We start from the raw sequence: 57671 nt of genomic DNA on the forward strand, positions 1-57671 counted from the left end.
TCGTGTTGCTTCTCGACGATAAATTCGCCCAACGTTTTCATAACACATTCCCTGAATCATCGATGGAGTGGCAGCGGCATACTTAACTGCCCGTGGATGCGTACGCAGTTTAGCCGATTGAACTTTAAAAACCATAGTCCTAATCCGTTTCTTCCGTGTGCAAGCGAGGTTACACTGTGCGCCGAACTTTTGAGTTATGGACCTCGTTATGCGCATTCACATCCTCGGGATATGTGGCACTTTTATGGGCGGACTGGCTATGCTGGCCCGCTCCCTTGGTCATCAGGTGACAGGCTCTGACGCCAATGTCTATCCACCGATGAGCACGTTGCTTGAGCAGCAAGGCATTGAATTAACAGAGGGTTACGATGCGAGCCAGCTTGAGCCCGTACCGGACCTGGTCATTATTGGCAACGCCATGACGCGCGGTAACCCCTGCGTGGAAGCGGTACTGGAACGCAACATTCCTTACCTCTCTGGCCCCCAATGGCTGCACGATTTTGTGCTGCGCGATCGCTGGGTGCTGGCCGTGGCGGGCACGCACGGTAAAACCACCACAGCAGGCATGGCAGCGTGGATTCTGGAAGCCTGCGGCCTGGAACCTGGCTTTATTATTGGTGGCGTACCCGGTAACTTCGATGTTTCTGCAAAATTAGGAAAAAGCCCATTCTTTGTCATTGAGGCTGATGAATACGACTGCGCGTTTTTCGACAAGCGCTCGAAATTCGTCCATTACTGCCCACGTACGCTGATTCTGAATAATCTTGAATTCGATCATGCCGATATTTTTGACGATCTGCGGGCCATCCAGAAACAGTTTCATCATCTGGTACGCATTGTGCCGGGTCAGGGCAAGATCCTGCTGCCAGAGCACGATCATAACCTGAAGCAGGTGATGGCAATGGGCTGCTGGAGCGAACAGGAGCATGTGGGCGACGGCGGTCACTGGCAGGCGAAGAAGCTGACGCCGGATGCCTCCCGCTGGGAAGTGCTGCTGGCGGGTGAAAAAGTGGGCGAGGTGAACTGGGGACTGGTAGGCGAGCACAACATGCACAATGGGCTGATGGCGATTGCGGCAGCGCGCCATGTCGGCGTAAAACCTGAGGACGCAAGCCAGGCGCTGGACAGCTTTATTAATGCCCGTCGCCGTCTTGAGCTGCGCGGTGAGGTCAACGGCATCAAGATCTATGATGATTTTGCCCACCACCCGACGGCGATTCTGGCCACGCTGAGCGCACTGCGCAGTAAAGTGGGCGGCACCGCGCGCATTCTGGCGGTGCTGGAGCCGCGTTCAAACACCATGAAAATGGGCGTGAATAAAAATGAGCTGGCGCCGTCGCTGGCGCGCGCAGACGAAGTGTTCCTGTTCCAGCCGAGCCATATTCCGTGGCAGGTCGCGGACGTCGCAGAAGCCTGCATGCAGCCCGCTCACTGCAGCGCGGATATCGATACGCTGGTAGAGACGATCGCGAAAACGGCCCAGCCGGGCGATTCCATCCTGGTCATGAGTAACGGGGGCTTTGGTGGGATTCATCAGAAGCTGCTGGATCGTCTGGCGCGCTGATCACTAGCGGACCCGTTCCTCTCCCTCAGACGGGAGAAGAAAACCCTGCGGCTGGGCGCTGCTCAGCCGCAAATCAGCGGAAAGGTCAGACGGTTTCGGCTAACTCACGCAGATACTGAAAAATCTGACGGGCAGATTTTGGCGGTTTGTTACCGGCTTTTTCCTTCTGCGCATTACGGATCATGCTACGCAGCTGCTGGCGATCGGCCTGCGGATAAAGGGCGATCACGTCCGCCATCGCCTCATCACCCTCATCAATCAGACGATCGCGCAGCATTTCCAGTTTATGGAACAGGGCGACCTGCTGGTTGTGACGGTTCTTGAGTTTGTCGAGTGCGATGCGGATCGGCTCAACATCCATACTGCGCAACAGTTTACCGATAAGCTGTAACTGACGGCGGCGACCTTCTTTCTTGATGCGCTGTGCCAGTTCAATCTCGTTACGTAAACGCTCGTCCAGCGGAATTTTATCCAGAGAGTTTTTACCCAGATCGACCAGCTCGGCACCCAGGCGTTTCAGCTCTTCAGCATCACGTTTTATTTCGCTCTTACTAACCCAAATAATCTCTTCATCTTCTTCTTCGTGATTATCGGGTACATCGTCGAGCCACTCATCAGGCTGCTTAGTCATATCTGGCTCCAAAAAAAAGAGGCTAATCCTACCAGTTTATCGGGTGACTGCGAAATTGTTCTCTGACTCTGATAGACTCAAATTATTCAACCATAAGATTAGACGGCAGGTCGATGAACGTATCAACTCAAGTTGCAGAACAGCGAACAGCACTGGAACAGGCAATTGCGCAGGCGCTTGAACTGGCAAAAGCAAGTACGGATGGCGCGGAAGTCGCGGTGAGCAAGACGACCGGTATTGGTGTGAGTACCCGCTACGGCGAGGTAGAAAACGTTGAGTTCAACAGCGACGGCGCACTGGGTATTACCGTTTATCATCAAAACCGTAAAGGCAGTGCTTCATCGACCGATCTCAGCCCGGACGCGATTAAACGGACTGTGCAGGCGGCGATCGATATTGCACGCTATACGTCACCCGATCCTTTTGCCGGACCGGCGGATGCAGAATTACTGGCTTATGAGGCTCCGGATCTCGATCTTTACCATCCGTGGGAGATCGATGCCGATCACGCCATCAAACTGGCGGCCCAGGCAGAACAGGCGGCGCTGCAGGCGGACAAACGCATCACCAACACCGAAGGCGGCAGCTTTAACAGCCACATCGGGATTAAAGTCTTCGGCAACAGCCACGGCATGTTACAGAGCTACTGCTCCAGCCGCCACTCGCTTTCCAGCTGCGTGATTGCTGAGCAGGACGGCAATATGGAGCGTGACTATGCTTACACCATCGGCCGGGCAATCGACGATTTAAAAAGCCCGGACTGGGTCGGCGCAGAATGCGCGCGCCGTACGCTGTCGCGTCTTGCGCCACGCAAGCTCGACACCATGAAAGCGCCGGTGATCTTTGCCCCCGAAGTGGCAACGGGTCTGTTCGGTCACCTGGTGGGCGCCATCAGCGGTAGCAGCGTATATCGGAAATCCACCTTCTTGCTGGATGCCATGGGCAAACAGATTTTGCCTGAGTGGCTGACCATTCAGGAGCAGCCGCACTTGTTGAAAGGTTTAGCGTCAACGCCGTTTGACAGCGAAGGCGTTCGCACCCAGGCTCGCGACATTATCAAAGATGGCGTGCTGCAAACCTGGCTGATGACCAGCTATTCGGCGCGCAAGCTGGGCCTGACCAGCACCGGCCACGCGGGCGGTATCCACAACTGGCGCATCGCCGGTCAGGGGCACAGCTTCGACGCTATGCTGAAGCAGATGGGCACCGGCCTGGTGGTGACAGAACTGATGGGGCAGGGCGTCAGTGCGATCACGGGCGACTACTCACGTGGCGCAGCCGGTTTCTGGGTAGAAAACGGTGAAATCCAGTATCCGGTAAGCGAAATTACTATCGCCGGTAACTTAGGCGACATGTGGCGGAACATTGTCACCGTGGGCGATGACATTGAAACCCGTAGCAATATTCAGTGCGGTTCGGTCTTACTCCCCGAAATGTATATTGCCGGACAGTAAAATCTCTTTTAAGTTGTTTATGCGATAGCAAGCGGAGGGCATCGACCCTCCGTTTTTTTATAAAAAGCATTCCCACAATAAAAAGGAAGCTGAGCATGCGTAAAGAGCTTATGTCGTTGTTAGCTGTAGCCGTGTTATCCGTGAGCGTGACCGCCGGTGCTGCCTCTCTTGAGCACGATATGAAAGATATGTCGGGTATCTATAAGTCACTGGACGGGGCGAAAAGCGCCGACCAGTTGCACAAGATGTTAAGTGATTTGCGTGCTAAAGCAGAGGATGCCAAAAAAGGCACGCCGGACAAGCTGGAAGGCAAAGCCCCGGACAGCCCGGAAATGAAAGACTTTCACAAAGGTATGGATGACCTGATCGCCCAGATTGATAAAGCGGATGCGCTGGCTAAGCAGGGTAAACTGGATGAAGCCAAAGCAGAAGCGCAAAAGCTGGCGGCTATCCGTAACGAAAACCACAAGAAGTTCCGCTAATTTTACCGATAACCCCGGCTTGCCGGGGTTAATTGCTCAGGGCTCTTCATCGTCGCCTGGCGTCGCCTGAATGATTTCCACCTGATGCGCTTTAAGCACGTTCTGCAACGCCGTTGCCGGCAACCGATCTGTAAACAGGGCGGTCGCCTGGGTAACGCTGCCCATTTCTACCGCTGCCGATGCCTGAAACTTGGTGTGGTCTGCCGCTAACAAAATATGACGCGCATGCGCCATCATGGTTTGCGCCACGGCGGCCTCGTTAACATCAAATTCCAGTAGCGCCCCATCGCTCTCAATGGCGCCCATGCTGGTAACCAGATAATCTGCCCGAAAACTGGCCACAAACGCGGACGTGACCGGGCCAATAATGCCACCGTTGTGGGCGCGCAGCGTGCCGCCGGGCACCATCACTTCAAACTGTGGGCATTTATACAGAATATGGGCGACACGAAGGCTGTTGGTAATAATGCGCAGATGTTTATGGTTTGCCAGCGCCCGGGCGACGTGTTCAACCGTAGTGCCAATAGTGATAAATACCGTTGATCCATCGGGAATATAGTCCGCAATGGCTTCCGCAATCGCACGTTTTTCTTCGGTCTGTGAGACTTCGCGCTGTTCAAAAGCGGTGTTCACTACGCTGGATGCACGGCCCGCACCACCATGATGACGCGTGATTAATCCCTGATCGCTGAGTTTACGAATATCGCGCCTGACCGTTTGTGTGGAAACGTCGAGCAGCAAGGCGAGTTCATCAATATTCATGTAGCCACGTTCAGCGATCAGCCTGAGCAAACGATCGTGGCGAGGATTACCGGTTACGTCCGTGAGGATCATGGATTGTTCTCTGAATACCACCATGGCACACAGTTTATACATTTACCGACATAAAAGAACAGGTTTGATCATAATCAGGGATCCCGTCTCGCCCGCCCGGTCGCGTACATTTTAGCGCCGCGACCGCACTGGCAAAGCGCACGGCCTCTGTGACAGAGCCCTTCTGCGCCAGTTTCACGGCCAGCCCCCCGTGGAAGACGTCGCCCGCGCCGGTGGTATCGACGACCTGTACCTCAAAGGCGGGCTGATGCTGGAGCGTGCCGGCGTCCAGCCAGACGCAGCCCTGAGCGCCCTGGGTAACATAGACATGACCATTTGTGAGCATTTGTGCTTTTTTTAACGCCGCCGTTTCCCCCTCCAGCCCGGTTAAGCGCTGTAAACCCGGCGCTGAAAATGCCGCATGATCGCTTAACGCCACCAGCTCCCCAATGTCCTGCGGGGTCACATCCCCATCCAGAATGGTGGGAACGCCCTGTTGGCGGGCCAGGGTAAACGCGCACTTGGCACCCTGGTGCCAGCGAACATCTGCCAGCACCGCATCCCATTGTGAGAAGTCGATCTCTGTTAGCCAGTCTGCGCATTCTGCTAAGTCCGGGCTAGGGTAGTTGGCAATCATCCGTTCCCCCTCGGCATCCACCAGAATCGCGGATTGTGAAGAGCGGGCGGCCTCAAAAACCTTAGTATATCGGGTCTTTACGCCGTACTCATTTAACTCAGACAGCAGTCTCTTCCCTGTGTCATCGTCACCAACCCGACCAATAAAATCCACCTCTGCACCCAGTTTAGCTGCGGCAACGGCCGCTGTAGCAGCCGGACCACCGCCGACTTCCCGATAGTTGTTTGCCACATATTTTCCGCTCTGAGACGGCAAGGTATCCAGATACCAAATGCGATCTAATACGGTGATCCCTACACAAGCAATACGCGTCATAACGCTTCCTCACATTTTGTTGGTGTTGTCATTTTAATTTCATCAAATGTTTTAAAAGTGACACCTGTCAATTTTTTGACCATAAATTACAAATATGATCTAAAACAGACAGTAAAAGTCGTCTGTAGTGACAAAATATGACAATAACGGGGTTGGGAGAGCGGTATGTCGGTAATTGCGTTTATTGGATTGGGACAAATGGGCGCGCCGATGGCGAGCAATCTGCTGAAGCAGGGCCATCAGCTCAACGTCTTTGATGTGGATCCTCAGGCCGTCGCGCGTCTGGTTGATAAGGGCGCCCGGGCGAGCGTTTCTGCTGCGGAGGCGGCAACCGGGGCCGAGTTTGTTATCACCATGCTGCCCAACGGCGAGTTAGTGCGTTCCGTACTGCTTGGCGACAAAGGTGTGTGTAGCACGCTGGCATCCACTGCGCTGGTGATTGATATGTCCACGATCCATCCGCTGCAAACCGATCGGCTGATCGGTGAGATGGCCGCTCGCGGTTTCAGCATGATGGACGTGCCCGTCGGCCGCACGTCAGACCATGCGATAGCCGGTTCACTGCTGCTACTGGCAGGCGGCACGCCGCAACAGGTTGCACGAGCAAAACCCGTGCTTATGGCGATGGGCAATGAGCTGGTCGTGGCAGGCGGCCCCGGTATGGGGATTCGCGTCAAGCTGATCAACAACTACATGAGCATCGCCCTGAATGCCCTCTCGGCGGAAGCGGCGGTGCTGTGTGAAGGTCTGGGGCTGTCGTTTGACGTGGCGTTGCAGGTGATGAACGGCACGCCTGCGGGCAAAGGGCATTTCACCACGACCTGGCCTGACAAGGTACTGAAAGGGGATCGCTCACCGGCCTTCATGATCGATCTGGCGCATAAGGACCTGGGGATTGCGCTGGATGTTGCCAACCAGCTGCATGTACCGATGCCGCTCGGGGCTGCCTCACGTGAAGTTTACAACCAGGCCCGCGCTGCCGGACGCGGACGCGAGGACTGGACCGCCATCCTTGAACATGTTCGCGCCAGCGCGGGCCTAATTTCTCCCCACACAGTGTGACGCTTAATTCAGAGGAAAGAAGCATGACTCATTACACCCTTAAAGACATCACCCGACCTTCAGGTGGTTTCGCCATGCTCGCAGTCGATCAGCGTGAGGCCATGCGTTTGATGTTCGCGGCCGCTGGCGCGTCACTACCCGTCAGCGATCGCGTGCTGACCGAGTTTAAAGTCAATGCCGCCAGCGTGTTATCGCCCTATGCCTCGGCGATCCTGATTGATCAACAGTTTTGTTTCCCGCACATCGTCGAACGGCAAGCGGTTGCCCCCGGCTGCGGCCTTATCGTCGCGGCGGATGAATTTATTCCGGGCAATGGCATTCCGGTGGACAGCGTGGCGATCGATAACAACGTCGATCCGGTGGCGATGAAGCGTGACGGCGCGAAGGCGCTGAAGCTGCTGGTGCTGTGGCGCAGCGATGAAGATCCGCAGCAACGTCTCGACATGGTTAAGGCCTTCAACACCCGCTGCCACCGCCATGGCCTGCTCAGCATTATCGAACCGGTAGTCAGGCCACCGCGCCGTGGCGATCGCTTTGATCGCGAGCAGGCGATCCTGGACGCGGCCACAGAATTGGGCAACAGCGGCGCGGATCTCTACAAGGTGGAAATGCCCCTGTACGGCAAAGGTACACAGTCGGATCTGCTGGCGGCCGCGCAAAAGCTCAACGATCGGATCGCGATGCCGTGGGTCATTCTCTCGTCCGGCATTGATGAAAAATTATTCCCGCGCGCCGTGCGGGTGGCGATGCAGGCGGGCGCATCGGGCTTCCTGGCCGGGCGAGCCGTCTGGTCTTCCGTCATTGGCTTACCGGATACCGACCTGATGTTGCGGGATGTCTCCGTCCCCAGGCTGCAACGGCTGGGTGAGATCGTAGATGAAATGATGGCTAAACGCTAAGAGGGCAACGCAAATGAAATGGTTTAACACGCTGAGTCATAACCGCTGGCTCGAACAGGAAACGGACAGGATTCTCGACTTTGGTAAAAACGCAGCGGTCGCCACCGGATTTGGCTGGCTGGGGAATACCGGGCAGGTAAAACCCGAGATGGGCACGCACCTGTGGATTACCGCACGCATGCTGCATGTCTATGCCGTTGCGGCCTCGATGGGACGGCCGGGAGCTTATCAACTGGTCGATCACGGCATTAACGCCCTGAATGGTGCGCTGCGCGATAAACAGTACGGCGGCTGGTATGCCTGCGTAAACGATGAAGGCGTCGTTGATGCGTCCAAACAGGGTTATCAGCACTTTTTCGTGTTGCTGGGCGCGGCCAGTGCGGTCACTACGGGGCATCCTGCCGCCCGCCAGCTGCTGGATGACGCGATCGACGTGATCGATCGCTACTTCTGGAGTGAAGACGAACAGATGTGCCTGGAGTCCTGGGATGAAGCCTTTAGCAAGACAGAAGACTACCGCGGCGGCAATGCCAATATGCACGCCGTTGAAGCCTTCCTGATTGTCTATGACGTCACGCACGACAAGAAATGGCTGGATCGCGCGCTGCGTGTCACCTCGGTGATTATTCACGACGTCGCGCGCAACGGTGAGTACCGCGTCAATGAACACTTCGACACTGACTGGAACCCATTACGCGATTACAACAAAGAGAATCCCGCTCACCGCTTCCGGGCTTATGGCGGCACGCCCGGACACTGGATTGAATGGGGACGTCTGATGCTGCATCTGCATGCTGCGCTGGAAGCGCGCTTCGAAACGCCGCCGGCCTGGCTTATTGAAGATGCGAAAGGCTTATTCCACGCCACTATCCGCGATGCCTGGGCGCCCGATGGCGCAGACGGGTTTGTTTACACCGTGGACTGGGATGGCAAGCCCGTAGTGAGTGAAAGAGTGCGCTGGCCCGTGGTTGAGGCAATGGGCACGGCTTACGCCCTGCATACGGTCACTGGCGAGGCGCAATACGAAGCCTGGTACCAGAAATGGTGGGATTACTGCATCACTTACATGATGGATTTCGAGAATGGCTCATGGTGGCAAGAGCTGGATTGCGAAAACAAGGTGACCACCAAAGTGTGGGACGGCAAACAGGATATCTATCATCTGCTGCATTGCCTGGTGATCCCGCGCCTTCCTCTGGCACCGGGGCTGGCACCCGCCGTAGCGGCAGGATTACTGGACTGTAATGCGAAATAACCCCTGAAAAACAGACTAACGGGAGTACCAGCTATGCACAGCAGCGGACAAACCCTTGTTCTTCACGCTGGAGAATATCAGGCAAAAATCGTCACCGTAGGCGCTGGCCTGGCTGAGCTGACGCACGCGGGCCGCCATCTGGTGCTCCCACATCCTCCGGAGGCAATGCCGCTGGCGCATATGGGCAAAGTCCTGATTCCCTGGCCGAATCGCGTCGCGAAAGGAACCTGGAAACATAACGGCAAGCTGCTTCAGCTACCCATCAATGACCACGAAGGCGTTACCGCCATTCACGGCTTATTGGCCTGGCGTGACTGGCAGATCGCCAAACACACCGACAGCGAGGCGACCTTAACGGTTTTCCTGCCGCCCATTTACGGCTATCCGTTTGCGTTGCTATCGGCAGTGACTTACCGGCTTGATGCCGCACAGGGCCTGCAGGTCAGTATCAGCAGCCAGAACGTAGGCGATCAACCCGCGCCCTACGGTGTCGGTTCGCATCCTTATCTGACCTGCAACATGACCCTAGTGGATCACTGCCTGCTTACGCTACCGGCCGCGATTGCAGAAGGGGATTTTCTTACCCCGCGTCGGTTGGCGTCGACGCAGATCGACTGCAGTGTTAACACCCGCGCAGCCGGACGCGAATGGGAGGTGAGATTAACTTGTCCACAGCAGGCACTTTCGGTTTTTTTACGCAGCGATCAACCCTGGTTGCAAATTTACAGCGGCGAAAAACTTGGCCGCACGGGATTGGCAGCCGAGCCAATGAGTTGTCCACCTGACGCGTTCAATTCTGGCATTGATGTGATTTTTCTTGCGCCACAGGCGCGCCATCTCATGACGTTCACGATTGGCTGTGACCAGCACGAATCACGCTAAACCTTATTTTTTTATCCTACAACGCAGAGGTCAGAATGCATTTACAACATCCTGAGACGGCAGGCGTAAAGCTGACTGCCGCCGGTAACGGCTTTTCACTGACTTATCAAAACCGACAGATTCTTAGCCACAGCGAGGAAAAACCCTGTCTGTGGATAGGCAATGGCAACGCCGATATCGACATGTTTCGCGGCAATTTCAGTATTAAAGACCGGTTGAATGAAAAACTGGCGTTAACCTCGGCCGTTGTGACCGCGCAGGACACCGGCTGGACGGTGCGCTTCTCACGCGGAGAGGTATTTAGCGCCACGCTGATCATCGGCACAGATGAAAACGGCCGCCTGTTGCTTACGCTGACAAACGACAGCGACAGGCTTAACCGTATCTGGCTGAGGCTGTCAGCGCAGCCAGACGATCATATCTACGGCTGTGGCGAGCAGTTTTCCTGTTTTGATTTGCGCGGGAAACCTTTTCCGCTCTGGACCAGCGAACAGGGCGTCGGGCGCAATAAGAAAAGCGTGGTCACCTGGCAGGCTGACTGTGCAGAGAATGCCGGTGGAGATTACTACTGGACCTTTTTCCCACAGCCGACCTTTGTCAGCAGCCAGAAGTATTACTGCCATGTGGATAACAGCGGCTACATGAATTTTGACTTCAGTGCAGCGGATTATCATGAACTGGCTTTCTGGGAAAATAACGCCACGTTACGTTTTGAATGTGCCGATACCTACATCGCCCTGCTGGAAAAAATGAGTGCCCTGTTGGGGCGTCAGCCGGTATTACCGGACTGGGTTTACGATGGCGTCACGCTGGGGATCCAGGGCGGCACCGACATCTGCCAGCAGAAGCTGGACAAAATGCGTCAGGCGGGCGTGAAAGTGAATGGCATCTGGGCGCAGGACTGGTCCGGCATCCGGATGACCTCCTTCGGCAAACGCGTGATGTGGAACTGGCAGTGGGACAGCGAGCTTTATCCCCAACTGGACGCGCGCATTCAGCAGTGGAAAGCGGAAGGCGTACAGTTCCTGTCTTATATCAACCCTTACGTTGCCAGCGACCGTAACCTGTGCGAAGAGGCCGCCCGGAAAGGATATCTGACCAAAAATGCGGCTGGGGACGATTACCACGTCGAATTTGGTGAGTTTTATGCGGGCGTCGTCGATCTCACGAATCCGGAGGCTTACCACTGGTTCAAAGGCGTCATCAAAGACAATCTGATTGCCCTGGGCTGTCGCGGCTGGATGGCGGATTTTGGGGAGTACCTGCCAACGGACACGTATCTGCACAACGGCGTCAGCGCCGAAATCATGCACAATGCCTGGCCCGCGCTGTGGGCGAAGTGTAACTACGAGGCGCTGGAAGAAACCGGCAAACTCGGTGACGTGCTGTTCTTTATGCGTGCGGGTTACACCGGCAGTCAGAAATACTCCGTGATGATGTGGGCCGGGGATCAAAATGTTGACTGGAGCCTGGACGATGGCCTGGCCTCGGTGGTGCCCGCCGCGCTGTCACTGGCGATGAGCGGCCACGGTTTGCATCACAGCGACATCGGTGGCTACACCACGCTGTACGGCATGAAACGCAGTAAAGAACTGCTGCTTCGCTGGTGTGACTTCAATGCTTTTACCCCGATGATGCGCACCCATGAAGGGAACCGTCCTGGCGATAACTGGCAGTTTGACAGCGATGAAGAAACCATTGCCCACTTTGCCCGCATGTCCACGATCTTCACCACCTTAAAACCTTATATCAAGCAGGCTGTCGCGCAGAATGCCCACTCGGGCTTACCCGTTATGCGCCCTTTGTTTTTGCACTATGAAGCGGATGCCCGCACCTACACGCTCAAATACCAATATCTGCTGGGGCGTGACCTGCTGGTGGCACCGGTTTATGAAGAGGGCCGCCGCGACTGGTCGCTCTATCTGCCTGAAGACCGCTGGGTCAACATGTGGACCGGAGAAACGTTAAACGGCGGGGATATCACTGTCGCCGCGCCGATGGGGCAGCCGCCGGTATTTTATCGGGCAGACAGCGAATGGCAGTCATTGTTTGCTTCATTACGGCTTGCTGGCAGTCAGATATTGCCACAGTAGCGGGAGAAAGGATTATGGATTTCTTTACGCTACTTACACCTGAAGGTCTGGAAATCACCACTGAGGTCGTCTGCATCATTATTGCCATTATGTTTCTGTACACCTTTATTGGCATCTGTGCTGGATTTGGTGGCGCGCTGGTTACGATGCCGCTGGTGACGTTGCTGCTGCCGGTCAAAATGGCTGCACCGATGTCGGTGATTGTGGGGACGGCAACGGCGCTGTATGCCACCTGGCTGTCTCGCAAGGAAACCAACTGGAAGTCAGCCCTGGTGCTGATCCTGTTCTCCTTTGCCGGTATCCCTTTGGGCATTTACGCGCTGTCCAATTTTCCGGACGACGTGATGAAAACCGGGCTGGGCGTTTTCCTGATCCTTTATTCGTTCTACAGCCTGTTTATTCCTCGTCTGCCTGTCTATGACAAAAACTGGATAGTGATGCCCACCGGTATTATCGCCGGGGCGCTCGGCTCGGCGTTTGCCACCAACGGTCCGCCCGTCGTGATCTACGGCATGTTAAGGAATCTGGCACCCGCTGCTTTTCGCGGCACGCTCAATGCATTTTTTACCGCGAATAACATCGCCATTATTGGCGGCCTGACCACCAGCGGCATTTTAACGGTCTCAACGGTCAAGCTGGTGATGTTCTGCATTCCTACCATGATCCTTGGATCGTTAGTGGGCCAGTATGTGCACAAGCGTATCTCCGTGCGGGCTTTCCGACTGATGGTGTTTCTCTTGCTGATTGCTTCGGGCTCCATGCTGATCAAAGGCGCTCTGGATATCCCGGCCTGGCAGGTACTGGTGCCCTCATTTGGCCTGCTGGCCGTCATGCAGCTGCTGTTTGGTAAAAAAGTGGCCGCTATTCGCGCTGAAATCGAGCAACAAAACGCTTCAAAACCATCCTGAAAAAGCGGCCCTGCTGACAGGTTCAGTGGGGCAGCGGAGAGAAATCATGAGCCAACACCATCTTGCTTCCGGCAGTGAACCGGCGACGTTACGGTTGCCCTTCAAAGAGAAAGTCGCCTATGGCATCGGCGATCTGGGTTCAAATATTTTATTAGATATCGGTACGCTCTACCTCCTGAAGTTCTATACCGACGTGCTGGAGCTGCCGGGAACCTACGGCGGCATCATTTTCCTGGTGGCCAAGTTTTTTACCGCCTTTACCGATATGGGCACCGGCATCATGCTGGATTCGCGGCGTCGGATTGGCCCGAAAGGCAAGTTCCGTCCCTTCGTGCTGTTCGCGGCCTTTCCGGTAACCCTGTTAGCTATCGCCAATTTTGTGGGTACGCCGTTTGACGTCACCGGAAAAACGATCGTCGCCACAGTGCTGTTTATGATGTATGGCCTGTTCTTCAGCATGATGAACTGTTCCTACGGTGCGATGGTGCCCGCGATGACGAAAAACCCCGACGAGCGTGCCGCACTGGCCGCGTGGCGGCAGGGCGGCGCAACGCTGGGCTTGCTGATCTGTACCGTGGGTTTTGTACCGGTCATGAACCTGATTGAAGGCAATCCGCAGCTGAGTTATGTCGTTGCGGCCACGCTGTTCTCGGCGTTTGGCTTATTTTTTATGTGGTGGTGTTATGCCGGTGTAAAAGAGCGTTATGTCGAGCAACCCGCCAGCAGCCCCACGCAGAAACCGGGACTGTTAGCGTCGTTCCGTGCCATCGCGGGCAACCGTCCACTGTTTATCCTGTGCATTGCCAACTTATGCACACTGGGCGCCTTTAACGTCAAACTGGCGATCCAGGTTTATTACACCCAGTACGTGCTGAACGATCCCATTCTGCTGTCATGGATGGGATTCTTCAGCATGGGGTGCATCTTTATTGGCGTATTTATGATGCCCGGCGCGGTCAGGCGCTTTGGTAAGAAAAAAGTGTATATCGGCGGTTTGCTGATTTGGGTCGCGGGCGATCTGCTCAACTATTTCTTCGGCGGCGGTTCGGTCAGTTTTGTCGCGTATTCCTGTCTGGCTTTTTTTGGCTCAGCCTTTGTCAACAGCCTTAACTGGGCGCTGGTTTCCGATACGGTGGAGTACGGGGAATGGCGGACGGGCGTTCGTTCTGAAGGTACGGTTTATACCGGTTTTACCTTTTTCCGTAAGGTCTCACAGGCGCTGGCCGGCTTTTTCCCCGGCTGGATGCTGACACAAATCGGCTACGTGCCCAACGTGATTCAGTCGTCCGGAACGGTAGAAGGGTTGAAGCAGCTGATGTTCATCTATCCCGGTGCGCTGGCCGTGATCACCATCGTGGCCATGGGGTGCTTCTACAATCTCAATGAGAAGATGTATGTCCGTATCATTGAGGAGATCGATGCACGTAAGCGTCAGCGCTAATTTGGCTTTGTGACTGCGCCGGTCGCGGCGCTAAAAGGATCACTTATGAAGACAGGCTCCGATCCATTAACGCTGAAACTCCCGCTGCGTGAGAAGGTGGCTTACGGCGTCGGTGATTTTGGCTCCAACCTGATGCTGACTATCGGGACGCTTTATTTACTCAAGTTCTACACCGATGAGCTGGGCATGCCAGCCTGGTACGGCGGGGTGATTTTCCTGGTGGCGAAATTCTTTACCGCCCTAACCGATATGTTCACCGGCATTGTGCTGGATTCACGCCGCCATATTGGCACGAGAGGAAAATTCAGACCTTTTATTCTCTATTTCTCGCTGCCGGTAGCGCTGGTGGCTGCGGCACAGTTTGTTGCTAACGACTTTAGCCTGACGATAAAGACAACGATCGCGACCGCCCTGTTTATGACGTTTGGTCTGTTTTACAGCCTGATGAACTGTTCCTATGGCGCAATGGTGCCAGCCATAACCAAAAATCCCCACGAACGCGCCCACCTCGCCGCCTGGCGGCAGGGCGGGGCAACGGTGGGATTACTGGTTTGCACCGTGTGCTTTATGCCCATTCAGTCGCTGTTTGTTGGCAAAAGTGCGCTGGGCTATCAGGTTGCCGCCGCCGTCTTTGTGGTCGCCGGGCTGCTGTGCATGTGGTTCTGTTACAGCGGGGTTAAAGAGCGCTATGTTGAGCTCACCCCGACGCATCATAAACCCGGTGTGGCAACGGCCTTCCGCGCCATCTTTCACAATCCGCCGTTGCTGGTTCTGTGCCTCGCGAACCTCTGTACCCTGGCGGCGTTTAATATCAAGCTGGCCATTCAGGTCTACTACACGCAGTACGTGCTGAACGATGTTCATTTGCTCTCCTGGATGGGCTTCTTCAGCATGGGCTGTATTCTGGTGGGCGTACTGCTGGTGCCCACAGCGGTAAAACAGTTTGGTAAGAAACAGGTTTATCTGGGGGGACTCATCCTCTGGGCCTTGGGCGATCTGGGTAACTTTCTCTGGGGAAGCAGCTCTCTGCTGTTCGTCATGTTCTCCTGCGTGGCGTTTTTCGGTACGGCATTCGTTAATAGCCTTAACTGGGCGCTGGTGCCGGATACCGTAGAGTACGGGGAGTGGAAAACCGGCATTCGGGCAGAAGGTGCCTGTTACACGGGCTACACCTTCTTTCGCAAGATATCCGCCGCGCTGGCAGGATTTTTGCCCGGTCTGATGCTGACGCAAATAGGCTACGTGCCCAATGCCGTACAAAGCGATGGCACGCTGGCAGGTTTAAGGCAGCTGATCTTTATCTGGCCCTGTTCGCTGGCGATTGCGGCGGCGTTGATCATGGGCTTCTGCTACAAGCTGAATGAAGCGCGTTTTGCCCTGATCGTGGCCGCCATTAGCCGACGTAAAACGCATCGCCTCCAGCCCGTTGACGACAAAAACCGCGTTACGCCATTACGTCAGCCCACTGACGCTGAGTCATAAGTTTCTCTGTTACCTTGCCCTCAGGGTTGCTGTTTGCCAGTTTTGTGACGGCTGACCAGCAACCCGGTTTTCTGTTTATTCCTCATCTGCCGCCTTTCCTGTGTGATATCCCTTTTTTAACTCACTGTTTAATCTGTTAAAAATAATTCGTCCCCTAAGCGAACGCGCAAGTTTGCGTTCCGGATCACTCACAAGGGCCGGATTTCCACTTCGAAACGGAAAAAGTCGTTCTCCACAGCGCTGCCGCCTCTGGTTAGTTTGAGATCACGCTAAGCGCGAAATGGGAAGCAGACGATGAGTACGGGTAAGGGAGCGGTAGCGATGAATGCGTCACAAGACGAACAGCAAAGGATTCAGGCCCTGACGGATCGCGTGATGGCGCAGATTGAGGTGCTTTTTGCCGAGCGGGCCATCCAGCCGAATGCCGTGCAGATACAAATGCTGGCTTCGCACGTGCGGGCAATGGCATTGCGATCCGTCACCGGCGAGAGTCTGCCAGAGGTTGAGGCTGAGCTGTTTGACGAAATTTCCAAAGAGTCGATGGCGCTGGCACAGCAGGTGGTGGACCTGTTTGGCAATTTGCCACCAGAAGAAGCCTGGCTGCTTTCTGTCCACTTTGAAGTGGCGAAGAACGACTAATTTTCCAACCCTGAGAGGAACAGACATATGGTAACCGTAGTGATCGGCGATCGTTTAGGTAAAGGACAAAAAGTGGCGGCTGGCGTAGAAAAAGCCGGTGGCCGTGCCGTTGTGGTGCCGGGCGTCGCGGCAGACATGAAGCTGGGCGACGTCATGAAAGCAGAGAATGCCGATTTCGGTATCTCCTTTTGCGGCAGCGGAGGGGCAGGCGCGATTACGGCGCAAAACAAATACGGCTATAAGGCCAAACATGGTATGCGCTCTGTGGATGAAGGCGTAACCGCCATTAATGAAGGCGCGAACGTGCTGGGCTTCGGCTTTATGGACAAAGAAGAGCTGGGTGAACGTCTGGTTCAGGCCTGGAACAAAAAACACGGTGGATAAGGAATGAAAGAGACCTTTACAACCTCGGTTGCCGTAAGCGGTAAGGGCGACACCAAGGCGAAAGCCTTCGCAGATGCGCTGAGTCGTGTACAGCACGAAGTCCTGCGCAACGCCAATAAGATTCTGCTGCGCATTGAACCGCAGGACGTAAAGGTGGTGCGCGCGCGGGAACGCGTCACAACCGAAAAATTCCTTTTCTTTTTCCTGGCACGCGAGCGCAGGCTCTTCAGCGTCGACCTGGAGGTCACCATTAACGTGACCTGCCTGGACGGCGATAAGGTCGAGTTCACCCGCGTGTAAGTCAGCCTCAAACAACACATATAAGGAAAGAGGATGTTTCTCATCATTTTGCTCAAGTCGTTAATTATCGGCGGCCTCGTGGGCGTCGGTGTGGGCGCCGGTGCCGCCCGCATGTTCCATGCCCCGACGACACAAGGTATGGGCGCCTTTCGCACACTGGGTGAACTTAACTCCTGTGAAGGCGATCCTGCCTCTCACTTCTCTTTTGGGTTGGGATTCTTCTTTAACGCCTGGGCCTCCTCCGTGGCGGCGGGTGCGTTCACGCAGGACGTGGATCATCGCATCATCCCCAACTGGGGCGCGGCGGCGATCATGATCAAAAACCGCAATGTGGCAGAGACGCTACACGACCCGAAAAAGATGGCTATCGCCTGCGGCATCATCGGCATGGTGGTGGTGGCTTTTCTCAACTCGACCGCCTCTGCTGTTCCGGCGGCTCTGCAGGTCACGGCGGTAAAGGTGCTGGTACCGGCCGCTAATTTGCTGGTGAACACGGTCATGCCGGTGATCTTCTGGCTGGCGGCAATTGACGCCGGTAAGAAATCGGGCTTTTGGGCCACCATCTTCGGCGGTCTGGCACAGCTGATTATGGGCAATGCCGTACCGGGCCTGGTGCTGGGCATTTTGATTGGTAAAGGGGTTGAAGAGAGCGGCTGGAACAAAGTGACCAAAATCATGATGACCGCCATCGTCGCCCTGTTTGTTCTCAGCGCCTTCTTCCGCGGTTTCGATATGAAGATGCTGCAATCCTTCCAGCTCGGCATTCCTGGCTGGCTCGACAGTATTCATAACAGCCTGAGCGGCAAATAACGGAGCGTCTGCAATGGAAGAATCAAACAAAGGTTTCTGGTATGCCGACTGGTCATTCCCGATTTTTGTCGGTCTGCTCTCCTCCGGCGTGTTTGCCGGGACCCATATGTACTACCTGTACGGTATCGGCGCTTTTAACGAAGTGGCCTTCGTCTCGATGTTACGGGCGGGCATCGATACCGGCGTTTACGGCGCGGTGGCCGCTTTCGGTGCCAGCTTTCTGTTCGCCCGCATCATTGAAGGATCGCTGGTCGGGATTCTGGATATCGGTGGTGCCATCCAGACCGGCGTCGGGTTGGGCGTGCCCGCGCTGCTGCTGGGCGCCGGTTTTGTCTTCCCGGTGGCGAATTTTGCGGCTTCGCTGGTCACCGGTCTGGTTATCGGTGTGGCGATAGGCTACGTCATCATTCTGGCGCGTAAGTTCACCATTAATCAAAGCAACAGCACCTATGGTGCGGACGTGATGATGGGCGCGGGCAATGCATCAGGACGCTTCCTGGGGCCATTGATTATCCTGGCCGCCATGGGCGCCTCCATTCCTATCGGTCTCGGTTCGCTGTTGGGTGCGCTGGTGTTCTATCTGTGGAACAAACCGATCACCGGCGGGGCGATCCTCGGTGCCATGATCCTCGGCGCGATTTTTCCGGTCGCGATCTGATCGCGTTAATGCCCGATTGGTGAAGGCCGATCGGGGCAGTCAAAGGAGATTCCTATGTACGATCTGATTCTGCGTCGGGCGCGACTGCCGGATGAACGTCTGATCGATATCGCCATACTCGACGGAAAAATAGCCGCCGTGGGTGAGGTAACCGGCAGGGCAAAAGTGGAACAAACCCTGGCGGTGGATTGCTATCTCAGTGCGGGCTGGATCGACTCCCACGTACACTGCTATGAAAAATCGCCCATCTATCACGATCATCCCGACCGGATTGGCGTGGAAAGCGGCGTCACCTGTGTTGTCGATGCAGGCAGTACAGGTGTAGACGACATTGATGATTTCAGACAGCGCACGCAAGCGGTCACCACCCAGGTTTTTGCGCTGCTGAATATCGCCCGCACCGGCATCGTTACCCAAAATGAACTGGCGGACATGACCCAGATTGATCGCCCGGCGATTGCCGATGCGGTAAGACGTCATCCCGATTTTATCGTCGGGCTTAAAGCCCGGATGAGCAGCAGCGTGGTGGGCGAAAACGGCATTCGGCCGCTGGTGCTGGCGAAGGCGATTCAGCAGGAAAATGGCAACCTGCCCCTGATGGTGCATATTGGTAACAATCCCCCCAACCTCGATGAAATCGCCGCGTTGCTGACCTCCGGCGACATCATCACCCACTGCTACAACGGCAAGCCAAACCGCATCCTGACGCCCGAAGGGCAACTGCGTGCAGCGGTAAAACAGGCACTGGCAAGGGGCTTGCGGCTTGATGTTGGCCACGGCAGTGCCAGCTTCAGCTTTGAGGTGGCGCGCGCGGCGATTGCCCAAGGCATTCTGCCTGACACCATCAGTTCAGACATCTACTGCCGCAATCGTCTGAACGGACCGGTTTATACCCTGGCGCACGTGATGTCGAAATTTTTCAATGTAGGCATGACGCTGCCACAGATTATTGCCTGCGTAACGCATCAGGCGGCCAGCGGGCTGAGATTACGCAGCAAAGGTGCTATTGAGCCCGGACTTGATGCCGACTTTACCCTGTTTACCGTGGCGCACGAATCCGTGTCGTTTGTGGATGCGGAAGGGCTGGCGGAGCAGGGCGATCGCCAATTGATTCCTCTGGCGGCTATCGTCGCCGGTGAGTGCTGGATGACTGAAGAAGGGAAAAAACACAATGTCTTCACTGTATGAGAAATATGGCCTGAAGCAGGTCATTAATGCCTCTGGCCGCATGACCATTCTTGGCGTGTCTACACCGGCCAGCGACGTGGTTGATACGGTTAAATACGGCCTGGAGCACTATTTTGAAGTGAAGGACCTGGTTGATAAGACCGGGGCTTACATCGCTAATTTGCTGCAGGTGGAAAATGCGCTGGTGGTGTCCTGTGCTTCTGCGGGCATCGCCCAAAGCGTGGCTGCCGTCATTGTGAAAGATGACGACTGGCTGCTGGATAATTTACATAGCGCACCGCTGACCGTGCCGCACGACATCGTGGTGCCAAAAGGGCATAACGTGAATTACGGCGCGCCCGTTGGCAGCATGATTGCGCTGGGCGGCGGTCGGACGGTTGAGGCGGGTTACAGTAACGAGTGCTCGCCACAGCAGCTTTCCGCTGCAGTCACCGCCCAGACGGCGGCCATTCTCTATGTGAAGTCCCATCACTGTGTACAAAAGAGCCACCTGAGCGTGGCGCAGGCCGCCGAGGTGGCACGTAAGCATGGCGTGCCGCTTATCGTGGATGCCGCCGCTGAGGAAGATCTGCAGTGCTATTACCAGGCGGGTGCCGATCTGGTTATTTACAGCGGGGCCAAAGCCATTGAAGGCCCCACCAGCGGCCTGGTTATCGGGAAACATCAGCTTGTCGAGTGGGTGAAGCGCCAGAGCAACGGCATTGGCCGCACCATGAAAGTGGGCAAAGAGGGGATTCTGGGACTGACCCAGGCCATTGAATCCTACCTGACCCTGCCGAAAACCACCGGCGCCCAGATGGTGGAAAAAATGACGCCTTTCATCAACAACCTTAACGGTCTGGATGGCGTCAGTGCGCGCGTTGTATGGGATGCCGCCGGGCGCGACATTGCCCGGGCAGAGATCAAATTCGATGAGACCACAATCGGGCATCAGACCGGCGATCTGGTGCAGGCGCTAAAAAACGGTGATATCGCCATTTACTTCCGTGGCTACAAAGCCAATGAGGGCGTTATTGAAGCCGACGTGCGCAGCGTCAGCGCTGAGCAGCTGCAGATTATTTTCACCCGCATTCAGGCGCTGTTAACAGGAGAAAAATAGCATGACGCTAACCCCCAATTTTTATCAGGATCGCCTGTGTCTTAACGTGCTGGCGGGTTCAAAAGAGAACGCGCGAGCCATCTGGCAGGCCGCAGAAGGCCACGTACTGGTCGGCGTGTTATCAAAAAACTACCCCAGCAACGAGGCCGCTATTGCGGATATGCGCGAGTACGCCGCGCTGATTGATAACGCGCTGTCCATCGGCCTGGGCGCGGGCGATCCCCGGCAGTCGCGAATGGTCAGCGAACTGGCCGCCGTGCTACAGCCGCAACATGTTAATCAGGTGTTTACCGGCGTCGGCACCAGCCGTGCGCTGCTCGGTCAGTCACAAACGGTAGTCAACGGGCTGATTTCACCAACCGGCACGCCGGGCAAGGTGAAAATTTCCACCGGTCCCCTCAGTTCACAGAGCAGCGACGGAATTGTGCCCATTGATACCGCGATTGCGTTACTGAAGGACATGGGCGGCAGTTCCGTGAAGTATTTTCCAATGGGCGGTCTGGATACGGTGGACGAGTACCGCGCGGTGGCCGAAGCCTGTGCGAAACAGGATTTCTGGCTGGAGCCGACCGGCGGGATCGATCTGCAAAACGTTGGGCCGATCCTGCGTATTGCGCTGGACGCTGGCGTGAGCAAGATCATTCCCCACATTTACAGTTCGATCATCGACAAAGCCAGTGGCGAAACCCGCGTGGAAGACGTGCGCCAACTGCTGGCCATCTGTAAAAGTCTGCTGGACTGAGCCCAGGCCTGTGCGCCACTTCAAGGACATATTACGGGCGCGCAGGGCATAATAGACCTGCCGCCTGTTTTCCGGCAGTCTGACGTTTACTTTGTTCTTGTTAACCGCTGAAGCAGGTAACCCGACGTGAGATTCCCGAATCAGCGCCTTGCGCAACTGTTCGACGCATTGAAAAACGAAACGCTCCCCCAGGACGAACTGGCACGGCGGTTTGCGGTGTCCACGCGCACCGTACGCACGGATATTACCGCGCTCAACGCCATGCTGCAGCAGCACGGCGCGCAGTTTGTCCTGAATCGCGGTGCGGGCTACCAGCTTAAAATTATTGATGCGCTGCGCTTTAACGTGCTGCAGCAGCAGACGCGTGCGCCTCTGCGGGTGCCGCGCACCTCACACGACCGAATCCGCTACCTGCTGGTGCGTTTCCTCACCGCCGCCTATTCCCTGAAGCTGGAAACCCTGGCAGAGGAGTGGTTTGTCAGCCGTGCCACGCTGCAGAATGACATGGCCGACGTGCGCGAATGGCTCGGCCGTTATCAGTTGAGTATCGAAAGCAAACCCCATCACGGCATGAAGCTGTTTGGCAGTGAAGTGGCGATCCGCACCTGCTTAACCGATCTGCTGTTTGAGATCGATCAGGAGCAGCCTGACAGCCCGCTGATCGTGCCCGAATCGCTGGAAAGCGGCCTGCTGGAAACTCTTCAGCCGCTGCTGCAAAACGGCCTTGCCCAGCACAATATCCGCCTCAGTGATGAAGGCGAACGCTATTTGCGTTTTTACTGCGCGGTGGCGCTACGTCGCATCAATGAAGGCTATCCGCTGAGCGATCCGCAGGTGGAAGAGATCGGGGAGGACGTGCGCGAGTCTGCGCAGACGCTGATCCATGCGCTGCGGCCGCTTACCGTTAAACCGGTTTCTCCGGCGGAAGAGAGCTGGCTGCGGGTGAATATCGCCGCCCGACGCATTCAGGACGTTGCCCCCAGCGCCATTAATGCTGACGATGCGGAGGCGCTGGTTAACTACCTGCTCAGCTTTATTAACACTCACTACTATTACGATCTGCAGAACGATCCTCAACTCCGTGCCGATCTGCTTACCCATATTAAAACGATGATCACGCGCGTGCGTTATCAGATCCATATTCCTAACCCGTTATTAAGCAACATCAAGCAGCACTATCCAATGGCCTACGATGTGACGCTGGCGGCGGTGTCCAGTTGGGGAAAATATTCGCCCTATACGATTAGCGAAAATGAAATTGGCTTTCTGGTGCTTCATATCGGCGTCGGGCTGGAGCGCCATTATAACGTGGGTTACCAGCGTCGCCCTCAGGTACTGCTGGTGTGCGACAGCGGTACTTCGACGCTCCGCATGATCGAAGCCATGTTAATGCGCAACTATCCCCAGTTGCAGGTGACGCAGTGCCTGTCGCAGCGTGAATATGAGGCCCGCCAGCGCATCGAAGAAGATTTTGTGATTTCCACTACGCGGCTGAGTGAAAAAGAGAAACCGGTTGTCGTGGTCGCGCCTTTCCCGACGGAATTTCAACGGGAGCAGATAGGCAAGCTGGTGCTGGTGGACCGCACCCGGCCCTATATGTTGGAGAAATTTTTTGATGCCCGCCATTTCTGCATCATCGATCGGCCGATGAGTCAGTCTGCGCTGTTTCGGCTGTTATGCGATCGGCTGGAGGCAGAAGGCGTGGTGGACAACGCGTTTTATGCTTCCGTTGAGGAGCGTGAAGCCATTGTCAGCACCATGCTGGGCGAAGGGATTGCGCTTCCGCATTCGCTGGGGCTGATGGCGAAAAAAACGGTGGTGTACACCGTGCTGGCCCCGCAGGGGATCCCCTGGGGCGAGGACACGGCTTACGTGATTTTCCTGCTGGCAATCAGCAAAAACGAGTATGAGGAAGCGATGGCTATCTATGACCTGTTCGTGACCTTTATGCGCGAGCGGGCGATGACGCGATTGCGCGACAGCAGTGACTTTGCCTGCTTTAAAAGCGTCGCGCTGGACTGTCTGAGCCGGCTGTAATCTTCAGGGATGGGCGCCCGGCGTCGGTGAGTTTTTCCGGGCCAGCAGGCGAGGAATTTCGCGCAGGCACCAGGCTTTTGCCTCACCCATGCTGTCACGCCGCCAGGCCATGATGATATCGACCTCACGCGAATACTCCGGGCTGACCACCCGCAAGCGGCCCTCTGCAATGTCCTGCTCCACCATGTTATAAGGCATGGTGGCGACCCCTAAACCGGCCAGGAGCGCGCGACGTTTGTCATCCATCGTACTGACGGTCAGGCGCTGTTGCTTGTCCAGCAGTTGCACGGTCAGAACCGGACGTTCGCGGGCCGTATCTGCCACGGCAATGCCGCGATATTTTACCCGGGTGACTTCTGAAAGCGGCTCGGGTTCGTTGTGTATTGGATGGTCAGGGCTGGCAACGTAAACGCTGATGATGCTGTAAAGTTTGCGGGTGTTTATTTCGGTCGAGGCGCGAAAATGCATATCCGGTGCAATGACAATATCAGCCCGCCCCTGTTCCAGTCTCTCCCAGGCGCCAGCCAGTACTTCTGTGATGATGGCGATCTGAGTATTGGCTTTGTCAGCCAGCTTCGTGACCAACGGAAACAGCGCATCGGTGGGCACTAACGCTTCCGTCACGATAGTCAGCTGGGTTTCCCAGCCGCGTGCCAGCGCCTCGGCATCGGTCGTGAGCTTGTCGGCAGCCTCCAGCAACACCCGACCGCGCTCCAGTAACATTCTTCCGACATTGGTGAACTTCGTTCGATGGCCCGAACGGTCAAACAGCACCACATCCAGCTCTTCTTCCAGTTTCTGCATGGTGTAGCTAAGCGCTGAGGGCACGCGGCCCAGTTCATCGGCGGCGGCGGCAAAGCTGCCGCGGCGATCGATAGCATCCATCACACGTAAAGCTTCAAGGGTTAACGCACGGTCTTTGGCCATCCCGGTTCTCTGTCAGGAAATTTGAATATGCACGGCAGATTAACTGGCTAACAATCCGGCGTCCAGACTTTTACCATAAAGGCATATTTCCCGTCGTCGATTCTTGCCGACGGATGCTGGAGGTACATAATGATTACGACACGCAGTGCATCCGCTTGTGGTCAGGCCGATTACGGTTGGTTACAGGCGCGCTACAGCTTCTCTTTTGGCCACTATTTCGATCCCAAATTAATGGGTTATGCCTCCTTACGCGTTTTGAATCAGGAAGTCCTGGCACCCGGCGCGGCGTTTCAGCCGCGCACCTATCCTCAGGTGGATGTGCTGAATATCGTTTTACAGGGTGAGGCGGAATACCGGGACAGCGAGGGTAATCACATCAGCGTGCGTGAAGGTGAGGCGTTGCTGCTCTCCGCTCAGCCCGGCGTGAGCTACAGCGAACTTAATCCGAGTAAAGATCGCCCGTTAACCCGTATGCAGCTCTGGCTGGCGGCCTGCCCGGAACGTGAAAATCCCCGTATGCAGAAAATGACGTTGTCGGGCGGCATGCGTTCGCAACTGCTGGCCTCACCAGATGGCGGCGACAGCAGCCTGCAGTTGCGTCAGCAGGTCTGGATTCATCAGGTTGAGCTGGCGGCAGGCGAGCAGCATCTGGTGCCGCTTCAGGGCGCGCGCGCCTATCTGCAATCTATCCATGGCGCGTTTGAGGCCTCGGCCGGGGGCGCTCATCAGGAACAGCTGGGCTGTGGCGATGGCGCATTTTTGCAGGAAGAGCAACAGCTGTGGCTGTCAGCGAAAACCCCGACCCGCGCACTGGTGATCGATATTCCGGTCTGAGGCCTTCTCTCGTTACGCCGCCGCCAGCGGAGACAACCTCGGGCGGCGCGATAATGCTGGGCGGCAAGCCGGAAAGCGTTTGTTGGCTCTGACCCGGTCACGGCTAAACCCGCAATAAAAAAGCCGCAACCCAACAGGGTGCGGCTTTTCTGTCTGCGCCAGTAACAACCCGGACAGCTGTCCTGGGGTTAACTCAGCATTACTTCACCATGGTAAACGCGGTGGTGACGTGTTTCACGCCGCTGACCCGGCTGGCAATGTCCGCGGCGGCTTTGGCTTCTTCTGGCGTCACCAGGCCCAGCAGGAACACTTCACCGTTTTCCGTGGTGACTTTGACGCTTGATGATTTCACCTGATCGCTGCCCAACAGCTGCGAGCGAATCTTGGTGGTAATCCAGGTATCAGACGACGAGGTGCCAAGGCTGACTTTCGGCCCAATCCGAATCTCGTTATAGACTTCGGTTGCGCCATCAACGCCCATGGTGATCTGTTTCGCGCGGTTGGCAATCTCCTGACTCGGGGCCTGACCGGTTAGCAGGACTTTACCCTGATAGGCGGTAGCAATGACGCGAGCATCGGTTTTGATTTGCTGATCTTTTGCCAGCGCGTTGCTGACGCGTAATTCCAGCGTGCCGTCATCGACCTGCGTTCCGACAGAGCGGGGATCGGTGGCGGTTTTGGTCGCCACAGCGGCGCTACCGGCAACCACCGCGACGCAGCCCTGCAGCAGCATGGCGGTTAAAACAATGGCTATAGCGTTCAATGCTTTCATTGGTGCTCCTTCCGTCATTCCTGGTGGGGAAACAAGGTGTTATCAATCAGATCGCACAAACAGTTGAGTGTTAACATATGCATCTCCTGAATGCGAGCACTACGATGTGAAGGAATACGAATTTCCACATCCTGCGGTCCCAGCAATCCGGCTAATTCGCCCCCATCATAACCGGTAAGCGCAACGATAGTCATATCGCGCGTGACGGCGGCTTCGACGGCCTTCACGATGTCCCGTGTATTCCCGCGTGTAGAGATTGCCAGCAGAACGTCACCGGTTTGTCCCAGTGCACGCACCTGCTTAGCGTAAATTTCGTCATGCAGACGATCGTTACTGATCGCCGTCAGCATGACGTTGTCCGCACTTAAGGCCAGCGCGGGCAGGCTGGGGCGTTCGGTTTCAAAGCGGTTGATCATGCTGGCGGCAAAGTGCTGAGCATTGGCGGATGATGCACCATTACCACAGCTCAGTATTTTGTTACCGTTGAGAAGCGACTGCACCATTGTCATTGCTGCACGCGAAATGGCATCGGGTAACGCCTCTGCAGCAGCGATTTGAGTTTGAATACTTTCGGTAAAACACGCTTTAATTCTTTCCTGCACACGACCACCTGGTTCTAAACGTCTGCATTAAAGGCATTCGGCAACCATTCAAGCGCCGTGCCGGTAATGGCAATGATGTCGAAACGGCAATTCACTGTTTCAAAACTGCCGCCGCGTTGCGCCAGCCACAGAGAGGCGGCACGCAGCAGCTTGTGTTGTTTCTGTCGGGTAATACTGGCCAGACTGCCGCCGAAGCGTGCGTTACGCCGGTAACGCACTTCGACGAACACCCAACACTGGTTGTCTCGCATTATCAGGTCTAGTTCCCCTGCGCGATAGTAAACATTGCTGGCGACCCATGTTAACCCCGCCCGCTCAAGATAGCGGCGGGCGAGTTGTTCGTGCTCGGCACCCGTACGGCGGCGGTTTAGCTGGCCGGTACGATGTTGCCCTGGCGATACTGGTTCCATGTCAACTTCCTGTTGATCACACAATCAGCGGTGGCGCTCAGCTTGCCGGTATTGCCGTCGAGCGAGAAGCCCGGCACCTGACGCATCTGGTTAAAGTGGTTAGCCAGCGTCCACGCATCAATCCCCATTGCGTACAGACGCACCAGCGAGTAATCGTTATTGAACGACTTCGCGGCCTGCTGCATCAACGCCGGATTTGCGCCGGAAAGCAGGGGGATATCGCTGAACTGCAGCCCTTCCATTTCCAGACGGAAATCCGGCCCTGCGCCCGCCTGCGCGCTGCGCGAACTGGCGTAGAGCGCAACGTTGCTGCGGCTACCGGTGCGCATGCTGATCATCGGTTTGATCAGTTGCAGTTCATCCTGAGTCGAGACGATATAAGCGGCATCAATGGCTCCGCCACTGCTGGCGGCCGGGGCGCTGGTTTGCGGTGCCGGAATGTTCAGGCCCGCAACGGAAACGCTTTGCGGCTGAGAAGACGAGGGCATAACCACGGGCGTACCGCTCATGCTGATGCCTGCACCGCTATTGATGCCCTGCTTGAGTTCTGAAACAGAACCAAAGCGCTGCTGGAGCACGGTGCCGCCGCCCAGTGACTGCCACTCTTTCGTAAAGGCCGCCGTTACGCGATCGCCCAGGCCGTTGCGAGGCACTAACAGCAGCGGCTGGCGTTTGCCCTGGTCCCAGATATGATGCGCCGCATCGCGCGCTTCATCTTCAGGCGACAGCGCAAAATAGCACATATTCGGATGGTTCTGGATTTGCTCTGGCTCGTTCAGCGCCAGGACATTCAGCGGTGTCTGGCTGTTCGCGACCGTTTCAACGTTGTTTTTCAACAGCGGTCCAACAACGAGCGTGGCACCATCCTGTTGGGCCTGCTGCATCACCTGCGCGATGGGCTGACTGCTGGTGTCGTAAACCTTCACCTGCGCATTGCTGGCGGGTTCGGCGGCCGGCTGTTGCTGAGGCTGCTGTTGCGTCGTTGCCGGTTGCTGCGCCGTGCCGCTCTGCTGCGCAGCCGCCGGGTTAGCTGACGGGCTGACGACCGCATTCGCATCCGCAGGCTGCTGCTGATTTATCGCGATAGGATCCTGGGCGCTGCCCGGCATCGCCTGAGGCGCGGTAGCGAGGGTGCCGTTCTTCGCGTCGTTAAAGCCTTTCTGGATAGCGCTGGCGAACATCTGAGCCTGACCGTTCAGCGGCAGCAGCAGCGCGATAGTGCTGGTGGACGCTTTGGTAAAGTTCTGCACCTGGCTCAACTGGGTCGGTAAGGTTTTTGCAGCAGGGTTATCGGGATAGCGCGTCTGCCAGTCTTTAATGGCTGACTTCAGCATGTTGGCATCCTGCGCATTGGCATGCCACGCCGTGAGCAGATCCAGCCAGCCCTGCAGAATGTTTTCATCGGCATTGATCACCAGCGAATTCATATCCTGCTGCGACAGCTGGGTCAGCGCCTGCCAGGTGGCATCGATATTCTGCTGGCGTTCATCGCCTTTCAGCAACGGCTCCTGAGCAATATAGGCGCGGAGCAGGGCCAGCGAAGTTTTACCCTGTGCGCTGGCAATCTGTAAACCGTAGTAGCGCGCCAGCTGATCCTGAGACAGCTCGCTGGTTTTCACCTGACTCAATATTGGTTGAGCATCGGCAATCTTTTGCTGAGCAACCAGAGACTGGGCTTTCAGCAGCAGTAATTCTTGCTGCTGTTTATCAGAAAGCTGATTAGGCAGTTCGCCGATCGCCTGAGCAGCCTGCGGATATTTTCCTTCTTTCAACAGGGCGCGGATTGCGAGTAATTGCCAGTCGGTCTTGCTATCATCGCTGCTTTGCTGCACCTGCTGCAGATAGTAGGCGGAATTATTAGTAACGGGTGCCTGGATGTCTACGGACTGGCTTTTCGGGCCCTGGCCACTACACGCGGCTAAAATCAGACCAGCAAGAAGGACAGGCACAAAGCGTCCTGCTTTATGACGAACGATTTTTGAAGGAAGCATACTGTATCCAGTGATGTTTTTTTCAAGATGCTCAATATTAAATCGGCAATTCGGATGAAACAATGAAACAACTCGATCGGGCAGACATTTCCGCCAGCACGCTCTACATCGTGCCAACCCCAATAGGTAATTTGGCTGACATTACCCAGCGGGCGCTAGCGGTACTTTCCAGCGTCGATCTGGTCGCAGCGGAAGATACACGTCATACCGGACTGTTGCTACAACATTTCGCCATCAATGCGCGACTCTTCGCACTTCATGACCACAACGAACAGCAGAAAGCAGAAATCCTGCTAACCAGGCTGCAACAGGGAGAAAGCATAGCTCTGGTTTCTGATGCTGGCACGCCATTGATCAACGATCCGGGTTATCACCTGGTTCGCCGCTGCCGTGAGGCCGGTATTCGCATCGTTCCTTTACCGGGTGCCTGCGCAGCGATAACAGCATTAAGCGCAGCGGGATTGCCGTCTGATCGTTTCTGTTACGAAGGATTTCTACCCGCCAAAACAAAGGCGCGGTGTGATGCGCTTCGGGCGCTGGCCGAGGAGCCGCGTACCTTAATTTTTTACGAATCCACGCACCGTTTGCTGGACAGCCTGCAGGATATGGTCACGGAGCTGGGGGCTGGCCGTTACGTCGTGCTGGCGCGCGAATTAACCAAAACCTGGGAAAACCTGAATGGCGCACCGGTGGGGGAACTCCTGGCCTGGGTGAAAGAGGATGAAAATCGCCGTAAAGGTGAGATGGTGCTCATCGTTGAAGGCCATCATCCTGACGAAGAGGCATTACCCGCAGATGCACTGCGCACGCTGGCGTTGTTGCAGCAGGAACTGCCGTTGAAAAAGGCGGCGGCGCTCACGGCTGAGATACACGGTGTGAAAAAGAATGCGCTCTATAAACATGCGCTTGAGCAGCAGGCCTGAGCCTGTTGAGTTGCCTGCGCGCCGGGCGTGACAGCGCGGGCTAAACCCTCTATAATGCGCGCCGAAGCTGACCAGACAGTCGCCGCTTCGTCGTCGTCCTTCTCTGAAGGAGACGGGCGGAGGGGAGGAAAGTCCGGGCTCCATAGGGCAGGGTGCCAGGTAACGCCTGGGGGGGAAACCCACGACCAGTGCAACAGAGAGCAAACCGCCGATGGCCCAGTAATGGGATCAGGTAAGGGTGAAAGGGTGCGGTAAGAGCGCACCGCGCGGCTGGTAACAGTCCGTGGCACGGTAAACTCCACCCGGAGCAAGGCCAAATAGGGGTTCACATGGTACGGCCCGTACTGAACCCGGGTAGGCTGCTTGAGCCAGTGAGCGATTGCTGGCCTAGATGAATGACTGTCCACGACAGAACCCGGCTTATCGGTCAGTTTCGACTTCTTAATGCAAACCCCGCGCAAGCGGGGTTTTTGCTTTATGGCGCGGCAAAGCAGGCGTCGCTGCCGCCACCAGATGCGGGGATATCGGCAGCAGGCCACGGCTCCTTGCTGACGCGGGCTGGCCAGCGCGATGAAGGGCGTTGCCCGATACCGTCGTAAAACAATGTGGCGTTAGCCGGTCAGGGCGCTTCCGCGCTGGCGACCCTGAGAGGAAACGCGATTCACTCTCCTGATCTGGCAAGAAAAATGGGCCGCGTTGCCAGAGGCTTTGTTTCTCAGGCAAATCCCATCCATTTTCTTTCCAATGCACTATAGGCTCATCCGATGTGTCAGATGATGGCTTGCCATCTGTTTGGGAGGCAACGGTTTCTCTCGTCTATAGTTGAAGGCAGCTTGCCACACGTCATTATTTTACGTTTTGCCCCATTGGGCGCGAATTCATTGAATGAAGATTAAAAAAACAGGTGGATCATGGTTACAAGAAGGACTTTACTGACTTATTCCGGGACGTTTGCTGCCTTATCTGCATTAGGCATTTCTCCCGGCGCTATCGCAGCAGGCGTTCTCAAGTTAGGTAACAGCGAAGCATTTAACTTTGAAACCTTGATTGCCCAGGCCAAAGCCCTGGCAGCCAAACCCTATGAAAAAACCACCTCATTCGACCCGTCATTGTTATCCAACATAACCTATGACGCCTACATGAAAACCGTCTACAAGCCGGACTATGCGCTGTTTAAAAATGCCGGACGGTTTCCTGTTACCTTTTTCATGGTAAACGGTTTACACCGTATGCCGGTGAAAATGCACGTCGTGGAAAATAACGCCGCGCGTGAAATTATTCAAAATATTGACTACTTCACCACGACGGATAAAAACGTTACGTTGCCGGCGCTGAAAGGTAACGTATTCTCAGGTTTCAGAGTGCTGGCCAGCCAGGACACGCTAAAAACCAATCCACAAAATGACTGGATATCCTTTATGGGCGCGTCTTATTTCCGCGCCATCGGCGAACTGGGGCAGTTTGGTTTATCCGCGCGTGGTATTGCGCTGAATACCGTTCAGCCGGGTGTCGATGAAGAGTTCCCTGACTTTACGGATTTCTGGTTTGAAGCGCCGAAAGACGACAGCAAACATCTCACGGTCTATGCGCTACTCAACGGGCCGAGTATCACGGGCGCCTACAAATTTATCCTGCAGCGCGGTAAAGGGGTTATACAGGATGTCGAATGTACGCTTTTCCTGCGCAAGGACATTCAGCGTTTCGGTATCGCGCCTCTGACCTCCATGTACTGGTTCTCAAAAACGGTTAAAGGGGCGGCGACAGACTGGCGCCCGGAAGTGCATGACTCCGATGGTCTGGCGATGTGGACCGGCAGCGGCGAACATATTTGGCGGCCGTTGAACAACCCATTACGCGTGGTCACGTCCAGTTTTCATGATGAGAACCCGCGCGGCTTTGGTTTACTGCAGAAAGATCGGGATTTCGACAGCTATCTGGACGCTGCGCACTACGAGAAACGTCCCGATCTGTGGGTGGAACCGCGAGGGGAATGGGGCAAAGGCTCAGTTCAACTGATGGAAATCCCGACTGACGATGAAATCTACGACAATATCGTCGCCATGTGGGTACCGGATGCGCCAGCGAAAGCGGGCGATCAGCATCATTTCCATTATCGTCTGCACTGGCTGGCCGATGAGCCCTATCCCTCTCCTCTGGCGCGTTGCGGGGCAACACGACTGGGGCGGGGCGGTGTGCCGGGTTCCGATCGTCCGCATGACAGCCGTAAGTTTGCCGTCGAGTTCCGTGGCGATGTGCTTAATCATCTGCCGTCAGGCGTTTCCCCCGAAGCCGTGCTTTCTGCATCGCGTGGTACTTTTGAGAACGTGCTCGTGTCTAAATTGCCGGACGATTCAGGCAACTGGCTGGCGCAGTTTGATTTGGTCGCCGGCGAAGGCGATCCGGTAGAGCTTAAGCTCTATTTGAAAGCACAAGACAAGGTGGTGTCGGAAACCTGGTGCTACCAGTACCATCCGTTCAACTCCCCTGCGAAGCCCTGGCCCGTCGCGTGCGAAACGAAGTAACTTTTAAATAACGCCCATTGAACAGATGGGCGTTAATCTTTTAACGCGACTCATCGGCAAACGTCGCGCATTGAAATGTTATTGGATGCGTTATCTTCAGCGTTTCAGGAATAATAATGACCTTCCCCCTTTTCCGGCTAAGCCCGTCTTAAATAGCGTGATTGTCTTCCCTTATCCTTGTTCTGTTAACGGCTGTTTCATCGCTCTGCTTTTTTTTCGGCGAAATATTCTTAAGTGAAAAAAAGATATTTTATTGATCTGCACAACGTCAGTATAAATAAAAGCATTGGTTCTCATAAGAAAAGAGTGAAGTGTGAGAAACAGCACAATCCCATTTTTTTATGATGATTAAGATTCGTGGCGGATAAAGGCGACGTAAAGGAATGACATCATGCACAGGTATACGCAACGACGAACGCCCCGGCTAACACTGTATCAGAGCACTGTTCGCCCCCTATTAACGAATCGCTTTAACCCCGTCTCTTCTGCAAGAATATGTTTTATCCCTTCTGTCAGTAATACAGTTTCTTCCACAAAATACGCTGTTTTATCGCCATCCTTTTCCTATCCTCTCGCTGCCCGTTTCTTTTTAAATCAACTGCGTAAGCTCATGCTGTTACAGCATGCTGCGAAGCGAAAACGGTAAGTTTATTACTTTTTTTCAGCTTTTATACGATCGCATTTCTCTTCGGGGAATTTTGCTGAATAAACCCTGCCTGAAAAAGGAGTCGATATGAATATCAATAAAAACCTTCCCGTTAGCCTTGATGAAATTTATGCTGCCAGAGAGAGACTAACAGGGAAAGTTTATAAAACCGGCATGCCACGCTCAAACTATCTCAGCGAGCGCTGCGACGGAGAAATATTCCTTAAATTTGAAAATATGCAGCGAACGGGGTCTTTTAAGATTCGTGGTGCATTCAATAAAATGAGCTCACTGACGGAGAAAGAAAAACGTCAGGGCGTTGTCGCCTGCTCAGCGGGTAACCATGCGCAGGGCGTTTCACTGTCGTGCGCCATGCTGCATATTGACGGCAAAGTGGTCATGCCTGCGGGTGCGCCAAAATCCAAAGAAGCGGCGACGCGCGATTACTCCGCGGAGGTGGTCATTTATGGTGAAAACTTTAATGACACGCTAACCAAAGTGGAAGACATTGTGGCCAGCGAAGGCCGCATATTTATCCCGCCTTATGATGATGTGAAGATCATTGCCGGACAGGGCACCATCGGTCTGGAAATTCTTGAGGATCTCTTTGATGTCGATAACGTCATCGTTCCCGTAGGCGGTGGCGGGCTCATTGCCGGGATTGCCACGGCGATCAAGTCCATTAATCCCACGATTACCGTCATCGGCGTGCAGTCTGAAAACGTTCACGGTATGGCAGCCTCCTTTTTTGCTGATACCATTACGCGCCATCGTCTTACCGGCACCCTTGCGGACGGCTGCGATGTCGCCTGTCCGGGCGATCTCACCTTCGCGATTGTGAGAGAATTGGTCGATGAGATGGTGCTAGTGAGTGAAGACGACATTCGTAAAAGTATGATTGCATTGATTCAGCGAAACAAAGTGGTCACAGAAGGTGCCGGCGCGCTGGCATGCGCCGCGTTACTGAGCGGCAAAGTCGACCACTACATTCAGGGGCGGAAAACGGTGTGCATTATCTCAGGCGGTAATATTGATTTGTCCCGGGTTTCCCAGATTACGGGTTTTGCTGACGCATAAAGGATAAGTTATGAGTAATTCTGAAAATATTCTCGACCAGGAAAAAACCTCAACCTGGCGTAAGTCCGATACCACATGGACACTCGGACTGTTTGGCACAGCCATTGGCGCCGGCGTGCTTTTCTTTCCTATTCGGGCCGGTTACGGTGGGCTGATCCCTATCTTGATCATGCTGGTGCTGGCCTGGCCCATCGCGTTTTACTGTCATCGGGCACTGGCTCGCCTTTGCCTGTCCGGCAGTAACGTATCGGGCAATATTACCGAAACGGTAGAAGAGCATTTCGGAAAAACGGGCGGGGTGGTCATTACTTTTCTCTACTTTTTCGCGATTTGCCCGCTGCTATGGATTTATGGCGTCACCATCACCAATACCTTCATGGCGTTCTGGCAATATCAGCTACTGCTGCCGGCCCTCAATCGCGGCGTGGTGGCGCTGTTGCTGCTGCTGTTGATGGCTTTTGTGATCTGGTTTGGTAAAGACCTGATGGTAAAGGTGATGAGCTGGCTGGTGTTTCCGTTTATCGCCAGCCTGGTGCTGATTTCACTGTCGTTAATCCCCTACTGGAATTCCGCTGTAATCGACCAGGTCAACCTGAGGGATATTGCCCTGACCGGGCACGATGGCATTCTGGTTACCGTGTGGTTAGGCATTTCTATTATGGTGTTCTCATTCAATTTTTCGCCGATTGTTTCTTCTTTTGTGGTGTCAAAGCGGGAAGAATACGAGCCGGAAATGGGCCGGACCTATACCGAAAACAAGTGCAGCCAGATCATCTCCCGCGCCAGCATACTGATGGTGGCGGTAGTGATGTTCTTTGCCTTTAGCTGTCTGTTTACCTTATCACCGCAGGATATGGCGGACGCGAAGGCTCAAAATATCCCTGTGCTCTCCTACCTGGCGAATCACTTTTCCGCCCTGTCGGGTGAGAAGTCCACCTTCTCTACGGTACTGGAATACAGCGCCTCGGTGATTGCTCTGGTCGCTATTTTCAAATCCTTCTTTGGGCACTATCTGGGCACGCTGGAAGGGTTAAACGGATTGATTATCAAATTTCGCTATAAGGGCGATAAAGACGCTGTGTCCAGCCGTAAGCTGAATACGCTGAGCATGGTCTTTATTATGGGCTCGACCTGGCTGGTGGCTTACCTTAACCCCAATATTCTCGACCTGATTGAGGCGATGGGCGCGCCGATTATCGCCTCGCTGCTCTGCCTGTTACCCATGTATGCCATCAGCAAAGTCCCTGCGCTGGCAAAATACAAAGGCCGGGCTGACAACGTTTTTGTCAGCGCGATTGGCTTACTCACCATTTTAAATATCGCTTATAAGTTTTTCTGACCGTCATTCAGTCCTGTTTGACCTGACGTATGCTGTTAGCCAGCGCACGTCAGGTCTTTTCACATCCAATTCAATGCGGTGTTCTGTTGTTAACCGCGGCCGTGCGGCGCATCCCAGTCAAAGGCCGGGCCGACAGAGATCACCCCGTGCGGGTTGATGGTTTTATGGCTGCAGTAGTAGTGATGACGAATGTGAGGCAGGTTTACTGTGTCGGCGATACCCGGCATCTGATAAATGTCGCGCAGGAAACCGCTCAGGTTCAGATAGTCGCTGATACGGTGGCGATCGCATTTAAAATGGGTGACGTAAACCGGATCAAAACGCACCAGCGTGGTCCATAAGCGTAAATCGGCCTCGGTTAACCTGTCGCCAGCCAGATAGCGATGCTGACCCAAGATCTGCTCTACCCGCGACAGTGAGTGGAACAGGGCGGTTACGGCTTCATCGTAAGCGGACTGAGAGGTGGCAAAACCGGCTTTGTACACGCCGTTGTTAATGGTGTCGTAAATCCAGCCATTGAGCGCATCAATCTTCTCTCGCAGGTCAGCCGGATAGTAATCCCCCGCCCGCGCCCCGACTGCATCGAACGCGCTGTTAAACATGCGAATAATATCGGCAGACTCATTGCTGACGATGGTGTTCTGCTGTTTGTCCCATAACACGGGCACGGTGACACGCCCGCTGTAGTCGGCATCCGCATGGAGATAGAGCTGATAAAGAAATTCATTTTGGTGCAGTTTATCGCCAGTTGCATCCGGAAAACTGTCATCAAACGTCCAGCCGTTTTCCAGCATCAGCGGATGCACCACCGAGACATCAATCATGCTGTCCAGACCTTTAAGCTGACGCATCAGCAGGGTGCGGTGCGCCCACGGGCAGGCAAGCGACACGTAGAGGTGATAGCGATCGCGTTCCGCCGTAAATCCGGCTTTGCCGCTCAGTCCTGCGCTACCGTCGGGCGTAACCCAGTTACGCCATGCGGATTCCGAACGCTTAAAGCGCCCACCGGTTGATTTCGTGTCATACCAGGTGTCATGCCAGACACCATCAATTAGCTGACCCATCTTGTCTCCCGTACAAACGATAAAAAGAATATTTCCGACTTTAACCATAGGCGGTTATGGATAACTTCGACAGCGCACCACGTGCGTTGCCAAACATTTCGCCCACCCGCATAAATGCGCGCTATACGGCGAACGGGCCAGAGGCGTAATCGGGCTAAGAATGCCTTATCATGGGGCTGTCTACGGCCTGTAACGAACAAGCCGTCCATCACGCCCGTCCCGCAGGATCAGGCGAAAAAAAGATGAAGGAAAGCGGAATGAAAGCGGTACTCTTTGGTTATCACGAAATGGCCTGTACCGGCCTGAAGGCGTTAATGGATGCCGGATTCACGGTTAGTGCCCTGTTTACCCATGCAGATCCCGCGTCCGGCGCGCAGTTTTACGGCTCCGTCGCCCGCCTGGCTGAGCGCCACAACATCCCGGTTTTTATCACCGAGGATGTCAATACCGCCGAATGGCAAGCCCGCATAGCCAGCCTTGAGGCAGATTATCTGTTCTGCTTCTCTTACCGTCAGGTTCTCAGCGAAGCCATCCTCTCCTCTGTTAAAAAAGGGGCCTATAACGTGCATGCCGCCTTGCTGCCGGCTTATCGGGGCCGTGCCCATCTCAATTGGGTAATTATTAAAGGCGAGACGCAAACCGGTGTGACCCTGCACCGCATGATTAAACGTCCTGATGCCGGCCCGATTCTGGCGCAGAAGGCCGTTGAAATTCATCCACAGGACAATGCCCTGGCACTGCATACCCGACTGGTTGCGACCACGGCGCAAATGCTACCGACCTGGCTTGATGCGCTGGTGGCGGGCGAGCTTACCGAAACCCCTCAGGACGAGCGTGCAGCAAGCTGTTTTGGCAGCCGTAAGCCGGAAGATGGCCAAATTCACTGGCAGGCGCCCGCCCGCGATATCCATAACCTTGTTCGGGCGCTGGCGTTTCCCTGGCCCGGCGCTTTTACATTGGCAGACTCACAGCGATTTACCGTCTGGCAAACCCGCGTTATTGATGCGCGTAAAGCCAGCCAGCCGGGTGAAGTTGTTTCAGTTACACCGCTGGTTATTGGCTGTGGGCAGGGACAACTTGAAATTCTGCAGGGGCAGTCTGCGGGCGGCGAATCTGTCACGGGCACGACGCTGGCAGGCCAGCTCGGGCTGATTGTCGGGCAGCATCTGGCGCGCTGAGGGCGGCAGATGCATCCTTACCCAGTAAGCGCGTCAGCCAAGCGCCATACCTGAAAGATAGCCGACTGATGCAGACAGCGTCATCGCCAGCAGGCTCCAGAAGCAAATGCGCGTGACGCTTTTCCTGACCGGCGCATCACCGGCTTTGGCCGCCGTCGCGCCCAGAAGCGTCAATGCCAGGAGCGCCGAGACCGCAATGGCGGGCAAGGCGAAGGGGCCGGTGATCAGCATGGCAACGGCGAAGGGTAAAATACTGCCTGAGGCAAAACTGACCGCAGAAAACAGAGCGGCCTGAAGGGGTTTGGCACTGCTGAAATCGGTGATGCCCAGCTCATCTCTGGCATGAGCGGCTAAGGCATCATGGGCCATCAACTGTTCTGCGACCTGACGAGCCAGCTCGGGCGACAGGCCACGCGCCCTGTATATGGCTGACAGCTCCACCGTTTCAGCCGCAAAATCGGCCTCGAGTTCAGCTTTCTCCTGCCGCAGAGAAGCTTTTTCAGTATCTGACTGCGAGGACACCGAGACGTATTCTCCCGTCGCCATCGACATTGCGCCTCCAACAATACCTGCCAGCCCGGCGAGCAAAACATTGTGATGACTGCTGCTGGCAGAAACGACGCCGGCCAGCAGGCTGGCGGTCGAAACGATGCCATCATTCGCGCCCAATACGGCAGCCCGTAGCCATCCGGCGTGTTCAATTTTATGCGATTCACTATGTAGCATCGGGTCTTCCAGTGATAAGCGATTCGTTTAATCAGGAGGGCGACAGCCTGCATGCGTGCCCTGTGCTATTTTTCATAGCGGGATAGCAGGATATGAAGCACGCCCATCGCGCCATGGCTGTAAAAATAAATCTCTACAAAGGTGGTCAGGAATTTATGCCAGTGCAATACCCTACGCGTCAAATCAGGCGTGGCGAGCGACGTACTGTTAAATAAAAACCATAGCCCACCAGAACAGGCGACGGCGATCAACGCGATAACCCCCAAGCCCTGCACCGTCGCGGCTATGCCACCGCCATGTGCCTGTGGGAGTTTCAGGCCGGTCAGCTGTACGACATCGTTTCGAATACCCCGAAAATCCAGCGTGAGCCAGGCGAAGTACCAGCGAAAACCTCGCTGAACCAGCATCCAGATGAGCATGATAACGCCCGCAGCGATCAGCAACAGTCCTGAGAGAATATGTAGCCAGGTTATCAGCGTCTCCAGGCTGTGCTCGCCGAGCGCTTCACGTGCGGTGAAATTGGAATTGATGATCTGCGAAAGGATCAGCACGGCGACCAAAAGATGAAGCCGTCGAAAAAAGGGTGCATCGTGATGGGGAAGCCACTGACCATAAGATACTTTCATAGCGTTGCCAAAAAGAAGAGGGACGGAACGCTATATTTCCATGACTAGATTAGGCTTACCTTAAGCACCAGGTGGGCCGGGACTCTGCGGGATGGGAGGGCATGATCGCTTCAAACCGCCCGGCAAAGGATTTTGATCATAAAAGCAAAACGCACCGGGAGAAAGCAACCGGTGCGTCAGAAAAGCGGTGTAGTCAGGCGTCAGTTAGCGCGCCAGAGCACCCTGAGGTTTTTTGCTGATCAGGCGATCGATACTGTAGGCACCCGGACCTACCAGACCTAACACCAGGAAACCGCCAGCGATAGACAGGTTCTTCATGAACATCAGCTGGTTCACGCCCTCGGCGAAGTTACTGTGAAACAGAAACGCGGTCAGAATCGTAAAGCCAGCGGTAAACAGCGCGGTAAAACGGGTCAGGAAGCCAAACATGATGGCCAGGCCGCCGCCAAATTCCAGCAGAATAACCAGCGGCAGCATGAAGCCGGGCACGCCCATGGCTTCCATATAGTGCTGAGTGCCAGCGTAACCGGTGATTTTGCCCCAGCCTGCAGTAATAAACAGGATAGTCATCAGGATACGGGCGGCTAACAAACCACTGTCTTCGAATTTTTTCATCATCTACTCCAACGCTAAAAGTTTGCAAGGCAGCGATGCCCGCGGTGAATATTCCCGTTAACTGCATGGTTGCAATTGGCCGGGCTGATAGCTGGAGATGATAGTCGCGAGAAGTGACAGTTGTAAGCGATATAAACTGTCGATGTTATTCAGTAAAACTGAAAAAAGAAAAAGCCAGTCGCACTGGACTGGCTTTGGGGGATTCAACGCGGGGGAAGGGCTGATTTAATCATGCGCCAGGTACTCCACAGGCCAAAGCCCCGTTTCGCCCAGCGTAGCAGGCGATTAGGACTGCGAATGGAATAGATAGCTAATGCACTACTGCCAATGGCCAGATAGCGTTTCAGACTCAAAAACGTAAACCAGCCACGATCGTAGGGCGCGGTGATCTCCAGCCAGCTACGCCGCGCGGCACTCAGGTCCAGACGCTGCTGCTGAACCTGTTTCAGCAGTTCATCAATACGCGCTTCACGCTCGCGGCGGCTCATTACCGGTTATCCTCAAGCAGATCACGATCGTTAGCCAGTTCCTTGCGCGTGTGGCGCAGCAGGGTTGACTGACGTGATTTACGCAGTGTCCATAGCCCAAAGATCAACGCCAGCAAGAACAGCACGCCAGTGGTGATGGCAATAGCCATTAAACGATACTGCGCATCAACTGCCCAGATAATCAGCACCATCAGGCTCATCAGGCCAAAAGCCGTGAAGAGCATGGTCAGGCCAAGCATCAACAGCATCTGGATGATATTGGCCTTCTCTTCTTCCAGCTCTACCACTGCAAGACGAACGCGTGTTTCGACCATACCAACCAGCGTGGTGACGATACGCTGACCAATATTGATGACCCCTTTGGCCGGTCCGTGGTTCTGCTGTGAATCCGTCATGATTAACGACGCGAGATCAGCATACCGATGGCAACGCCGATGGCGGCACCGATACCCACGCCATGCCATGGATTATCACGCACATAACCATCTGCTTTCTGCGCCGCTTCGCGCGTAGTCGCCGCCAGGCGCTCACCCGATTCACCTAAACGCTCACGAGAGCTGTCCAGCGCAACGCGCGCTTTGTGACGGAGCTTATCCAGTTCACCTTTGGACTTTTCAGTCCCGCTGCTCAGGACTTCTTCCAGCGTATCCGCCAGGTTTTTCAATTCAGCACGCAAATATTCCGATGATGTGTCTTTAGACATAAAATACTCCTTTAACATCAGTAGATTGAATCCGATTAATAGGGCTCCGCCTGTAACTTCTTAAGCTCCTGGCGTGCTTCTTCCAGCTTGCGTTCGCGTTTTGCAATCTTGTCCTTGTCATGACCTTCGTCGCGCTCTTCCTTGAGTTCGCGCTCACGCTCAGCCACTTTCTCTTTCTGAGCGTTGATTTTTTCCAGATGCGAGGCTTTAAGCTTTTTATCAGTACATCCCGCGCGCACCTCGGTAAGGGCGCGCTCCAGACCGTTCACACGGCGCTGATTGTTGTGCTTCTGAGCCATCTCGATTTCACGCTGAATGTCCTGCTCTTTTTGCTGACACAGCGACTGTGCCGCCATCAGGGAGCCTGAAAGAGAAAACAGCGTGATTCCCAGTAGTAACGTATGTTTCATTCGGCTTTGTACCTTCCATTGTTGCCTGACTTAATTCAGCGCACTGCAAGAACCCTCCGCAGTGCGCTGATAACCCGCCTTAGTTTAAGCATAGACATCAGGTGGAAAAAGTCCAAAGATCACCGATATACAGAGAAACGCTTAGCACAGCCTGAAAGTGCGCTAAGCGTTTAAGAAGGGCGAGGAATTATGCAAGTGAAAGGTGAGCCGCCTGGTCGTGTTGCGCGACGATAAACCCGTCCGGCAGCAATCGACGCAGAACTTTCTGCGCGGCGAGGCTTTGCTCTTCGTTGTCAAAATGAATAATCAACGCATCCCCTGAGGGCGTGATGCTTTTGATTCGAATACCCTGGGCGCTCAGCTGCTGATAGAGATAGAAGCCATCGGGCATCGGGGCACCCGCGTGCGAAACGCGAATCTGCACCACGTTTTCATGGCGCATCAGGCTGGGCATCATGCTGACCGCTACCAGCGCAAATGCCCCGCCAATTAACCAGGGAAGCCAGCGTTTAGGAAAAGCGTGTAAAGGTTTCATGAGCCCTCACCACGCTGGTTCGCGCGGCGTTTACGCCACAGCACAATCAGCGAGCCCATCAGCCCAATCACCAGCAACACCAGCGGCAGCATCATCAGGAAAAACATCAGTTCATCTTCGTAGCGGCGGAAGATCGGCGTTTTGCCTAAGGCAAAGCCCAGAACCGTGAGAATGACGACCCACAGAAAGCCACTCATCCAGTTAAAAAACTGGAAACGGGCGTTGCTTAAACCGGAAAGGCCCGCAATTGTGGGCAGCAGCGTACGCACGAAAGCAATGAAACGGCCAATGAGCAGTGCCGATAAGCCGTGACGGTGAAACAGATTATGTGCACGCTGATGATAGCGGGCAGGAAGGTGTGATAGCCAGTTTTGCACCGTCGGCGTGTTCCCCAGCCAGCGGCCCTGAATATAGCTCACCCAGCAACCCAGGCTGGCGCCGGTGGTGAGGACCAGAATGGTCAGCGGAAAACTCATGGTTCCTTTGGCAATCAGCACGCCCACCAGAATCAGCAGGCTGTCACCGGGCAGGAAAGCGGCAGGCAATAAGCCGTTTTCCAGAAAAAGGATCATAAATAAGACGCCGTAAATTGCCCACACCAGTGTTGGATCGGAAAGCGTTTCATAATCCTGTTGCCACAAGGCATGCAGCAGCGCTTGCAAAATTTCCATCAATCATTCCCGAACATCATCGTTGAACATGTCCCACAGGGACCTCAGCGCAGACTGACATTTTTTATCGATTCTGAGAGCGTAGTCTGAGCAAGCGTTTCTGGATCCTTCCAGAACTGATTGTTAAATCAGCGATTTGATAAGCCCTTATCGCAAAAGGTAAGAAAAGGATGATAACTGTAACAAAAATCAAGCTTCGGAGACAGAACTACTCCTAAACGAACAGGAGTTTTACCCTCTGTATCTCGATGTAAAAAGGAGTTTTACATGTCCTGACACTATTGCAGATTAACTGACTGTTTTTCAGTCAAATTAACGCTGAATCGTATCTGCATCCGGAAGGACAACCGGATTTTCACTGAACATGTAGCGGTCAACATTGAACTCAAAATCGTCGGCGGTGGCGTTAAATAACATCTGCTTAGTATTTTCGAGATGTTGCCACATTGCCAGCTTACTGGCGGCGGGATCTTTGCGGATTAATGCTTTAAGAATCTGATCGTGATCGTCGCACCAGCTTACGATACTGCGCTGATCGATATGCTCATGCAGCTTAAGCCAGTAAGGGTTGTGTAAACGGTGCAGCCACATCTTCTCGACAATCGCGGCCAGGGCGCTGTTTTGCGTCGACTGAGCAATACGAACGTGAAACCTCATATCCCATTCAGAGTCCCTGAAATGGTCCTCCTGTCGCGCTTTCTCCTGAATCGCCATTAAATCGACAATATCCTGACGTGTCACCTGGGTTGCTGCGAACTCGGCAACGTTACTTTCAATAAGCTGGCGCGCCTGCAACAGTTCAAACGGGCCAAAGGCGGCAAACTCTAGCTGGCTGCTGCTTTCGGCGACCCGGTTTTGCTGCTGGCTGGAAATCACGTGAATGCCCGAGCCTTTGCGCACCTCAACGTAGCCTTCAACCTCCAGCATGATGATGGCTTCGCGCACCACCGTGCGGCTGACTTCCATTTCTTCAGCGATCAGGCGCTCTGCGGGCAGTTTCTCTCCCACCTGGTAAACCCCGTTTTCAATGCGGCGTTTTAACTCGCTGGCCAGCTGTTGATAAAGTCGACGAGATTCAGTGAGGTCCATGAGGCAATCCAAAGTAACGAGCAGATAAGTTGTTATACCACTTTGCGGCAAGAGAAGAAAAGGGCTGGCACGGGCCAGCCCTCAGGATCAGCTACGTATCGGCGCAGCCTGAGAAGGGGAAGGGGCGGTCTGCAGTTCAGAAATGGGTTTATTTTTTAACACTGTCCAGATCACCACGGCACCGAGCAAGTCGAACACGGCCAGGGCGGCAAACAGTGGGCTAAAGCCTAATGTATCGGCCAACGCACCGACGACCAGCGCAAACAGGGTGCTGGCTGTCCAGGCCGCCATCCCGGTCAGGCCGTTCGCCGTGGCAACTTCGTTACGACCAAATACATCGGAAGACAGGGTAATCAACGCACCAGACAGCGCCTGGTGGGCAAAGCCGCCTACGCACAGCAGCGCGATAGCAATATAAGGGCTGGTAAATAAACCAATGGTGCCCGGGCCGATCATTAAGATTGCGCCCATGGTGACCACCATCTTACGTGACACAATCAGGTTGACCCCAAACCAGCGCTGAAACAGCGGGGGCAAGTAACCGCCCAGGATACAACCAAAGTCGGCAAACAGCATGGGCATCCAGGCGAACAGCGCGATCTCTTTCAGGTTAAAGCCGTAAACTTTAAACATAAACAGCGGAATCCAGGCGTTGAACGTTCCCCATGCCGGTTCAGCCAGAAAGCGTGGCAGGGCGATGCCCCAGAACTGGCGATTGCGCAGGATCTGCAGGGCCGACATTTTGGTGGTGTTGCCGGTTTGATGCTGCAGCTCCTGACCCGAAATAATGTAGTGGCGCTCTTCGTCACTCAGCTTTTTCTGCTGCTTGGGATGCTTATAAAACACCAGCCAGCATAGCGCCCAAATCATGCTCAGTACGCCCGCGATAATAAAGGCCATCTGCCAGCTGTGCGCAACAATCGCCCAGACCACCAGGGGAGGTGCCAGCATCGCGCCGATGGAGGAGCCGACGTTAAAATAGCCCACCGCTACCGAGCGTTCTTTCGCCGGAAACCATTCGCTACTGGCTTTTAGCCCGGCAGGGATCATCGCGGCTTCTGCGGCACCCACTGCGCCGCGCGCCAGGGCCAGACCGCCCCAGCTTCCCGCCAGCGCCGTCGCGGCGCAAAAGATCGCCCACAGCACAGCAAACACCGCGTAGCCCACTTTGGTGCCCAGTAAGTCAAGAACGTAACCTGCGACAGGCTGCATGACGGTGTAGCAGGCAGAGTATGCCGCCACAATATAGGAGTATTGCTGGGTGGTGATATGCAGTTCGGTTTGTAGCGTCGGGGCTGCCACGGCAATCGTGTTACGCGTCAGATAGCCGAGTACCGTACCCAGGGTAACCAGGCCAATCATATACCAGCGTAATCCTTTGATCTTACGCATTCTGTACCTCTTCCAGTTGTTTGCGCGGTCTTACCGCTGTTGTTATCTGGAGCGGGACATCTCGTGATACAGCTCTGCTCACGCCCGCCGGCCCTGCACCAGCGACCGTTATCTGCCTTGCCTTGTGTAAGAAAGTTGTTACCTTGCGGTAAAGCGAGAGCCTAACTTGTTATACAACTTTAAAAGTTGAAAGCCATCACAAAAACCCGCAATAGCTTGTGGGATACTGCAAACAGACGAGAACACAGCCAGTTAGCGCGCTGCGGGCGACAATAAGGTCCATATGGGATGTGATCATCTTGCTTAAATGTGACCTGAGTCGTAAAAAAACCTGCAGTCAGCCAAAATTGGTATGATAACTTTGAGCCATTCAGGGGTCATCCCATAAGGAAGCTTTTTATGTCGCGTTTCATGACCGAGGATTTTTTGCTGGACACTGAGTTCGCCCGTCGTCTCTATCACGACTACGCCAAAGACCAGCCTGTCTATGATTATCACTGCCATTTACCGCCGCAGCAGATTGCTGAAAACTATCGTTTTGCCAACCTTTACGATATCTGGCTGAAAGGCGATCACTATAAGTGGCGGGCGATGCGGGCTAACGGTGTGGCTGAGGCGCTGTGCACCGGCGACGCCAGCGATCGGGATAAATTCAATGCCTGGGCGCGCACCGTGCCGCAAACCATTGGCAATCCGCTTTACCACTGGACGCATCTGGAGCTGCGGCGTCCCTTCGGCATTACCGGCGTGCTGCTGTCCGAAAAAACGGCTGATGAGATCTGGCAGCGTTGCAACGATTTACTGGCGCAGGACGATTTCACCGCGCGCGGCATCATGCAGCAGATGAACGTTAAGATGGTCGGGACCACCGACGATCCGCTGGACGATCTGACACATCACCGCGTATTGGCAGAAGACAGCAGCTTCAAGGTGAAGGTGTTGCCAAGCTGGCGTCCGGATAAAGCCTTTAATATCGAAGCCGACACCTTCCTGCCGTGGATTGAAAAACTGGAAAGCCTGACCGATATCAGCGTGCAGCGCTTTGATGATTTACGTCAGGCGCTGAGCAAACGTCTGGATCACTTTGCGGCACACGGCTGCAAGATTTCCGACCATGCGCTGGACGTCGTATGTTATGCCGATGCCGATGAAACCACGCTGGACAGCATTCTGGCGCATCGTCGCGGAGGCGCAAAGCCGGATGCCCAGGCTATCGCCCAGTTTAAAACCGCAGTGCTGGTATGGCTCGGGGGGGAATATGCTCGTCGCGGATGGGTGCAGCAGTACCATATCGGCGCGCTGCGCAATACCAACCAACGCCAGTTCCAACTTCTGGGCGCAGATGTGGGCTTTGACTCCATCAACGATCAACCCGTCGCCGAGCCGCTGGCCCGCTTACTCGGTGCGCAAAACCTCAATAACGCCTTGCCTAAAACCGTCCTCTATTGTCTGAATCCGCGGGATAATGAAGTGCTGGCGACCATGGCCGGAAATTTCCAGGGCGAAGGCCAGGCCGGGAAAATGCAGTTTGGTTCCGCCTGGTGGTTTAACGATCAACTGGATGGCATGCAGCGCCAGATGACGCAGCTGGCGCAAATTGGCCTGCTGAGCCGCTTCGTCGGGATGTTAACCGACAGCCGCAGCTTCCTTTCTTATACCCGTCATGAATATTTCCGTCGTCTGCTGTGCCAGATGATTGGCCGCTGGGTCGAACAGGGCGAAGCGCCTGCAGATGAAGCGCTGTTGGGCCAGATGGTACAAAACATTTGCTTCAACAATGCCCGTGACTATTTTGGCATTGAGCTGGGAGCCTGACCATGAAGCGGCTAAACCGCCACGACTTTCCCGGCGCGGTCTACCACGATCGCGTGATTCAGTTCGGTGAAGGTAACTTTCTGCGTGCCTTTATCGACTGGCAACTTGACTGGCTCAATGAACATCAGGGCACAGACGCCGGTGTGGTGGTGGTCAGGCCGCGTAATCGCGACGTCAGCGACAATCTGAATCAGCAGAACGGTCTGTATACCACGCTGATCCGCGGGCTGAACGCGCAAGGCGAACAGGTGAGCGAAAGCCGCCTGATCCGCAGCCTTAACCGTGAGATTCAGCCTTACCAGCAGTTTGACGATTTTATGGCGCTGGCACGTCAGCCTGCTATGCGGTTCGTTTTCTCCAATACCACCGAAGCCGGCATCGCGTTTACCGAAACGGATCGCTTGGACGATCGGCCTGCATCCAGCTTTCCGGGCAAGCTGACGCAACTGCTGTGGGCGCGTTACCAGCATTTCGACGGTGATAAAGAGAAAGGCTGGCTCATCGTGCCCTGTGAGCTGGTCGATCACAATGGCGATATGCTGCGTGAACATGTGCTGCGCTATGCCGATCTCTGGCAACTGCCCAGGGAATTTCAACGCTGGGTTGATACGCGCTGCGCATTCTATAACACGCTGGTAGATCGCATTGTAACCGGCTTCCCGTCAGAGAGCGCCACGCTTGAAACCCAACTGGGCTATCAGGATCGCTTTCTGGTGGCCGGTGAAGTTTATTATCAATTTGTTCTTCAGGGGCCAGCTGCGCTGTTTGACGAACTGAAGCTTGCCGCACTGGCGCCGCATGTCCGCCACGTTGACGATATTGCCCCGTACAAAGCGCAAAAAGTCGCGATTCTGAACGGCGCTCACACGGCCATGGTGCCGGTTGCGTATCTGGCGGGGCTGGAGAGCGTAGGAGAGGCGATGGACGATGAGCAAATCTCGGCGTACGTGGATGCGCTGCTGCACAAAGAGATTATTCCCACGCTGGATTTGCCCGCTGATGAGCTTAACGCTTTTGCCGATGCGGTACTGCGTCGCTTCCGCAATCCGTTTATTCGCCATGCACTGCTTTCCATCGCCCTGAACGGCATGACCAAGTTCCGTACGCGCTTGCTACAACCTTTGCTGATGTCGCATGCGAAAACAGGGCAGTGGCCACAGCACCTGACGTTTGCGCTGGCAGCCCTGATTGCGTTTTATCGCGGGGAATCGGCGGATAAAAGCTGGCCTCTGCAGGATGAGCCGCACTGGCTGGAATGCTACTCAGAGGGCTGGGCCGCCGTGGCAGCAGAGCAGATCTCTCCTTTAGCGTTGGTCAATCGCGTATTAAGTGATGCCGAGCACTGGGGACAAGATTTAACACAGCAACCCGGCCTGGCCGAAACGGTCAGCCAGCACCTGCAACGCATCCTCGCGCACGGTATACGTGACGCGCTGAGCCAACGGAGATAACCATGCAAGACGCCATAAAAATTCATCCGCAGGACAATGTTGCCGTGGCGTTGCATGATATGGAAGCCGACACCACGATTGAACTCGCCGCCCAGCCCGTCACGCTGCTTCAGGACGTGGGACGGGGGCACAAGTTTGCCTTGCGCGCCATCGGCAAGGACGAGTTGATCATAAAATATGGTTTGCCGATTGCGCATGCGACTCAGGCCGTTGGGGCAGGGGAGCTGATTCATTCCCACAATGCGCGCACCAATCTTAGCGACCTGGATCACTATGAATATCAGCCCGACCAGATTGCGTCAGCCACCCAGCCAGGCGACCGTGAGGTACAACTTTACCGTCGCGCCAATGGCGATGTCGGTATTCGGAACGAGCTGTGGATCTTACCGACCGTCGGCTGCGTAAATGGCATTGCGCGACAGATTTTACAGCGCTTTCTGAAGGAGACGCAGGAGGCCGCCGGTACAGACGGCGCTTTTCTGTTTAGTCACACCTTTGGCTGTTCGCAGCTGGGCCAGGATCATGACAACACCCGCACCATGCTACAAAACATGGTGCGCCATCCCAATGCCGGCGCGGTGTTGGTCATCGGCCTGGGCTGCGAGAATAACCAGGTGGATGTGTTTCGTGAAACCCTGGGCGCGTTTGAAAGCGATCGCGTTGAGTTTATGGTGTGCCAGCAGCACGACGATGAAGTGGAAGCCGGACTGGAACGGCTGCACGCACTCTATGAAAAAATGCGTCACGATCGCCGCTCGCCCGGCACACTCAGCGAGCTCAAGTTCGGTCTGGAATGTGGCGGTTCCGATGGCTTCTCAGGCATTACGGCGAATCCGCTGCTGGGGCGCTTCTCCGATCAGATGATCGCCAACGGCGGTACCACGGTGCTGACGGAAGTGCCGGAGATGTTTGGGGCCGAACGGATTCTGATGGGCCGTTGCCGGGATCGGGCTACCTTCGACAAAACCGTGTCGATGATTAACGACTTCAAACAGTACTTTATCGATCATCATCAGCCCATCTATGAAAACCCGTCACCGGGTAATAAAGCAGGCGGTATTACCACGCTGGAAGAGAAGTCACTCGGCTGTACACAAAAGGCGGGGCAAAGTCAGGTGGTGGACGTGCTCAAGTATGGTGAACGTCTGACAACGCCGGGCCTTAACTTGCTCAGCGCGCCGGGGAACGATGCGGTGGCGACCAGTGCGCTGGCCGGTGCGGGCTGCCATATGGTGCTGTTCAGCACCGGGCGCGGCACGCCGTACGGCGGATTTGTCCCTACGGTCAAGCTGGCCACCAACACGCCGCTGGCCGAAAAGAAACCGCACTGGATTGATTTCAACGCCGGAAGGCTGGTCGAAGGCATGAGCATGGACGCGCTGTTAGCCGACTTTGTTGACACCATCGTGGCGATTGCCAACGGGCAATTAACCAACAATGAAAAGAATGATTTCCGTGAGCTGGCTATTTTTAAAAGCGGCGTGACGCTGTAAACGCAAGGGCGGCATGTCTGCCGCCCTTTTTCACTATGTTTCCTTACCCTGTCGTTAAGGCTTAGTCAGCTTCTTCTTGTCGTTCTTGTGATTCACCCAGGCGTTGATCATCAGGGTTGAGGCAAGAATCGCGCCCACGACGCCCAGCGATATCGCCACCGGGATATGGTAAATATCGACAATCAGCATCTTGATACCGATAAACACCAACACGACAGCCAGGCCGTATTTCAGCATTGAGAAGCGTTCCGCGACGTTAGACAGCAGGAAGTACATGGCGCGCAGGCCCAGAATCGCAAACAGGTTTGAGGTCAGAACGATAAAGGGATCGGTGGTGACGGCAAAGATGGCCGGGATACTGTCGACGGCAAAGATCACATCACTTAATTCGACCATGATCAGTACCAGCAGCAGCGGTGTCGCAAACAGTACGCCGTTCTTGCGGGTAAAGAATTTCTCCCCTTCCAGCGTGTCGGTCATGCGCAGGTGTTTACGCAACCAGCGCACCACCGGTTTGTCGCCCACCGCCGCATCATCCTCTTTCGCCATCGCCATTTTGATACCGGTAAACAGCAGGAAGGCACCGAAGATATACAGGATCCAGCTAAACTGCGTGACCAGCCAGCTACCCGCGAAGATCATGATGGTACGCAGCACGATAGCGCCCAGTACACCGTAGATCAGCACACGACGTTGCAGGTTGGCAGGAACAGAGAAGTAGCTGAACAGCATCAGCCAGACGAAAACGTTATCGACCGCGAGGGATTTTTCCAGCACGTAGCCGGTCAGGAAAGCCAGCGTCTGACTGGTGGCGACTTCGCGTCCGGCGGTGCCGTCCAGATACCACCAAAATGCAGCACTGAACAGGAGCGAGACGGAAACCCAAATCAGCGACCAGACCGCAGCCTGTTTAAAGGACATGGTTTGCGAACCGCGACGGCCCTGTAAGAACAGGTCAATCGCCAGCATGATAACTACTACAACCGCAAAACTGCCCCAGAGGAGTGGCGTACCTACAGTTTGCATAATCGTATCCTGTCTGAAAAATAAAAAAACGGCTGAAGTCAGAAGACGTCAGCCGCTTATTCAGTGTAAGCAAACCTCGCCTTCCGGCAAGGTCTCACTTACAACTCAGGAATTGATTCTGGGTTGCCTGATGACCGGATGCGTGCGCAACGTAGTGACGATCAATCAGCTTACAAGTTACTCCCCTTTGCAAGCGGGTAAGTTACGTGGCTGGCGCTCAGGAATCAATCATTGCCAGTCATATTTTGAAATATTTACATTCAGGATGCATCGGCCGGAAAAACGACGCCCGTCTGACGTCGGATCTCGGTGAGTAATCCGGCCACGCAACGGGAAACCGCCAGCGCCGGATGGCTGACATGGCGCTGTTCAACCAGCCGCACAAAGGTCTCTGCTTCATACAACATGCTGTTGATATGCTGCGGCTGGGTTAACGCCTGTTTATCCCCTTCACGCGGGATAAAGGTCACTGACTGGCACTCAGCGATGCGGTTTATCACCAGCGATCCCGCCTCACCCTGAATTTCACTGGCCAGCACGGAGTCACTGACCTTGGAGTGCACAATCGTGACATCAAACTCACCATAATTGAGGATCACCGTGCCGTGCGCATCGACGCCGCTTTCCAGCAGGGTGGCGGAGGCGTTAACCTGCTGCGGCTCGCCCCATAGCGTGACGGCCAGCGCCAGGCAATAGTAACCGATATCCATGATGGAGCCGTTGGACCAGCGGGGATCGAAAGTATTAGGCCGCTCGCCATTCAGGTAACGCGGATAACGGGAGGAATACTGGCAATAGTTCAGCAGCGCCTTGCGCAGTGTGCCAGTCTTTGCCAGCCCCTGTTGCAGTTGAATAAAGTTCGGTAAGCTGGCGGTTTTAAAGGCTTCAAACAGCACGACCTGATGCCGGAAGGCGCAGGCGATCATCGCCTCAGCTTCCTGCAGATTCGAGGCCAGCGGCTTTTCGCAAATCACGTGTTTACCCTGCGACATAAACAGCATGGCCTGCTGACAGTGCAGGGCGTTGGGGCTGGCGATATACACGGCATCGATTTCAGGATGGGCGGCCATGGCCTCCAGCGACGTAAAAAGCTGGTCGCAGGGATAATCATGACGGAATGCCTCTGCCTGCTGCAGAGTGCGCGAATAGACGGCACAGAGCGTCATCTTGCCGGTTTCATGTGCCGCTTCAATAAACTGACGCGTAATCCAGTTGGTTCCCACAATGGCAAAGCGAATCACAGTTAGCCTCCTGCACAGATAAAAACGCAGAGTAGCATCTGAAACCGGGCAGGCAACGCCAGACGTTGATCCTGAGATCTCCATTCCAATAATATGTCTCGATAACGCACGTTAAGCACAAGACGGGGAGCGCAGGTGAAAGGAAGTAAACATGCACTAAACTGGACCACATTGCTTATCGCCATCCCGGTTGGCTGTGCGGCGTCGTTAGTTACCTTGTTATTTCGTGAAACGATCGAGTTTATCAATCAGTTGCTGTTTGGCCGCAGCAACGACATTACCGAATCTCTGCATCTCTGGCCCTGGATATTCTGGCCGGTTCTGGTCGGTGTCGGCGGACTGCTGGCGGGATTCTTCCTGCGCTATGCGGTGGCAATCGAGCAGCAGCAAACCGTAAAAACAGATTATCTGGAAGTCATCAACGCGCGCCTTGATGTCGTGCCCACCAAAACCTCGCTCTTCCGGGCACTGTCGTCGATAGCCAGTATTGGCAGCGGCGCGTCAATCGGTAAAGAAGGCCCAATGGTTCAGCTTGCCGCCCTGTGCGGCAGCATCATTGGGCGCGTGTTGCCCGGCGCGTTGCAGTTAAAAAACAGTGACGTCGTCGCCATGGCCGCCGCCGCCGGTCTTTCGTCGGTTTATCATGCGCCGCTGGCGTCGGCTATCTTCGTGGCGGAAATTGCTTTTGGCATGTCGGCTTTACAACGGCTGATTCCGCTGGTGGTGTCGTCCGCTGTGGCGGTTATGACCATGTGGACGTTAGGCTTTCGTAATGCGCTGTATCCGCTGGCCGATGTCAGCTTCACGATGGATAGTTACAGCCTGCTGATTACCATCCTGATCGGTTTACTGTCTGGTCTGGCCGGCTTACTCCTTATTCGGCTGATTGCGCGCGCTAAAACGCTGTTCAGTCGGGTCAAGTCCTTGCCGTTGCGCCTTGGGGCAGGGGGATTTGCCGTGGGCCTGCTTGCGCTCATCTCAACCGATATCCTCGGGAATGGCTACGAGGTGATTGTGAAGGTGATGGCGGGTCATTATCTGCTGTCCGGGTTACTGCTGCTACTGGTGTTAAAAACCCTGGCGACTACTCTTTCCGTGGGATCCAATGCGGTGGGCGGGCTGTTTACGCCGTCCCTGCTCATTGGCGCGCTGCTGGGCATGGTCATTGCACTCGGCGGCGTGGCGCTGCATCTTCCGCTAGATAACGTTTTGCTGTTCGCCGCCGTAGGCATGGCGGCGGTGCTGGCTGCCGTGAGTCAGGCTCCCCTGATGGCGATGCTGATGGTGCTGGAAATGACGCTCAACAGTAGCTTGCTGTTCCCGGTCATGATCGCTTCCGTGCTGGCGACAATGGTGGTTTATCGCCTGCAAATGGCAAGTACCTATCCGGTCGTGACTCACCACTTCAACCGCTCTGAAGCCAAATATGACTTCGATAATATGCGCATCAGCGAGCTGATTATTCCGGGCGCGGCGCTCCAGCCTGAAGCGTCGGTGGGCGAAGCGCTGGCGGTGAGTTCGCTTAAGCGCGAACGCTATGTTTATGTGATCAACGCGGAAGGTGCATTCCTGGGCGTTGTCTCGATTCATGAGATATCGCGCAGGGTGCTGGCACAGGAGATTAATCTGGACTCGCCGGTGCAGTGCGTGATGGATCAGGATTTCCCGGTCGCCTATCAGAATCAAAGCCTACGGGAAGGGTGGGAAGCCTTTGCGGCCGTGACGCTGGAGCGCCTGCCGGTGCTGAATAACCCGCAGGAGCGGCGTTTCCTGGGGGCGCTCACCAAAACCAGCCTGATTCAGCAAGCGCAGCAGTTTCTCTAAGCTGCGTTGCCCCGCATCGCCTGTTCCGTCATCCACAGGCGCGCATCGAATTCGAGCTGGTGGTAGTCCGGCTCCATATGGCAGCACAGCTGATAGAATGCCTTGTCGTGGTTTTTCTCTTTCAGGTGTGCCAGCTCATGCACCACGATCATGCGTAAAAAGGGTTCGGGCGCCTGGCGGAAAAACGTCGAAATACGGATCTCGGCTTTGGCTTTCAGGTTGCCGCCCTGCACGCGGGAGATGGCGGTGTGCAAACCCAGCGCATGCTTCATCACCTTAATCTTGTTGTCCCATACCACCTTATTGATCGGCGGAGCATTTCGCATGTAGCGGTTTTTCAGCGCCAGTGTGAAGTCGTACAGCGCCTTATCACTCACTCTGTCATGCATATCAGGATAGCGCTGTTGCAGCACCGGACCTAAACGCTGACGATCGATAAGGGTCTGCACCTGCTCAAGGATGGACTCAGGATAACCCTGAAGATAGATAAGTGAGGACATTAGAGATTCCCGGCGAAAGACAGTATACTGCGCCCCCTTTTTGGGGCGAAAATCAACCAAAGTGTACCACGCCGGAGAATTCATGAGCCAACTTGAACTGAACGATCGCGCACTAACCCTGCATCGTTTCCCGCAGATGCGTGACGAGAGTCCGTTACAAGCCTGGGATGCCGCTGATGAATATCTGTTGCAGCAAAGCCTGCCATCGGGTCCGGCGTTGATTTTTAACGACAGTTTCGGGGCGTTAACCTGCGCGCTGCATTCGCGTCCGGTGTGGCATATTAGTGATTCCTGGCTGAGCCAGCAGGCAACGCGCCAGAACCTGCGCCTGAATGCGCTGGATGACAGCGACGTCCATTTCCTCGACAGCCTCTCTGACTTACCGGCGGCGCCCGCACTGGTGTTGATTAAAGTTCCTAAAACGCTGGCCCTGCTGGAGCAGCAACTGCGTGCGGTGCGTCAGGTGATTACCCCGGAAACCGTGGTGCTGGCGGCGGGGCGTGCGAAAGAGATTCATACCTCCACGCTGCAACTGTTTGAACAGATCATTGGTGAAACCAAAAACCTCGCTGGCCGTAAAAAAAGCGCGGGTGATATACAGTCAGTTCACCCAACCCGCGCTGCGTGAAAAAGCGCCAACGCAGGTCTGGCCGCTGGACGGAACGCCTTACCAGATTCACAACCATGCCAACGTGTTTTCCCGATCTTCTCTGGATATCGGTGCGCGCTTGTTCATGCAGCATCTGCCGGAAAATATTGAGGGCGAAATCGTCGATCTGGGCTGTGGCAATGGCGTTATCGGGCTGATGGCGCTGGCGCAGAATCCTGAGGCAGAGGTGCATTTCCTTGATGAGTCTTATATGGCAGTGGCCTCCAGCCGGTTAAACGTTGAGGTCAACCGCCCAGACGATCTGTCGCGCTGCCAGTTCCGGGTCAACAACGTGCTTAGTGGCTATCCATCCGATACCTTGCATGCCGTGCTCTGTAATCCACCCTTCCACCAGCAGCACGCGGTCACCGACCACCTGGCCTGGCAGATGTTCCGCGATGCGAAACGCTGCCTGCAATATGGTGGAGAACTGCGCATCGTTGGCAACCGCCACCTTGATTATCACCACAAGCTGAAAAAGCTGTTCGGTAACTGTACGCTGGTGGCCTCCAACAAAAAATTTGTGGTGCTGCGCGCCGTAAAAATGCGTTAACTAAAGCGTTAACGCCAGTGCGGTGGCCTGGGCGATTGCCCGACGGGCATCCAGCTCTTGCGCCACATCGGCCCCGCCAATTACCTGCACCGGTTTGCCGTTTGCCCGCAATGCCGCTTCCAGTTCGCGTTGCGGCTCCTGACCGGCGCAGATAATCACATTATCAACCGGCAGGACAAGCGGTTCGCCGTCGCGTTTGATATGTAGTCCTTCATCATCAATCGCCAGATACGTAATCCCGCCCCACATTTCAACGCCGCGTGACTGCAGGCTGCTGCGGTGGATCCAGCCGGTGGTTTTCGCCAGCGTTGCGCCGGGCTTGCCCGCCTTACGCTGAAGCAGCCAGATTTGGCGAGGGGATCGCAGCGGCGCGGGGGCGATCAGACCTCCGCGCTGCGTCAGGCTGTGATCGATGCCCCATTCACGATAAAAGTCGTCCACCGTTTCGGTCTGATGCGGTTGAGAAAGGTATTCTGCCGTATCAAACCCGATCCCGCCTGCGCCAATGATCGCCACGCGCGGCCCAACCGGACGTTTATCCGCCAGCACATCCAGATAGCTCAGCACGCTGGGATGATCGATACCGGGAATCTCTGGCGTGCGGGGTTTAATGCCGGTTGCCAGGATAACCTCATCGACGTCAGCCAGCATAGCGGCGCTGACCCGGCAACCTGTTTTAATGACCACGCCTGCCGCAGGTAAACGATGACGAAAATAGCGCAGGGTTTCGCTGAACTCTTCTTTGCCAGGGATCTGACGGGCGATATTAAACTGCCCGCCGATGTCTGGCGCGGCATCATAAAGTGTTACCTGATGCCCCCGTTCTGCCGCCTGCAACGCAAACGCCATGCCCGCCGGTCCGGCGCCGACCACGGCCAGCCGTTTAGCTGCGCGCGTCGGCGTAACGGGCATCAGGGATTCATGGCAGGCGCGGGGGTTAACCAGGCAGGAGGTCACATGACCGGCAAAAATCTGGTCCAGACAGGCCTGATTACAGGCGATACAGGTGTTGATGCTGTTGTCATCCCCCCGCTGCGCCTTGCTGACAAAGGCAGCATCGGCCAGAAAAGGTCGCGCCATCGACACCATGTCTGCACAGCCATCCTGTAATAGCTGTTCGGCCACCTGTGGGTGGTTGATTCGGTTAGTCGCTACCACCGGCACCGCGACGTGCTGACGCAAACGGCGCGTGACCCAGGCAAAGGCGGCGCGGGGTACGCAGGTGGCAATGGTTGGAATTCGTGCCTCATGCCAGCCGATGCCGGTATTAAATAGCGTCACACCGCAGCGTTCCAGCTCGCTGGCCAGCTGCAGCGTTTCGTCCAGCGTGCTGCCGTGGTGAATTAAATCCAGCATCGACAGCCGGAAGATAATAATAAAGCGCTCGCCAGTGGCCGCGCGTACCGCGCGGGTAATCGCCAGGGCAAATTGCATGCGCCCGGTAAAATCACCGCCCCAACGATCCTGGCGCTGGTTGGTGTGCTGCACCAGAAACTGGTTAATCAGATAACCTTCGGAACCCATGATTTCCACACCATCGTAGCCCGCCTTCTGGGCGAGCCGGGCACAGTGGGCGAAATCGGCAATGGTCTGTTCAACCTCGGCATCGCTCAGTTCACGCGGAGTAAAGCGATTGATGGGGGCCTGTATCGCAGAGGGGGCAACCAGACCGCGCTGAAAGCTGTAGCGGCCCGTATGCAATATCTGCAGGGCGATTTTCCCCTCATGCTGATGCACCGCGGCGGTAATCTGTCGGTGCCAGTCACACTGTGCGTCGTCATTCAGTACGGCACCGTGTTCGGCG

General features: G+C 55.2%; 55 protein-coding genes, 1 other RNA gene and 1 pseudogene (2 of these 57 running past the window's edge). 32 read left to right on the top strand and 25 right to left on the bottom strand.

The features are described 5' to 3' along the window. Positions 1–41: the 5' end (the start) of a class 1 fructose-bisphosphatase gene (gene fbp, locus P9J57_RS02745; RefSeq protein WP_006118345.1), read on the bottom strand. 967 nt of this gene lie to the left of the window's left edge; 41 of the gene's 1008 nt are visible here — the first part of the coding sequence; its start codon is at positions 39–41; its stop codon lies off the left edge, out of view. Between the two features lie 167 nt (positions 42–208). On the opposite strand from fbp, the gene mpl reads away from it, so the two are divergent. Further along, a complete protein-coding gene (gene mpl / locus P9J57_RS02750) occupies positions 209–1564 on the top strand; it encodes a UDP-N-acetylmuramate:L-alanyl-gamma-D-glutamyl-meso-diaminopimelate ligase (protein ID WP_014604911.1) in 1356 nt (451 codons plus the stop codon). An 85-nt stretch (positions 1565–1649) separates the two neighbouring features. On the opposite strand, the gene yjgA is transcribed toward mpl, so the two are convergent. Continuing rightward, positions 1650–2195: a ribosome biogenesis factor YjgA gene (gene yjgA / locus P9J57_RS02755; protein WP_014594709.1), complete on the bottom strand. Its 546-nt coding sequence runs from the start codon at positions 2193–2195 to the stop codon at positions 1650–1652. Between the two features lie 113 nt (positions 2196–2308). On the opposite strand from yjgA, the gene pmbA reads away from it, so the two are divergent. Further along, positions 2309–3649, top strand: coding sequence for a metalloprotease PmbA (pmbA, locus tag P9J57_RS02760; protein ID WP_013027370.1), 1341 nt, complete (start codon positions 2309–2311; stop codon positions 3647–3649). A 95-nt stretch (positions 3650–3744) separates the two neighbouring features. Beyond that, a complete protein-coding gene (cybC, locus tag P9J57_RS02765) occupies positions 3745–4131 on the top strand; it encodes a cytochrome b562 (protein WP_013027369.1) in 387 nt (128 codons plus the stop codon). Positions 4132–4167: 36 nt separating this feature from the next. On the opposite strand, the gene P9J57_RS02770 is transcribed toward cybC, so the two are convergent. Together P9J57_RS02770 and P9J57_RS02775 are read right to left on the bottom strand one after the other, a co-directional pair. Then, entirely contained in the window at positions 4168–4965 is a 798-nt protein-coding gene (locus P9J57_RS02770; RefSeq protein WP_128391724.1) for a DeoR/GlpR family DNA-binding transcription regulator, read from the bottom strand. A 34-nt stretch (positions 4966–4999) separates the two neighbouring features. Then, on the bottom strand, positions 5000–5896 hold the full coding sequence (locus P9J57_RS02775) for a sugar kinase (RefSeq protein ID WP_013027367.1): 897 nt from the start codon (positions 5894–5896) through the stop codon (positions 5000–5002). Between the two features lie 165 nt (positions 5897–6061). Here P9J57_RS02775 and yihU point away from each other — a divergent pair, with 165 nt between their 5' ends. The 17 genes from yihU to P9J57_RS02860 all read left to right on the top strand — a co-directional run bounded on the left by yihU (position 6062) and on the right by P9J57_RS02860 (position 23775). Further along, positions 6062–6958 (top strand): sulfolactaldehyde 3-reductase, encoded by an 897-nt coding sequence (yihU, locus tag P9J57_RS02780; RefSeq protein WP_013027366.1) that lies wholly within the window; start codon positions 6062–6064, stop codon positions 6956–6958. 23 nt (positions 6959–6981) lie between these two features. Then, positions 6982–7857, top strand: coding sequence for a sulfofructosephosphate aldolase (gene yihT, locus P9J57_RS02785; protein ID WP_015699437.1), 876 nt, complete (start codon positions 6982–6984; stop codon positions 7855–7857). Positions 7858–7870: 13 nt separating this feature from the next. Next, positions 7871–9112, top strand: coding sequence for a sulfoquinovose isomerase (yihS, locus tag P9J57_RS02790; RefSeq protein WP_022622416.1), 1242 nt, complete (start codon positions 7871–7873; stop codon positions 9110–9112). A gap of 33 nt (positions 9113–9145) precedes the next feature. Further along, the gene (locus P9J57_RS02795; RefSeq protein WP_022622417.1) at positions 9146–9994 is read left to right on the top strand and encodes an aldose-1-epimerase; all 849 of its coding nucleotides are present in this window, start codon (positions 9146–9148) and stop codon (positions 9992–9994) included. A gap of 35 nt (positions 9995–10029) precedes the next feature. Further along, positions 10030–12087 carry an alpha-glucosidase gene (locus P9J57_RS02800; protein ID WP_210448466.1) on the top strand — a complete coding sequence of 686 codons (2058 nt, stop codon included), beginning with the start codon at positions 10030–10032 and terminating at the stop codon, positions 12085–12087. A gap of 14 nt (positions 12088–12101) precedes the next feature. Continuing rightward, positions 12102–12995, top strand: coding sequence for a sulfite exporter TauE/SafE family protein (locus P9J57_RS02805; RefSeq protein ID WP_014604919.1), 894 nt, complete (start codon positions 12102–12104; stop codon positions 12993–12995). Between the two features lie 46 nt (positions 12996–13041). Continuing rightward, positions 13042–14436, top strand: coding sequence for an MFS transporter (locus P9J57_RS02810; protein WP_028715844.1), 1395 nt, complete (start codon positions 13042–13044; stop codon positions 14434–14436). Between the two features lie 45 nt (positions 14437–14481). Further along, positions 14482–15918 (top strand): MFS transporter, encoded by a 1437-nt coding sequence (locus P9J57_RS02815; protein WP_014604920.1) that lies wholly within the window; start codon positions 14482–14484, stop codon positions 15916–15918. A gap of 294 nt (positions 15919–16212) precedes the next feature. Then, entirely contained in the window at positions 16213–16557 is a 345-nt protein-coding gene (locus P9J57_RS02820; RefSeq protein ID WP_013027358.1) for a glycine dehydrogenase, read from the top strand. Between the two features lie 27 nt (positions 16558–16584). Continuing rightward, positions 16585–16941 (top strand): SFCGS family glycine-rich protein, encoded by a 357-nt coding sequence (locus P9J57_RS02825; RefSeq protein ID WP_013027356.1) that lies wholly within the window; start codon positions 16585–16587, stop codon positions 16939–16941. 3 nt (positions 16942–16944) lie between these two features. Next, positions 16945–17241 carry a DUF4312 family protein gene (locus P9J57_RS02830; protein ID WP_013027355.1) on the top strand — a complete coding sequence of 99 codons (297 nt, stop codon included), beginning with the start codon at positions 16945–16947 and terminating at the stop codon, positions 17239–17241. A 33-nt stretch (positions 17242–17274) separates the two neighbouring features. After that, a complete protein-coding gene (locus P9J57_RS02835) occupies positions 17275–18051 on the top strand; it encodes a DUF4311 domain-containing protein (protein WP_014604922.1) in 777 nt (258 codons plus the stop codon). A 13-nt stretch (positions 18052–18064) separates the two neighbouring features. Continuing rightward, the gene (locus tag P9J57_RS02840) at positions 18065–18709 is read left to right on the top strand and encodes a DUF4310 family protein (protein ID WP_013027353.1); all 645 of its coding nucleotides are present in this window, start codon (positions 18065–18067) and stop codon (positions 18707–18709) included. Positions 18710–18763: 54 nt separating this feature from the next. Further along, positions 18764–19897, top strand: coding sequence for an amidohydrolase/deacetylase family metallohydrolase (locus tag P9J57_RS02845; protein ID WP_109707093.1), 1134 nt, complete (start codon positions 18764–18766; stop codon positions 19895–19897). Next, positions 19881–20996, top strand: a complete 1116-nt coding sequence (locus P9J57_RS02850; protein WP_019104892.1) for a DgaE family pyridoxal phosphate-dependent ammonia lyase — start codon at positions 19881–19883, stop codon at positions 20994–20996. The genes P9J57_RS02845 and P9J57_RS02850 overlap by 17 nt, the downstream gene beginning before the upstream one ends. A 1-nt stretch (position 20997) precedes the next feature. Continuing rightward, positions 20998–21738 (top strand): 2-dehydro-3-deoxy-phosphogluconate aldolase, encoded by a 741-nt coding sequence (gene dagF / locus P9J57_RS02855; protein WP_013027350.1) that lies wholly within the window; start codon positions 20998–21000, stop codon positions 21736–21738. Positions 21739–21864: 126 nt separating this feature from the next. Further along, positions 21865–23775, top strand: coding sequence for a BglG family transcription antiterminator (locus P9J57_RS02860; protein ID WP_019104891.1), 1911 nt, complete (start codon positions 21865–21867; stop codon positions 23773–23775). 3 nt (positions 23776–23778) lie between these two features. On the opposite strand, the gene P9J57_RS02865 is transcribed toward P9J57_RS02860, so the two are convergent. Continuing rightward, positions 23779–24702, bottom strand: coding sequence for a LysR family transcriptional regulator (locus P9J57_RS02865; protein ID WP_013027348.1), 924 nt, complete (start codon positions 24700–24702; stop codon positions 23779–23781). Positions 24703–24831: 129 nt separating this feature from the next. Here P9J57_RS02865 and P9J57_RS02870 point away from each other — a divergent pair, with 129 nt between their 5' ends. Next, a complete protein-coding gene (locus P9J57_RS02870; protein WP_013027347.1) occupies positions 24832–25536 on the top strand; it encodes a pirin family protein in 705 nt (234 codons plus the stop codon). 199 nt (positions 25537–25735) lie between these two features. Here the strand turns inward: P9J57_RS02870 and dolP are convergent, their stop codons facing one another. Genes dolP through P9J57_RS02890 form a run of 4 tightly spaced genes read right to left on the bottom strand, consistent with a single transcriptional unit; the run spans position 25736 to position 29311 of the window. Further along, entirely contained in the window at positions 25736–26308 is a 573-nt protein-coding gene (gene dolP / locus P9J57_RS02875) for a division/outer membrane stress-associated lipid-binding lipoprotein (protein WP_014604927.1), read from the bottom strand. 14 nt (positions 26309–26322) lie between these two features. Then, positions 26323–26910 carry a DnaA initiator-associating protein DiaA gene (diaA, locus tag P9J57_RS02880; protein ID WP_013027345.1) on the bottom strand — a complete coding sequence of 196 codons (588 nt, stop codon included), beginning with the start codon at positions 26908–26910 and terminating at the stop codon, positions 26323–26325. Between the two features lie 14 nt (positions 26911–26924). Continuing rightward, entirely contained in the window at positions 26925–27320 is a 396-nt protein-coding gene (locus tag P9J57_RS02885; protein ID WP_014604928.1) for a YraN family protein, read from the bottom strand. Further along, the gene (locus tag P9J57_RS02890) at positions 27278–29311 is read right to left on the bottom strand and encodes a penicillin-binding protein activator (RefSeq protein ID WP_072139071.1); all 2034 of its coding nucleotides are present in this window, start codon (positions 29309–29311) and stop codon (positions 27278–27280) included. Before P9J57_RS02890 ends, P9J57_RS02885 begins: the two co-directional genes overlap by 43 nt. Before the next feature lie 62 nt (positions 29312–29373). Here P9J57_RS02890 and rsmI point away from each other — a divergent pair, with 62 nt between their 5' ends. The 5 genes from rsmI to tdcC all read left to right on the top strand — a co-directional run bounded on the left by rsmI (position 29374) and on the right by tdcC (position 35818). Further along, entirely contained in the window at positions 29374–30234 is an 861-nt protein-coding gene (gene rsmI / locus P9J57_RS02895) for a 16S rRNA (cytidine(1402)-2'-O)-methyltransferase (protein WP_014594693.1), read from the top strand. Between the two features lie 63 nt (positions 30235–30297). Next, positions 30298–30673, top strand: an RNA gene (gene rnpB, locus P9J57_RS02900) — RNase P RNA component class A. A gap of 472 nt (positions 30674–31145) precedes the next feature. Continuing rightward, a complete protein-coding gene (locus P9J57_RS02905; RefSeq protein ID WP_483279378.1) occupies positions 31146–32756 on the top strand; it encodes an OpgD/OpgG family glucan biosynthesis protein in 1611 nt (536 codons plus the stop codon). Positions 32757–33489: 733 nt separating this feature from the next. Further along, positions 33490–34479, top strand: a complete 990-nt coding sequence (gene tdcB / locus P9J57_RS02910; protein WP_014594692.1) for a bifunctional threonine ammonia-lyase/L-serine ammonia-lyase TdcB — start codon at positions 33490–33492, stop codon at positions 34477–34479. 10 nt (positions 34480–34489) lie between these two features. Then, positions 34490–35818 (top strand): threonine/serine transporter TdcC, encoded by a 1329-nt coding sequence (gene tdcC, locus P9J57_RS02915; RefSeq protein WP_028715840.1) that lies wholly within the window; start codon positions 34490–34492, stop codon positions 35816–35818. Positions 35819–35907: 89 nt separating this feature from the next. Here tdcC and P9J57_RS02920 read toward each other — a convergent pair whose 3' ends face one another. Then, positions 35908–36882 (bottom strand): glutathione S-transferase family protein, encoded by a 975-nt coding sequence (locus P9J57_RS02920; protein WP_014604930.1) that lies wholly within the window; start codon positions 36880–36882, stop codon positions 35908–35910. A 257-nt stretch (positions 36883–37139) separates the two neighbouring features. Between P9J57_RS02920 and P9J57_RS02925 the strand changes: the two genes are divergently transcribed. Beyond that, positions 37140–38060, top strand: coding sequence for a formyltransferase family protein (locus tag P9J57_RS02925; RefSeq protein ID WP_015699449.1), 921 nt, complete (start codon positions 37140–37142; stop codon positions 38058–38060). A gap of 33 nt (positions 38061–38093) precedes the next feature. Here P9J57_RS02925 and P9J57_RS02930 read toward each other — a convergent pair whose 3' ends face one another. From P9J57_RS02930 to P9J57_RS02980, 11 genes are all read right to left on the bottom strand, one after another. Beyond that, on the bottom strand, positions 38094–38786 hold the full coding sequence (locus P9J57_RS02930) for a VIT1/CCC1 transporter family protein (protein WP_013027336.1): 693 nt from the start codon (positions 38784–38786) through the stop codon (positions 38094–38096). Between the two features lie 65 nt (positions 38787–38851). Then, the gene (locus P9J57_RS02935; protein WP_014604932.1) at positions 38852–39412 is read right to left on the bottom strand and encodes a cytochrome b/b6 domain-containing protein; all 561 of its coding nucleotides are present in this window, start codon (positions 39410–39412) and stop codon (positions 38852–38854) included. A 204-nt stretch (positions 39413–39616) separates the two neighbouring features. Continuing rightward, entirely contained in the window at positions 39617–40027 is a 411-nt protein-coding gene (locus P9J57_RS02940) for a DoxX family protein (RefSeq protein WP_024471122.1), read from the bottom strand. Positions 40028–40230: 203 nt separating this feature from the next. Continuing rightward, positions 40231–40515, bottom strand: a complete 285-nt coding sequence (locus tag P9J57_RS02945) for a YqjK-like family protein (protein WP_028715839.1) — start codon at positions 40513–40515, stop codon at positions 40231–40233. Beyond that, positions 40515–40910, bottom strand: a complete 396-nt coding sequence (locus P9J57_RS02950; RefSeq protein ID WP_013027332.1) for a phage holin family protein — start codon at positions 40908–40910, stop codon at positions 40515–40517. Before P9J57_RS02950 ends, P9J57_RS02945 begins: the two co-directional genes overlap by 1 nt. A 2-nt stretch (positions 40911–40912) precedes the next feature. Further along, positions 40913–41218 carry an ElaB/YgaM/YqjD family protein gene (locus P9J57_RS02955; protein ID WP_014604934.1) on the bottom strand — a complete coding sequence of 102 codons (306 nt, stop codon included), beginning with the start codon at positions 41216–41218 and terminating at the stop codon, positions 40913–40915. Positions 41219–41253: 35 nt separating this feature from the next. Continuing rightward, positions 41254–41628, bottom strand: a complete 375-nt coding sequence (locus tag P9J57_RS02960; protein ID WP_013027330.1) for a DUF1090 domain-containing protein — start codon at positions 41626–41628, stop codon at positions 41254–41256. A gap of 187 nt (positions 41629–41815) precedes the next feature. Then, positions 41816–42163, bottom strand: coding sequence for an EnvZ/OmpR regulon moderator MzrA (gene mzrA, locus P9J57_RS02965; protein ID WP_013027329.1), 348 nt, complete (start codon positions 42161–42163; stop codon positions 41816–41818). Continuing rightward, positions 42160–42834 carry a DedA family protein gene (locus P9J57_RS02970; protein ID WP_015699452.1) on the bottom strand — a complete coding sequence of 225 codons (675 nt, stop codon included), beginning with the start codon at positions 42832–42834 and terminating at the stop codon, positions 42160–42162. The genes mzrA and P9J57_RS02970 overlap by 4 nt, the downstream gene beginning before the upstream one ends. A gap of 312 nt (positions 42835–43146) precedes the next feature. Beyond that, on the bottom strand, positions 43147–43923 hold the full coding sequence (exuR, locus tag P9J57_RS02975) for a transcriptional regulator ExuR (RefSeq protein WP_019104887.1): 777 nt from the start codon (positions 43921–43923) through the stop codon (positions 43147–43149). 87 nt (positions 43924–44010) lie between these two features. Then, a complete protein-coding gene (locus P9J57_RS02980; protein WP_013027326.1) occupies positions 44011–45315 on the bottom strand; it encodes an MFS transporter in 1305 nt (434 codons plus the stop codon). A gap of 399 nt (positions 45316–45714) precedes the next feature. On the opposite strand from P9J57_RS02980, the gene uxaC reads away from it, so the two are divergent. From uxaC to P9J57_RS02995, 3 genes are read left to right on the top strand one after another with little or no spacing between them, the layout of a single operon-like run. Beyond that, positions 45715–47130, top strand: a complete 1416-nt coding sequence (uxaC, locus tag P9J57_RS02985) for a glucuronate isomerase (protein WP_019104886.1) — start codon at positions 45715–45717, stop codon at positions 47128–47130. Between the two features lie 2 nt (positions 47131–47132). Next, positions 47133–48581 carry a tagaturonate reductase gene (locus P9J57_RS02990; RefSeq protein WP_110015316.1) on the top strand — a complete coding sequence of 483 codons (1449 nt, stop codon included), beginning with the start codon at positions 47133–47135 and terminating at the stop codon, positions 48579–48581. Between the two features lie 2 nt (positions 48582–48583). After that, the gene (locus P9J57_RS02995) at positions 48584–50074 is read left to right on the top strand and encodes a UxaA family hydrolase (RefSeq protein ID WP_013027323.1); all 1491 of its coding nucleotides are present in this window, start codon (positions 48584–48586) and stop codon (positions 50072–50074) included. 54 nt (positions 50075–50128) lie between these two features. Here the strand turns inward: P9J57_RS02995 and P9J57_RS03000 are convergent, their stop codons facing one another. Further along, on the bottom strand, positions 50129–51100 hold the full coding sequence (locus P9J57_RS03000) for a TerC family protein (protein WP_013027322.1): 972 nt from the start codon (positions 51098–51100) through the stop codon (positions 50129–50131). A gap of 260 nt (positions 51101–51360) precedes the next feature. Continuing rightward, positions 51361–52341, bottom strand: coding sequence for a Gfo/Idh/MocA family protein (locus P9J57_RS03005; protein ID WP_015699456.1), 981 nt, complete (start codon positions 52339–52341; stop codon positions 51361–51363). Positions 52342–52476: 135 nt separating this feature from the next. Here P9J57_RS03005 and P9J57_RS03010 point away from each other — a divergent pair, with 135 nt between their 5' ends. Then, the gene (locus P9J57_RS03010) at positions 52477–54165 is read left to right on the top strand and encodes a chloride channel protein (protein ID WP_013027320.1); all 1689 of its coding nucleotides are present in this window, start codon (positions 52477–52479) and stop codon (positions 54163–54165) included. On the opposite strand, the gene P9J57_RS03015 is transcribed toward P9J57_RS03010, so the two are convergent. Next, positions 54162–54665, bottom strand: coding sequence for a M48 metallopeptidase family protein (locus tag P9J57_RS03015; protein WP_014604939.1), 504 nt, complete (start codon positions 54663–54665; stop codon positions 54162–54164). The two genes, P9J57_RS03010 and P9J57_RS03015, sit on opposite strands and share 4 nt — an antisense overlap. Before the next feature lie 82 nt (positions 54666–54747). Between P9J57_RS03015 and rlmG the strand changes: the two are divergent. After that, a pseudogene (gene rlmG / locus P9J57_RS03020) lies at positions 54748–55867 on the top strand (23S rRNA (guanine(1835)-N(2))-methyltransferase RlmG). On the opposite strand, the gene P9J57_RS03025 reads toward rlmG, so the two are convergent. Continuing rightward, on the bottom strand, positions 55868–57671 hold the 3' portion of the coding sequence (locus tag P9J57_RS03025) for an oxidoreductase (RefSeq protein WP_483279379.1). 218 nt of this gene lie beyond the right edge of the window; 1804 of the gene's 2022 nt are visible here — the last part of the coding sequence; its start codon lies off the right edge, out of view; its stop codon occupies positions 55868–55870.

The organism is Pantoea sp. nfd-35, from assembly GCF_056892255.1.

Bases quoted from the DNA above. Each gene is read 5' to 3' on its own strand.
- mpl (WP_014604911.1), top strand. From the start codon at position 209: ATGCGCATTCACATCCTCGGGATATGTGGCACTTTTATGGGCGGACTG.
- yjgA (WP_014594709.1), bottom strand. From the start codon at position 2,195: ATGACTAAGCAGCCTGATGAGTGGCTCGACGATGTACCCGATAATCAC.
- pmbA (WP_013027370.1), top strand. From the start codon at position 2,309: ATGAACGTATCAACTCAAGTTGCAGAACAGCGAACAGCACTGGAACAG.
- cybC (WP_013027369.1), top strand. From the start codon at position 3,745: ATGCGTAAAGAGCTTATGTCGTTGTTAGCTGTAGCCGTGTTATCCGTG.
- P9J57_RS02770 (WP_128391724.1), bottom strand. From the start codon at position 4,965: ATGATCCTCACGGACGTAACCGGTAATCCTCGCCACGATCGTTTGCTC.
- P9J57_RS02775 (WP_013027367.1), bottom strand. From the start codon at position 5,896: ATGACGCGTATTGCTTGTGTAGGGATCACCGTATTAGATCGCATTTGG.
- yihU (WP_013027366.1), top strand. From the start codon at position 6,062: ATGTCGGTAATTGCGTTTATTGGATTGGGACAAATGGGCGCGCCGATG.
- yihT (WP_015699437.1), top strand. From the start codon at position 6,982: ATGACTCATTACACCCTTAAAGACATCACCCGACCTTCAGGTGGTTTC.
- yihS (WP_022622416.1), top strand. From the start codon at position 7,871: ATGAAATGGTTTAACACGCTGAGTCATAACCGCTGGCTCGAACAGGAA.
- P9J57_RS02795 (WP_022622417.1), top strand. From the start codon at position 9,146: ATGCACAGCAGCGGACAAACCCTTGTTCTTCACGCTGGAGAATATCAG.
- P9J57_RS02800 (WP_210448466.1), top strand. From the start codon at position 10,030: ATGCATTTACAACATCCTGAGACGGCAGGCGTAAAGCTGACTGCCGCC.
- P9J57_RS02805 (WP_014604919.1), top strand. From the start codon at position 12,102: ATGGATTTCTTTACGCTACTTACACCTGAAGGTCTGGAAATCACCACT.
- P9J57_RS02810 (WP_028715844.1), top strand. From the start codon at position 13,042: ATGAGCCAACACCATCTTGCTTCCGGCAGTGAACCGGCGACGTTACGG.
- P9J57_RS02815 (WP_014604920.1), top strand. From the start codon at position 14,482: ATGAAGACAGGCTCCGATCCATTAACGCTGAAACTCCCGCTGCGTGAG.
- P9J57_RS02820 (WP_013027358.1), top strand. From the start codon at position 16,213: ATGAGTACGGGTAAGGGAGCGGTAGCGATGAATGCGTCACAAGACGAA.
- P9J57_RS02825 (WP_013027356.1), top strand. From the start codon at position 16,585: ATGGTAACCGTAGTGATCGGCGATCGTTTAGGTAAAGGACAAAAAGTG.
- P9J57_RS02830 (WP_013027355.1), top strand. From the start codon at position 16,945: ATGAAAGAGACCTTTACAACCTCGGTTGCCGTAAGCGGTAAGGGCGAC.
- P9J57_RS02835 (WP_014604922.1), top strand. From the start codon at position 17,275: ATGTTTCTCATCATTTTGCTCAAGTCGTTAATTATCGGCGGCCTCGTG.
- P9J57_RS02840 (WP_013027353.1), top strand. From the start codon at position 18,065: ATGGAAGAATCAAACAAAGGTTTCTGGTATGCCGACTGGTCATTCCCG.
- P9J57_RS02845 (WP_109707093.1), top strand. From the start codon at position 18,764: ATGTACGATCTGATTCTGCGTCGGGCGCGACTGCCGGATGAACGTCTG.
- P9J57_RS02850 (WP_019104892.1), top strand. From the start codon at position 19,881: ATGTCTTCACTGTATGAGAAATATGGCCTGAAGCAGGTCATTAATGCC.
- dagF (WP_013027350.1), top strand. From the start codon at position 20,998: ATGACGCTAACCCCCAATTTTTATCAGGATCGCCTGTGTCTTAACGTG.
- P9J57_RS02865 (WP_013027348.1), bottom strand. From the start codon at position 24,702: ATGGCCAAAGACCGTGCGTTAACCCTTGAAGCTTTACGTGTGATGGAT.
- P9J57_RS02870 (WP_013027347.1), top strand. From the start codon at position 24,832: ATGATTACGACACGCAGTGCATCCGCTTGTGGTCAGGCCGATTACGGT.
- dolP (WP_014604927.1), bottom strand. From the start codon at position 26,308: ATGAAAGCATTGAACGCTATAGCCATTGTTTTAACCGCCATGCTGCTG.
- P9J57_RS02885 (WP_014604928.1), bottom strand. From the start codon at position 27,320: ATGGAACCAGTATCGCCAGGGCAACATCGTACCGGCCAGCTAAACCGC.
- P9J57_RS02890 (WP_072139071.1), bottom strand. From the start codon at position 29,311: ATGCTTCCTTCAAAAATCGTTCGTCATAAAGCAGGACGCTTTGTGCCT.
- rsmI (WP_014594693.1), top strand. From the start codon at position 29,374: ATGAAACAACTCGATCGGGCAGACATTTCCGCCAGCACGCTCTACATC.
- P9J57_RS02905 (WP_483279378.1), top strand. From the start codon at position 31,146: ATGGTTACAAGAAGGACTTTACTGACTTATTCCGGGACGTTTGCTGCC.
- tdcB (WP_014594692.1), top strand. From the start codon at position 33,490: ATGAATATCAATAAAAACCTTCCCGTTAGCCTTGATGAAATTTATGCT.
- tdcC (WP_028715840.1), top strand. From the start codon at position 34,490: ATGAGTAATTCTGAAAATATTCTCGACCAGGAAAAAACCTCAACCTGG.
- P9J57_RS02920 (WP_014604930.1), bottom strand. From the start codon at position 36,882: ATGGGTCAGCTAATTGATGGTGTCTGGCATGACACCTGGTATGACACG.
- P9J57_RS02925 (WP_015699449.1), top strand. From the start codon at position 37,140: ATGAAAGCGGTACTCTTTGGTTATCACGAAATGGCCTGTACCGGCCTG.
- P9J57_RS02930 (WP_013027336.1), bottom strand. From the start codon at position 38,786: ATGCTACATAGTGAATCGCATAAAATTGAACACGCCGGATGGCTACGG.
- P9J57_RS02935 (WP_014604932.1), bottom strand. From the start codon at position 39,412: ATGAAAGTATCTTATGGTCAGTGGCTTCCCCATCACGATGCACCCTTT.
- P9J57_RS02940 (WP_024471122.1), bottom strand. From the start codon at position 40,027: ATGAAAAAATTCGAAGACAGTGGTTTGTTAGCCGCCCGTATCCTGATG.
- P9J57_RS02945 (WP_028715839.1), bottom strand. From the start codon at position 40,515: ATGAGCCGCCGCGAGCGTGAAGCGCGTATTGATGAACTGCTGAAACAG.
- P9J57_RS02950 (WP_013027332.1), bottom strand. From the start codon at position 40,910: ATGACGGATTCACAGCAGAACCACGGACCGGCCAAAGGGGTCATCAAT.
- P9J57_RS02955 (WP_014604934.1), bottom strand. From the start codon at position 41,218: ATGTCTAAAGACACATCATCGGAATATTTGCGTGCTGAATTGAAAAAC.
- P9J57_RS02960 (WP_013027330.1), bottom strand. From the start codon at position 41,628: ATGAAACATACGTTACTACTGGGAATCACGCTGTTTTCTCTTTCAGGC.
- mzrA (WP_013027329.1), bottom strand. From the start codon at position 42,163: ATGAAACCTTTACACGCTTTTCCTAAACGCTGGCTTCCCTGGTTAATT.
- P9J57_RS02970 (WP_015699452.1), bottom strand. From the start codon at position 42,834: ATGGAAATTTTGCAAGCGCTGCTGCATGCCTTGTGGCAACAGGATTAT.
- exuR (WP_019104887.1), bottom strand. From the start codon at position 43,923: ATGGACCTCACTGAATCTCGTCGACTTTATCAACAGCTGGCCAGCGAG.
- P9J57_RS02980 (WP_013027326.1), bottom strand. From the start codon at position 45,315: ATGCGTAAGATCAAAGGATTACGCTGGTATATGATTGGCCTGGTTACC.
- uxaC (WP_019104886.1), top strand. From the start codon at position 45,715: ATGTCGCGTTTCATGACCGAGGATTTTTTGCTGGACACTGAGTTCGCC.
- P9J57_RS02990 (WP_110015316.1), top strand. From the start codon at position 47,133: ATGAAGCGGCTAAACCGCCACGACTTTCCCGGCGCGGTCTACCACGAT.
- P9J57_RS02995 (WP_013027323.1), top strand. From the start codon at position 48,584: ATGCAAGACGCCATAAAAATTCATCCGCAGGACAATGTTGCCGTGGCG.
- P9J57_RS03000 (WP_013027322.1), bottom strand. From the start codon at position 51,100: ATGCAAACTGTAGGTACGCCACTCCTCTGGGGCAGTTTTGCGGTTGTA.
- P9J57_RS03015 (WP_014604939.1), bottom strand. From the start codon at position 54,665: ATGTCCTCACTTATCTATCTTCAGGGTTATCCTGAGTCCATCCTTGAG.